At 55.6% G+C, this 56,355-nt stretch carries 60 protein-coding genes, 1 tRNA gene and 1 other annotated feature (1 of these 62 only partly in view); of the genes, 27 read left to right on the forward strand and 34 right to left on the reverse strand.

Annotated elements, in window-relative coordinates:
- The 4 genes from IM300_RS11080 to satP all read left to right on the forward strand — a co-directional run.
- A partial coding sequence (locus IM300_RS11080; protein WP_193036484.1) for a glycoside hydrolase family 73 protein occupies positions 1-637 on the forward strand: 637 nt, incomplete at its 5' end.
- Positions 612-1,256 carry a hypothetical protein gene (locus tag IM300_RS11085; RefSeq protein ID WP_193036486.1) on the forward strand — a complete coding sequence of 215 codons (645 nt, stop codon included), beginning with the start codon at positions 612-614 and terminating at the stop codon, positions 1,254-1,256. The genes IM300_RS11080 and IM300_RS11085, both read left to right, overlap by 26 nt.
- A gap of 13 nt (positions 1,257-1,269) precedes the next feature.
- Complete coding sequence (locus IM300_RS22820) at positions 1,270-1,476, forward strand: DUF4087 domain-containing protein (protein ID WP_193036488.1); 207 nt, start codon at positions 1,270-1,272, stop codon at positions 1,474-1,476.
- 521 nt (positions 1,477-1,997) lie between these two features.
- A complete protein-coding gene (satP, locus tag IM300_RS11095; protein WP_063450701.1) occupies positions 1,998-2,564 on the forward strand; it encodes an acetate uptake transporter in 567 nt (188 codons plus the stop codon).
- Here satP and IM300_RS11100 read toward each other — a convergent pair.
- From IM300_RS11100 to tal, 3 genes are all read right to left on the reverse strand, one after another.
- A complete protein-coding gene (locus tag IM300_RS11100) occupies positions 2,541-3,863 on the reverse strand; it encodes an MFS transporter (RefSeq protein ID WP_193036490.1) in 1,323 nt (440 codons plus the stop codon). The two genes, satP and IM300_RS11100, sit on opposite strands and share 24 nt — an antisense overlap.
- A gap of 122 nt (positions 3,864-3,985) precedes the next feature.
- Positions 3,986-4,573: a molybdopterin adenylyltransferase gene (gene mog, locus IM300_RS11105; RefSeq protein WP_063867421.1), complete on the reverse strand. Its 588-nt coding sequence runs from the start codon at positions 4,571-4,573 to the stop codon at positions 3,986-3,988.
- Between the two features lie 110 nt (positions 4,574-4,683).
- Positions 4,684-5,637, reverse strand: coding sequence for a transaldolase (gene tal / locus IM300_RS11110; protein WP_003856481.1), 954 nt, complete (start codon positions 5,635-5,637; stop codon positions 4,684-4,686).
- Positions 5,638-5,899: 262 nt separating this feature from the next.
- Here tal and IM300_RS11115 point away from each other — a divergent pair, with 262 nt between their 5' ends.
- Positions 5,900-7,333, forward strand: a complete 1,434-nt coding sequence (locus IM300_RS11115) for a sodium:alanine symporter family protein (protein ID WP_193036492.1) — start codon at positions 5,900-5,902, stop codon at positions 7,331-7,333.
- 66 nt (positions 7,334-7,399) lie between these two features.
- Positions 7,400-8,173, forward strand: a complete 774-nt coding sequence (yaaA, locus tag IM300_RS11120; RefSeq protein WP_193036493.1) for a peroxide stress protein YaaA — start codon at positions 7,400-7,402, stop codon at positions 8,171-8,173.
- A 31-nt stretch (positions 8,174-8,204) separates the two neighbouring features.
- Here yaaA and IM300_RS11125 read toward each other — a convergent pair whose 3' ends face one another.
- The 7 genes from IM300_RS11125 to yjjY all read right to left on the reverse strand — a co-directional run bounded on the left by IM300_RS11125 (position 8,205) and on the right by yjjY (position 15,076).
- Complete coding sequence (locus tag IM300_RS11125; RefSeq protein ID WP_107534663.1) at positions 8,205-8,492, reverse strand: DUF2502 domain-containing protein; 288 nt, start codon at positions 8,490-8,492, stop codon at positions 8,205-8,207.
- A gap of 313 nt (positions 8,493-8,805) precedes the next feature.
- Positions 8,806-10,092: a threonine synthase gene (gene thrC, locus IM300_RS11130; protein WP_193036495.1), complete on the reverse strand. Its 1,287-nt coding sequence runs from the start codon at positions 10,090-10,092 to the stop codon at positions 8,806-8,808.
- A gap of 3 nt (positions 10,093-10,095) precedes the next feature.
- On the reverse strand, positions 10,096-11,025 hold the full coding sequence (thrB, locus tag IM300_RS11135; RefSeq protein ID WP_023299286.1) for a homoserine kinase: 930 nt from the start codon (positions 11,023-11,025) through the stop codon (positions 10,096-10,098).
- Position 11,026: 1 nt separating this feature from the next.
- Positions 11,027-13,489, reverse strand: coding sequence for a bifunctional aspartate kinase/homoserine dehydrogenase I (gene thrA / locus IM300_RS11140; protein WP_193036497.1), 2,463 nt, complete (start codon positions 13,487-13,489; stop codon positions 11,027-11,029).
- 24 nt (positions 13,490-13,513) lie between these two features.
- Positions 13,514-13,631: a sequence feature (Thr leader region), on the reverse strand.
- Positions 13,570-13,638 (reverse strand): thr operon leader peptide, encoded by a 69-nt coding sequence (gene thrL / locus IM300_RS11145; RefSeq protein WP_072039575.1) that lies wholly within the window; start codon positions 13,636-13,638, stop codon positions 13,570-13,572. Its footprint overlaps the feature before it by 62 nt.
- Positions 13,639-13,849: 211 nt before the next feature.
- Positions 13,850-14,536: a tRNA/rRNA methyltransferase gene (locus IM300_RS11150; protein ID WP_193036499.1), complete on the reverse strand. Its 687-nt coding sequence runs from the start codon at positions 14,534-14,536 to the stop codon at positions 13,850-13,852.
- 399 nt (positions 14,537-14,935) lie between these two features.
- Entirely contained in the window at positions 14,936-15,076 is a 141-nt protein-coding gene (gene yjjY, locus IM300_RS11155; protein WP_001541509.1) for a protein YjjY, read from the reverse strand.
- A gap of 95 nt (positions 15,077-15,171) precedes the next feature.
- Between yjjY and arcA the strand changes: the two genes are divergently transcribed.
- Positions 15,172-15,888 (forward strand): two-component system response regulator ArcA, encoded by a 717-nt coding sequence (gene arcA / locus IM300_RS11160; protein ID WP_003856501.1) that lies wholly within the window; start codon positions 15,172-15,174, stop codon positions 15,886-15,888.
- Between the two features lie 49 nt (positions 15,889-15,937).
- Here the strand turns inward: arcA and creA are convergent, their stop codons facing one another.
- Positions 15,938-16,408, reverse strand: a complete 471-nt coding sequence (gene creA / locus IM300_RS11165) for a protein CreA (RefSeq protein ID WP_063450711.1) — start codon at positions 16,406-16,408, stop codon at positions 15,938-15,940.
- 215 nt (positions 16,409-16,623) lie between these two features.
- Between creA and robA the strand changes: the two genes are divergently transcribed.
- Positions 16,624-17,493: an MDR efflux pump AcrAB transcriptional activator RobA gene (robA, locus tag IM300_RS11170; RefSeq protein WP_063450712.1), complete on the forward strand. Its 870-nt coding sequence runs from the start codon at positions 16,624-16,626 to the stop codon at positions 17,491-17,493.
- On the opposite strand, the gene gpmB is transcribed toward robA, so the two are convergent.
- Entirely contained in the window at positions 17,490-18,137 is a 648-nt protein-coding gene (gene gpmB / locus IM300_RS11175; protein WP_063867415.1) for a 2,3-diphosphoglycerate-dependent phosphoglycerate mutase GpmB, read from the reverse strand. The genes robA and gpmB overlap by 4 nt on opposite strands.
- Before the next feature lie 47 nt (positions 18,138-18,184).
- Between gpmB and yjjX the strand changes: the two genes are divergently transcribed.
- Complete coding sequence (gene yjjX, locus IM300_RS11180; protein WP_193036501.1) at positions 18,185-18,700, forward strand: inosine/xanthosine triphosphatase; 516 nt, start codon at positions 18,185-18,187, stop codon at positions 18,698-18,700.
- A 27-nt stretch (positions 18,701-18,727) separates the two neighbouring features.
- Here yjjX and trpR read toward each other — a convergent pair whose 3' ends face one another.
- On the reverse strand, positions 18,728-19,057 hold the full coding sequence (trpR, locus tag IM300_RS11185) for a trp operon repressor (RefSeq protein ID WP_010427104.1): 330 nt from the start codon (positions 19,055-19,057) through the stop codon (positions 18,728-18,730).
- A gap of 55 nt (positions 19,058-19,112) precedes the next feature.
- The gene (sltY, locus tag IM300_RS11190) at positions 19,113-21,050 is read right to left on the reverse strand and encodes a murein transglycosylase (protein ID WP_131636656.1); all 1,938 of its coding nucleotides are present in this window, start codon (positions 21,048-21,050) and stop codon (positions 19,113-19,115) included.
- Between the two features lie 226 nt (positions 21,051-21,276).
- On the opposite strand from sltY, the gene ettA reads away from it, so the two are divergent.
- On the forward strand, positions 21,277-22,944 hold the full coding sequence (ettA, locus tag IM300_RS11195; RefSeq protein ID WP_006810191.1) for an energy-dependent translational throttle protein EttA: 1,668 nt from the start codon (positions 21,277-21,279) through the stop codon (positions 22,942-22,944).
- A gap of 94 nt (positions 22,945-23,038) precedes the next feature.
- On the opposite strand, the gene IM300_RS11200 is transcribed toward ettA, so the two are convergent.
- The 4 genes from IM300_RS11200 to serB form a co-directional block, all read right to left on the reverse strand.
- Positions 23,039-23,938 (reverse strand): LysR family transcriptional regulator, encoded by a 900-nt coding sequence (locus IM300_RS11200; RefSeq protein WP_063867412.1) that lies wholly within the window; start codon positions 23,936-23,938, stop codon positions 23,039-23,041.
- A gap of 186 nt (positions 23,939-24,124) precedes the next feature.
- On the reverse strand, positions 24,125-25,357 hold the full coding sequence (gene nadR, locus IM300_RS11205) for a multifunctional transcriptional regulator/nicotinamide-nucleotide adenylyltransferase/ribosylnicotinamide kinase NadR (RefSeq protein ID WP_063450717.1): 1,233 nt from the start codon (positions 25,355-25,357) through the stop codon (positions 24,125-24,127).
- A 35-nt stretch (positions 25,358-25,392) separates the two neighbouring features.
- The gene (radA, locus tag IM300_RS11210) at positions 25,393-26,778 is read right to left on the reverse strand and encodes a DNA repair protein RadA (protein WP_003856523.1); all 1,386 of its coding nucleotides are present in this window, start codon (positions 26,776-26,778) and stop codon (positions 25,393-25,395) included.
- Positions 26,779-26,851: 73 nt separating this feature from the next.
- A complete protein-coding gene (gene serB, locus IM300_RS11215) occupies positions 26,852-27,820 on the reverse strand; it encodes a phosphoserine phosphatase (protein ID WP_193036503.1) in 969 nt (322 codons plus the stop codon).
- A gap of 117 nt (positions 27,821-27,937) precedes the next feature.
- Here serB and IM300_RS11220 point away from each other — a divergent pair, with 117 nt between their 5' ends.
- Entirely contained in the window at positions 27,938-28,582 is a 645-nt protein-coding gene (locus IM300_RS11220) for a YtjB family periplasmic protein (protein WP_063867409.1), read from the forward strand.
- Positions 28,583-28,621: 39 nt separating this feature from the next.
- A complete protein-coding gene (gene lplA / locus IM300_RS11225; RefSeq protein WP_193036505.1) occupies positions 28,622-29,638 on the forward strand; it encodes a lipoate--protein ligase LplA in 1,017 nt (338 codons plus the stop codon).
- Between the two features lie 85 nt (positions 29,639-29,723).
- Here the strand turns inward: lplA and deoD are convergent, their stop codons facing one another.
- From deoD to deoC, 4 genes are all read right to left on the reverse strand, one after another.
- Positions 29,724-30,443, reverse strand: coding sequence for a purine-nucleoside phosphorylase (deoD, locus tag IM300_RS11230; protein ID WP_003856538.1), 720 nt, complete (start codon positions 30,441-30,443; stop codon positions 29,724-29,726).
- A 102-nt stretch (positions 30,444-30,545) separates the two neighbouring features.
- Entirely contained in the window at positions 30,546-31,769 is a 1,224-nt protein-coding gene (gene deoB, locus IM300_RS11235; protein WP_063867407.1) for a phosphopentomutase, read from the reverse strand.
- Between the two features lie 53 nt (positions 31,770-31,822).
- On the reverse strand, positions 31,823-33,145 hold the full coding sequence (gene deoA, locus IM300_RS11240; protein ID WP_112792033.1) for a thymidine phosphorylase: 1,323 nt from the start codon (positions 33,143-33,145) through the stop codon (positions 31,823-31,825).
- Between the two features lie 103 nt (positions 33,146-33,248).
- Positions 33,249-34,028 (reverse strand): deoxyribose-phosphate aldolase, encoded by a 780-nt coding sequence (deoC, locus tag IM300_RS11245; RefSeq protein ID WP_226842237.1) that lies wholly within the window; start codon positions 34,026-34,028, stop codon positions 33,249-33,251.
- Positions 34,029-34,291: 263 nt separating this feature from the next.
- Here deoC and IM300_RS11250 point away from each other — a divergent pair, with 263 nt between their 5' ends.
- On the forward strand, positions 34,292-35,827 hold the full coding sequence (locus IM300_RS11250) for a YjjI family glycine radical enzyme (RefSeq protein ID WP_193036507.1): 1,536 nt from the start codon (positions 34,292-34,294) through the stop codon (positions 35,825-35,827).
- Positions 35,802-36,662: a YjjW family glycine radical enzyme activase gene (locus IM300_RS11255; protein WP_193036509.1), complete on the forward strand. Its 861-nt coding sequence runs from the start codon at positions 35,802-35,804 to the stop codon at positions 36,660-36,662. The genes IM300_RS11250 and IM300_RS11255 overlap by 26 nt, the downstream gene beginning before the upstream one ends.
- On the opposite strand, the gene IM300_RS11260 is transcribed toward IM300_RS11255, so the two are convergent.
- From IM300_RS11260 to IM300_RS11295, 8 genes are all read right to left on the reverse strand, one after another.
- Positions 36,657-37,439 carry a TatD family hydrolase gene (locus IM300_RS11260; protein WP_193036511.1) on the reverse strand — a complete coding sequence of 261 codons (783 nt, stop codon included), beginning with the start codon at positions 37,437-37,439 and terminating at the stop codon, positions 36,657-36,659. The two genes, IM300_RS11255 and IM300_RS11260, sit on opposite strands and share 6 nt — an antisense overlap.
- Positions 37,436-38,488 carry a patatin family protein gene (locus IM300_RS11265; protein WP_193036513.1) on the reverse strand — a complete coding sequence of 351 codons (1,053 nt, stop codon included), beginning with the start codon at positions 38,486-38,488 and terminating at the stop codon, positions 37,436-37,438. The genes IM300_RS11260 and IM300_RS11265 overlap by 4 nt, the downstream gene beginning before the upstream one ends.
- 122 nt (positions 38,489-38,610) lie before the next feature.
- A complete protein-coding gene (locus tag IM300_RS11270) occupies positions 38,611-38,772 on the reverse strand; it encodes a DUF1328 domain-containing protein (RefSeq protein WP_003856556.1) in 162 nt (53 codons plus the stop codon).
- A 128-nt stretch (positions 38,773-38,900) separates the two neighbouring features.
- Positions 38,901-39,518 carry a molecular chaperone OsmY gene (gene osmY, locus IM300_RS11275; protein ID WP_063450727.1) on the reverse strand — a complete coding sequence of 206 codons (618 nt, stop codon included), beginning with the start codon at positions 39,516-39,518 and terminating at the stop codon, positions 38,901-38,903.
- Between the two features lie 304 nt (positions 39,519-39,822).
- The gene (gene prfC / locus IM300_RS11280) at positions 39,823-41,412 is read right to left on the reverse strand and encodes a peptide chain release factor 3 (protein WP_193036515.1); all 1,590 of its coding nucleotides are present in this window, start codon (positions 41,410-41,412) and stop codon (positions 39,823-39,825) included.
- A 92-nt stretch (positions 41,413-41,504) separates the two neighbouring features.
- On the reverse strand, positions 41,505-42,182 hold the full coding sequence (gene yjjG / locus IM300_RS11285) for a pyrimidine 5'-nucleotidase (RefSeq protein ID WP_112792012.1): 678 nt from the start codon (positions 42,180-42,182) through the stop codon (positions 41,505-41,507).
- 19 nt (positions 42,183-42,201) lie between these two features.
- Positions 42,202-42,645 carry a ribosomal protein S18-alanine N-acetyltransferase gene (gene rimI / locus IM300_RS11290; RefSeq protein ID WP_193036517.1) on the reverse strand — a complete coding sequence of 148 codons (444 nt, stop codon included), beginning with the start codon at positions 42,643-42,645 and terminating at the stop codon, positions 42,202-42,204.
- The gene (locus tag IM300_RS11295) at positions 42,614-43,027 is read right to left on the reverse strand and encodes a DNA polymerase III subunit psi (protein ID WP_063867399.1); all 414 of its coding nucleotides are present in this window, start codon (positions 43,025-43,027) and stop codon (positions 42,614-42,616) included. The genes rimI and IM300_RS11295 overlap by 32 nt, the downstream gene beginning before the upstream one ends.
- A gap of 102 nt (positions 43,028-43,129) precedes the next feature.
- On the opposite strand from IM300_RS11295, the gene rsmC reads away from it, so the two are divergent.
- Both rsmC and IM300_RS11305 read left to right on the forward strand, forming a co-directional pair.
- Positions 43,130-44,158: a 16S rRNA (guanine(1207)-N(2))-methyltransferase RsmC gene (rsmC, locus tag IM300_RS11300; protein WP_193036519.1), complete on the forward strand. Its 1,029-nt coding sequence runs from the start codon at positions 43,130-43,132 to the stop codon at positions 44,156-44,158.
- Between the two features lie 148 nt (positions 44,159-44,306).
- Positions 44,307-44,393, forward strand: a tRNA-Leu gene (locus IM300_RS11305).
- Between the two features lie 41 nt (positions 44,394-44,434).
- Here IM300_RS11305 and IM300_RS11310 read toward each other — a convergent pair.
- A complete protein-coding gene (locus IM300_RS11310) occupies positions 44,435-44,665 on the reverse strand; it encodes a DUF1435 domain-containing protein (RefSeq protein ID WP_063867397.1) in 231 nt (76 codons plus the stop codon).
- 255 nt (positions 44,666-44,920) lie between these two features.
- Here IM300_RS11310 and IM300_RS11315 point away from each other — a divergent pair, with 255 nt between their 5' ends.
- Complete coding sequence (locus IM300_RS11315; protein ID WP_063867396.1) at positions 44,921-45,985, forward strand: GGDEF domain-containing protein; 1,065 nt, start codon at positions 44,921-44,923, stop codon at positions 45,983-45,985.
- A 93-nt stretch (positions 45,986-46,078) separates the two neighbouring features.
- Positions 46,079-46,867, forward strand: coding sequence for a siderophore-iron reductase FhuF (gene fhuF, locus IM300_RS11320; protein ID WP_193036521.1), 789 nt, complete (start codon positions 46,079-46,081; stop codon positions 46,865-46,867).
- Positions 46,868-46,950: 83 nt separating this feature from the next.
- On the opposite strand, the gene IM300_RS11325 is transcribed toward fhuF, so the two are convergent.
- Positions 46,951-48,297: a PTS sugar transporter subunit IIC gene (locus IM300_RS11325; RefSeq protein WP_063450736.1), complete on the reverse strand. Its 1,347-nt coding sequence runs from the start codon at positions 48,295-48,297 to the stop codon at positions 46,951-46,953.
- Positions 48,298-48,625: 328 nt separating this feature from the next.
- Here IM300_RS11325 and IM300_RS11330 point away from each other — a divergent pair, with 328 nt between their 5' ends.
- On the forward strand, positions 48,626-49,084 hold the full coding sequence (locus IM300_RS11330; protein WP_003856572.1) for a YbaK/EbsC family protein: 459 nt from the start codon (positions 48,626-48,628) through the stop codon (positions 49,082-49,084).
- A 37-nt stretch (positions 49,085-49,121) separates the two neighbouring features.
- Here IM300_RS11330 and bglJ read toward each other — a convergent pair whose 3' ends face one another.
- Positions 49,122-49,757, reverse strand: coding sequence for a DNA-binding transcriptional activator BglJ (gene bglJ / locus IM300_RS11335; protein ID WP_193033838.1), 636 nt, complete (start codon positions 49,755-49,757; stop codon positions 49,122-49,124).
- The gene (locus IM300_RS11340) at positions 49,754-50,491 is read right to left on the reverse strand and encodes a LuxR C-terminal-related transcriptional regulator (protein WP_193036523.1); all 738 of its coding nucleotides are present in this window, start codon (positions 50,489-50,491) and stop codon (positions 49,754-49,756) included. Before IM300_RS11340 ends, bglJ begins: the two co-directional genes overlap by 4 nt.
- 391 nt (positions 50,492-50,882) lie before the next feature.
- Here IM300_RS11340 and IM300_RS11345 point away from each other — a divergent pair, with 391 nt between their 5' ends.
- The 8 genes from IM300_RS11345 to opgB form a co-directional block, all read left to right on the forward strand.
- Positions 50,883-51,659, forward strand: a complete 777-nt coding sequence (locus IM300_RS11345) for a threonine/serine exporter ThrE family protein (protein ID WP_193036525.1) — start codon at positions 50,883-50,885, stop codon at positions 51,657-51,659.
- Positions 51,650-52,123, forward strand: a complete 474-nt coding sequence (locus tag IM300_RS11350) for a threonine/serine exporter (RefSeq protein WP_063450740.1) — start codon at positions 51,650-51,652, stop codon at positions 52,121-52,123. Before IM300_RS11345 ends, IM300_RS11350 begins: the two co-directional genes overlap by 10 nt.
- Before the next feature lie 44 nt (positions 52,124-52,167).
- A complete protein-coding gene (locus tag IM300_RS11355; protein ID WP_063867389.1) occupies positions 52,168-52,620 on the forward strand; it encodes a MarR family winged helix-turn-helix transcriptional regulator in 453 nt (150 codons plus the stop codon).
- Between the two features lie 84 nt (positions 52,621-52,704).
- Entirely contained in the window at positions 52,705-53,133 is a 429-nt protein-coding gene (locus IM300_RS11360; RefSeq protein WP_003856578.1) for an organic hydroperoxide resistance protein, read from the forward strand.
- A gap of 123 nt (positions 53,134-53,256) precedes the next feature.
- Positions 53,257-53,802 (forward strand): primosomal protein DnaT, encoded by a 546-nt coding sequence (gene dnaT / locus IM300_RS11365; protein ID WP_064910162.1) that lies wholly within the window; start codon positions 53,257-53,259, stop codon positions 53,800-53,802.
- Positions 53,799-54,536, forward strand: coding sequence for a DNA replication protein DnaC (gene dnaC, locus IM300_RS11370; protein ID WP_063450743.1), 738 nt, complete (start codon positions 53,799-53,801; stop codon positions 54,534-54,536). Before dnaT ends, dnaC begins: the two co-directional genes overlap by 4 nt.
- Before the next feature lie 73 nt (positions 54,537-54,609).
- Positions 54,610-55,092 (forward strand): DUF2501 domain-containing protein, encoded by a 483-nt coding sequence (locus tag IM300_RS11375; protein WP_193036527.1) that lies wholly within the window; start codon positions 54,610-54,612, stop codon positions 55,090-55,092.
- Positions 55,093-55,360: 268 nt separating this feature from the next.
- Positions 55,361-56,355 carry the beginning of a phosphatidylglycerol--membrane-oligosaccharide glycerophosphotransferase gene (gene opgB, locus IM300_RS11380; RefSeq protein WP_193036529.1) on the forward strand. The gene runs 1,297 nt beyond the window's last position, so only the first 995 of its 2,292 coding nucleotides appear in the window; the start codon lies at positions 55,361-55,363; its stop codon lies off the right edge, out of view.

Below are 56,355 nucleotides of genomic sequence, written 5' to 3' on the forward strand. Positions count from 1 at the left end.
GCAGGCAGCGCTTGATGAGCAGGCAAAGAAATATCCTGATCTGGCACTATTCAACCGTGACTTCATCAATAAACTAGTGTGGATGAAGGACGTACCAGAGATCCGTAGCAGTGAGGCTCTGTGGCATATGCATCCGGTGGTATTTCTTGATGCGCTAAAAATGCAGTCTCGAAGAGGTGTAATCAGACCCCGAAATGTCCAAGACTTTTTGGACATGGCTTCGGATTCAGCAGAACAAGCCGCTGCTAAATGGGGAGTACCAGCTTCCGTGTTACTCGCACAATCAGCTTTGGAATCCGGCTGGGGGAAACATGTCAAAAATAATGCATACTTTGGCATTAAAGGCAAATCACCAACTGGAAACAGTACGTCATTTGGCACAACAGAAGTCATCGACGGCAAGGTAATTCATATTAAAGATACTTTTCGTGCATACGCAGATTACGCGGAGTCGGCTGATGACTACGGTCGTTTTTTGAACGAAAACAAACGATATAAACCCGCATTCATTCACACGACTGAGCCAAACCAATTCATCACTGAAATAGCTAAAGCTGGCTATGCAACTGATCCTGATTATGCACCAAAACTTATCCGTCTTATGGAGCGATATGATTTATATGAATTTGATAAATAAAATATTTATTATATCTTCAGTTTGTTACAGCCTCTCTGCGCTTGGCTCGGAAAACGATGAAATGGTGCTAAAGGCATATGATGCTATCCATGATAACTGCCTAACGTCAGTCAAGGGTGAGTGCCTGGAATTTGATGTTGATGATAGTAATGATGGTTATATTCTAATCCCTGTTCGCGAGAATCATTCAAAGCCACAATGCGGCGGCGATACTGGAACATCAGCAAAATTATTTGACCTACGCATCAGGAAATCTGATGGTCGAATTTACACAAACCAAGGAAGTGATCCAGATGATTTTAGAGCATTGCCTTCCCCGAATTCAAAATGCAGTGACGCTAATAAAATGGCAGTTGCAATGCAGGAAAAAACACCGTTTGATGATTTAGTCTATGTTATTAAAAATGCTGGGAGAACATATATTTACAGCGCACCAGATGAAAGCTGTAAGATTAAAGATCTCTTTTTAGTGCAAGGGGACTTGGTCAACGCTAATGCCGATTATAACGGGTTTTCCTCAATCATCTATTTCAAAAAAAATGGCGCTTCTGTGTCCGGTTGGATTCATTCTGACACCCTTACCCCCACAAAGACAGGTATTGGTACAAAAAAACAGTAACGAGGGAGCCGCAATGAGAAAATACCTACCATTGGTCTTACTGATTTTAAGCAATCATGCCTTAGCCAAGGAGTTAAGGTGTGGCTGGTTACAAAGCCCCAGTCCAGCCAATCAGTGGCTCACCGATCGAGACGGTACATGTGATATTTCTTTGCAAGGAGATAATTCTTCATCAGAAGTAGAAAATCTAAAAAATTTCTTTATGCTCAATATGTTATAATCAGTGGAAATTACGGATATTGATGCGCCTGTATCAGGGTTGATGTGAACACCAAAGCGAAAAAATCACTCAAATATACAGTTCCAAAGTACTCCTACTTGAGTGCTGTCAAATCAGATAAAAAACTCCCCTTTCCCTAAACATTTAAGCACACGCGAAGGTATTCCCTCCGCGAGTATTGATTTTGCGCTTAAAACCTCCCCTTCCAAGCATCCGTCGCTTACTAACGAAAGCCTGATGATTTTATGATTGCTAAACCTAGCTTTAACAAACATATGAACAGGTTCGTGGCCATCATGACGCCCTATCTGGTTTGGCGGCAGAGGCTTTTAAAATACAATTACAAAAACTAAGGAATAACTTGAGAAATCGTCTAACTTAGCAGGTAAAAATTTTTTATTTCACCCTATCCAGATCATAGACGCAGCATCTCGCGCCGATTATGATGCCGCGCCCTGTCAGGTAGAACTGACGCGGGTTTAACCATTTCACCATTTTAATGATGATTTTTTTGAGGACTTATGGGCAACACTAAGTTGGCTAATCCGGCTCCGCTGGGCCTGATGGGTTTTGGCATGACCACCATTCTGCTGAACCTGCACAACATCGGGATGTTCCCGATGGACGGCGTAATCCTGGCGATGGGCATTTTTTACGGCGGTATCGCACAAATCTTCGCGGGCCTGCTGGAATATAAGAAAGGCAATACCTTCGGCTTAACCGCCTTCACCTCTTACGGTTCGTTCTGGCTGACGCTGGTCGCGATTCTGCTGATGCCTAAAATGGGCCTGGCGGATGCGGCAAACGCCCACTTCCTGGGCGTGTACCTGGGACTGTGGGGCGTCTTCACCCTGTTCATGTTCTTCGGCACCCTGAAGGCGAACCGCGCACTGCAATTCGTCTTCCTGAGCCTGACCGTGCTGTTCGCCCTGCTGGCAATGGGTCACCTGGCGGATAACGAAGGCATCGTTCACGTTGCTGGCTGGGTCGGTCTGGTGTGCGGCGCAAGTGCTATCTACCTGGCAATGGGTGAAGTGCTGAACGAACAGTTCGGCCGCACCGTATTACCGATTGGTGAAAAACACTGATCCCTCTGTCGTGCCCGCATCGCGGGCACGATAACCCCCAGACTGACGAAGCCATATCCCCAATACCAGCCCCATCAGCGATAACGCCAGCACGTACCACGCTGGTGCGAGCGGCGACACGCCCATCAACACCGTAACCACTATTGGCGTTAGTCCACCGAAAATGGCATACGAAACGTTATAAGAGAACGAGATCCCGGTGAAGCGTACCTCCGGCGGAAAGGCCCGGACCATCACGTACGGTACGGCGCCAACGACCCCCACGCACAGCCCAACGATGCCGTACAGCAGGAACAGCTGTTCAGGATGGGTGCCCGCCAGATGATAAAAAGCCCAGCTCGACGCGGCCAGCAGCAGGCTGCCGACGATAAAGGTCACGCTGGCTCCAAAACGATCCGCCGCCAGCCCGGCGGCCAGACAGCCAAAGCAGAGCATAATCGTCGCGATGCTGTTCGCCTGCAACGTTACCGCAGGCGCAAAACCGTACTGCTTTTGCAGCCAGACCGGCGACATCAAAATGACCACCACGATACCCGCAGACAGCAGCCAGGTGAGCAGCATCGACACCACTACCGCTTTTTTATGCCGCACAACCACCGTTTTCACCGGCAGTTCTTGTGCCAGCGTCTTCCGCTGCTGCATTTCCAGAAATATTGGCGTCTCCTGCAACCAGCGACGCAGGTACATCGCCACCAGCCCGAACGCTCCCCCCAGCAGGAAAGGAATACGCCAGCCCCAGTCGTAAACGGCCTGCTGCGTCATGCTGGTATTGACGAGGGTTGCCACCACGGAGCCAAGCAGAATGCCAACCGTTAGCCCGGCCGTCAGCGTTCCGCACGCAATGCCGATACGGCGCGCCGGGACGTGCTCGGCGACAAACACCCACGCGCCCGGCACTTCTCCACCAATGGCCGCGCCCTGGAGCACGCGCATCAGCAGCAGCAATAACGGAGCGATAATGCCCATCGACGCATAGGTCGGCAAGAGGCCAATGGCCAGCGTCGGCACGGCCATCAGCAGGATACTGAGGGTAAACATCTTCTTGCGCCCGACCAGATCGCCAAAGTGCGCCATGACGATGCCGCCCAGCGGACGCGCCAGATACCCGGCAGCAAAAATGCCGAAGGTTTGCACCTGGCGCAGCCATTCCGGAATATCCGCCGGGAAGAACAGCGCACCCACGACGGCGGCGAAGAAGACGAAGATGATGAAGTCGTAAAACTCCAGCGCGCCGCCTAAGGCAGCGAGCGTGAGGGTTTTGTAGTCCTGTCGATTCAGAGGTCGGGCGTTATGTGACATAGCGAACCATTGTGCGTGTGTTGTGGATTTATTTTTACAGCAATCGTAAAGAAAAAATTACTATATCGTAAATCCATTTACACGCTACTGCCGCTGGCGCGAATGTCACATTTTAATCAACTTCAGGAGATTGTCTCGCGGCGTGCGCTTTTCGGACGAAATGCTGCTACCACGTTGTCGTCAGTTTCCACGTATGGCCCGTCAAGCAGCTGTATACAATACGGTACACTTGCAAAGATACCGTGGACGATGACGCTGCCATCCTCGGCCTTTAAGCCTTCCAGCGTCTCTTTGATCGACTTCGGCTGCCCCGGCAGGTTCAGGATCAGCGCCTGTTTGCGGATCACCCCGACCTGACGGGAAAGAATGGCCGTCGGAACAAAGTGTAGACTGATCTGGCGCATCTGTTCACCGAAGCCCGGCATTTCCCGATCGGCGATAGCCAGCGTCGCGTCAGGCGTCACGTCGCGGCGCGCGGGGCCGGTTCCGCCCGTCGTCAGCACCAGGTGGCAGCTCATCTCATCCACCAGCTCGCACAGGGTCTGCTCGATGATCGGCTGCTCGTCCGGGATCAGGCGAGTCTGGATCTCAAACGGGGTAGTCAGCGCGCTGCCCAGCCATTCTTCCAGAGCAGGGATGCCTTTATCCTGATAAACACCGCTGGAGGCGCGGTCAGAAATCGACACTAAGCCGATGCGTAAGGTATTCATATCCATTCCATTCAAAAAGTACTGATTAATGGGAATGATACACGCAGAGAGAAAATTCAGACAGAGGCGGGGGAAAGACGCGTGACCGGGAGCCCGGTCACGCAGAATGATTACAGCAGATCGCCGATCATTTTTTCCAGTTTTTCCTGGTCGATAGCAAACTTACGGATACCGTCCGCCAGCTTGTCTACTGCCATTGGATCCTGGTTATGCTGCCACAGGAACTCGGATTCCGTGATACGCTCCGGGCGCGCTTTCACTTCACCGGTGTAAGACAGTTTACGCTCGATAGCGCCTTCGCTTTCTGCCAGCTCTTTCAGCAGCGCAGGGGCGATGGTCAGGCGGTCACAGCCGGCCAGCTCGATAATTTCACCGACGTTACGGAAGCTTGCGCCCATCACAACGGTCTCATAGCCGTGCTGTTTGTAGTATTCGTAGATTTCCGTCACGGAAATCACGCCTGGATCTTCAGACGCCGCGTACTCTTTCTTGTCGGTGTTGGCTTTGTACCAGTCCAGAATACGGCCCACGAACGGAGAAATCAGGTATACGCCAGCTTCGGCACAGGCACGCGCCTGCGCGAAGGAGAACAGCAGAGTCAGGTTACAGTTGATCCCTTCTTTTTCCAGCTGCTCGGCGGCGCGAATGCCCTGCCAGGTAGAGGCCAGTTTGATCAGGATACGGTCGTTGCTGATGCCCGCATCGTTATACAGTTTGATCAGGCGTTTTGCTTTGGCGATAGAGGCTTCGGTGTCGTAGGACAGGCGAGCATCAACTTCAGTTGAGATACGGCCAGGAACCAGTTTCAGAATTTCCAGACCGATGTTCACCGCCAGTTTGTCGGTAGCATCCACAACCTGCTGCGCGCGGTCATTGCTCTGCGCTTTCGCCCAGGTCACCGCTTCGTCGATCAGTTTGCGATACTCAGGGATCTGCGCAGCGTTAAGGATCAGAGAAGGGTTGGTTGTAGCATCCTGCGGCTGGTACAGCTTCATTGCCGCAATATCTCCGGTGTCAGCGACGACAGTGGTGAACTGACGAAGGGAGGTCAATTTATCCGTCATGATAGTGTTTCTCTTTTAACGTTCCCTGGATAATTCACACTACCGACAGCCTGCCAGCAGCGGAAAAATGACAGGTTTACTTGTTAGGGGGATGTAACCGGTCTGCCCTGATGATAACACGAGTGAGAGGCAGCGCAACCGCAGACAGTGCGCTTAGGCAGAGTATGATAAACTCACAATATTAACAGGCTGCTAAGTAACAGCATGCACAATCAGTGGTAGCGCTTACATATTCACGTTGGCATCAACAAGAGGGACGTTAGTGCCTGATTTCTTTTTCTTTATCAACGAAGTCCTCTGGGGTTCGATCATGATTTACCTGCTTTCAGGGGCAGGTATCTGGTTTACGTGGCGCAGCGGGCTGATTCAGTTTCGCTATATCCGCAAATTTGGCAGAAGTCTGAAAAACAGCGTCACCCCGCAGCCGGGCGGCTTGACGTCGTTTCAGGCGCTCTGTACCAGCCTCGCCGCACGCATCGGCAGCGGTAACCTGGCCGGTGTTGCGCTGGCGATCGGCGCGGGCGGTCCGGGCGCCGTGTTCTGGATGTGGGTGACGGCGATTATCGGCATGGCCACCGCCTTTGCCGAGTGCTCGCTGGCCCAGCTCTACAAAGAAAAAGACAGCAAAGGCCAGTTTCGCGGCGGACCTGCCTGGTATATGGCTCGCGGGCTGGGAATGCGCTGGATGGGCGTTCTGTTCTCGATCTTTTTGCTGGTGGCGTATGGCCTGATTTTCAACACCGTTCAGGCAAATTCCGTCGCCCACGCGCTGCGCTTTGCCTTCAATTGTCCGGAGTGGCTGACGGGCGGCGCGCTTGCCCTTCTCACCCTGCTGACCATTGTGACCGGTCTTAAAGGGGTAGCCCGCCTGATGCAGTGGCTGGTTCCCCTGATGGCGCTGCTGTGGGTGTCCACCAGCCTGTTGGTATGCGCGATACATATCGACGAGGTGCCGAACGTCATCGCCACCATCTTCAAAAGCGCGTTTGGCTGGCGCGAAGCGGCGTCCGGCGCGCTGGGTTACACCGTTAGCCAGGCCCTCACTGCCGGGTTCCAGCGGGGGATGTTCTCCAACGAAGCGGGAATGGGCTCCACGCCAAATGCCGCCGCCGCGGCCGCATCCTGGCCCCCGCATCCCGCCGCGCAGGGCATTGTGCAGATGATTGGCGTCTTCACGGACACCATTGTTATCTGCTCCGCCAGTGCGATGATAATGCTGCTGGCCGGCGCCGTTGAACATCCATCCGGCAGTACGGCAGGCATTCATTGGGTACAACAGGCGCTGGTCTCACTCGTTGGCGGCTGGGGCGCCGGTCTTGTCGCCCTTGTCGTGGGGCTTTTTGCCTTCAGCTCCATTGCGGTGAACTATATCTATGCCGAAAACAACCTTGTCTTCCTGAACGTCGATTCGCGTCTGGCCCGCAACATCCTTCGCGCGGCTGTGCTGGGGATGGTGTTCGTCGGCTCCCTGCTCAGCATGCCGATGGTCTGGCAAATAGCGGACGTCATTATGGCGCTGATGGCCATCACTAACCTGACGGCCATTTTGCTGCTTTCACCGGTTGTGGCGCTGATCGCGCGGGATTATCTGCGTCAGCGCAAGCTTGGCGTGCCGCCCGTCTTTGACGCCACACGCTATCCCGAAATCGAGTCACAAATTGCCCCTGGCACCTGGGATGATTTGCCGCGGCAATAACAGCTATCGATCAAATCAGGGCGATTTTTTGTTAAAGTCGCTCTAAATTTCCTGCAAGGACTGGATATGCTGATTCTGATTTCACCTGCAAAAACGCTCGACTACCAGAGCCCGCTCGCCACTGAGCGTTATACCCAGCCGGAACTGCTGGACTACTCGCAACAGCTAATCCACGAGGCGCGTAAACTGTCGGCTCCGCAGATCGCCTCGCTGATGAGCATCAGCGATAAACTCGCCGACCTGAACGCCATCCGTTTTCACGAGTGGCAGCCTGACTTCACGCCCGACAACGCGCGCCAGGCGCTGCTGGCCTTTAAAGGTGACGTCTACACTGGCCTGCAAGCAGAAACGTTTAGCGAAGCCGATTTCGATTTTGCCCAGCAGCATCTGCGCATGCTGTCCGGCCTGTATGGCGTACTGCGCCCGCTGGATCTGATGCAGCCGTATCGTCTGGAGATGGGTATTCGCCTGGAAAACGCCAAAGGCAAAGATCTGTACCACTTCTGGGGCGATGTGATCACCGACAAGCTTAACGCGACGCTGCAAGCCCAGGGAGATAACGTGGTGATCAACCTGGCCTCCGATGAGTACTTCAAATCGGTGAAGCCGAAAAAGCTGAATGCGGACATTATCAAGCCGGTGTTCCTCGACGAGAAGAACGGCAAATTTAAAGTGATCAGCTTCTACGCCAAAAAAGCGCGCGGTCTGATGAGCCGCTTCATCATTCAAAACCGCCTGACAAAGCCGGAGCAGCTCACCGCTTTTAACAGCGAAGGGTATTTCTTCGACGAGGCATCGTCAGGCAAAAACGAGCTGGTGTTTAAGCGTCACGAGCAATAAAAGACAACCCCGCCAGCTGGCGGGGTTTGTGTTAATGGTGTTTCCTGTCCGGGCCCGGACGATGATCGTCATGACGGTGGCGATCGTGACGATCGCGATGTTCATCGTGCGGACGCCAGTGGTTGTCGCGCCAGTCATAGTGCGCTTTCCACCAGTCATGGTCGCGCCAGCGGCCGCCATCCCAGTAGTGTCCGTTATTATCCCGATCGCCAATTTGCAGCTTTACCGCAGGCACGAGGGTGATCTCAGCGGCCTGCACCGCCATGGGAGCGACCAGCATCAGTGAGAGCGCGATGAGTGCAGGTTTCAGTGTAGACATAGGTGACTCCTTATTCTTCTTGCCCAGCGTGGGCCGATGTAAGGAGAGTACGTGATGGGAACGGCGGATGTTAGTCTCTGCAATCCTAAACGCTAAGTGGCCGCATTTATTGGGAATTTCTGCTTTTTTCCTGCTGTTTTTCTCCTTAATTTCTCCATAAAAAAGCCGGGTGGCGGCTGCGCCTTACCCGGCCTACGGACCGGAGCTCTCGTTGCCGGGTGGCGCTGCGCTTACCCGGCCTACGATTGGGTTCGTTGGGGTCGTTGTGGATCTTGTAGGCCCGGTAAGGCGTAGCCGCCACCGGGCAAGAGAATCACGCTCGGGTCATCATCAGCTTACGCAGTGCCGCAAAATCTGCCGGCAGCTTATGGGACAGCAGCGGCAGATCGGCGCGCTCGGCCAGCTCTTTTGGCAGCGGCAGCGTTTCACCCAGGATCGCTTCCACGCTCTCCTTAAACTTCGCCGGATGAGCGGTTCCGAGGAACAGGCCATACTCGCCCGGCTGAAGCGCGTCGCGCAGCGCACGGTAAGCAATCGCCGCGTGCGGCTCAGAGGTATAGCCCACGGCTTTCAGCTCACGCATGGTCGCTTTGGTGGTTTCATCCGTAACCGCAGCGTAGCCGAGGTCGCCCAGACGCCAGACCTTACGGCGGAACAGCTCTTCTACACGCGGCCAGTTGTTAGGCTGTGACACATCCATCGCATTGGAGAGCGTGGCCTGCGTCGCGTTCGGCGCCCATTTCCCGTCTTTCAGGTAGCGCGGCACGGTGTCGTTGGCGTTAGTGGCGGCAATAAAGCGCTTCACCGGCAGACCGAGTGATTTCGCCAGCAGGCCCGCCGTCAGGTCGCCGAAGTTGCCGCTTGGCACGGAAACCACCAGCTGATTGCGCGCGTCCTGCGGCAGCTGCGCCACCGCTTCGAAGTAGTAGCAGATCTGCGCCAGCAGACGGCTGATGTTGATCGAGTTGGCGGAGTTCAGACCCAGCGCCACCTTCAGCTCTTCGTCGTCGAAGGCCTGCTTCACCAGCGCTTGACAGGCATCGAAATCGCCGTCGATCGCCACGGTTTCAATGTTGCCCCCAAGGGTGCAGAACAGTTTTTCCTGAAGCGGACTGATTTTGCCCTTCGGATAGAGGATCACCACGCGGACGTTTTTCAGGCCGTAGAACGCATGGGCCACCGCCGCACCGGTATCGCCGGAGGTCGCGGTCAGAATCGTCACCGGTTTGTCGCCGCTGATGTGGGTAAGCATCTGCGCCATAAAGCGGCCGCCGAAGTCTTTAAACGCCAGCGTCGGGCCGTGGAACAGCTCCAGACAGCCGACGTCCGGCTCAACCTGCTGAACCGGAGCCGGGAAAGCAAACGCCGCACGTACGCGCTCTTCCAGCAGCTCCTGCGGGATTTCATCGCCGATAAACGCAGACAGAATTTTGGTGCTGCGGGTGACAAAGTCCTGCTTCAGCAGCTCATCGATTTCGGTCAGCTGGAATTCCGGCAGGTCGTGCGGGAAGAACAGCCCCTGATTTTTGCCCAGCCCCTGCGTGACCGCCTGCGCGAAGCTGACCTGCTCGTTATGATCTTTAAGGTTGTAGAGTTTCATTCGTTATCCCAGTACTCGTGCGCCAGCCGTGTCCAGACGGCAAATATGAACAAAGCCTTCCTGATTTTGCAGGTAGTGTTTAGAGAGCCAGTCCGCCACGCGCTGCGCGGTGTCTGGTTTGTCGCACAGGGCGAACAGCGTCGGGCCGGAGCCGGAGATGCCGCATGCCTGCGCGCCGATATCCATTGAAGCCTGTCGCGCCTCGTTAAAGCCAGGAAGCAGCTTCGTGCGGTACGGCTCGGCAATCACGTCTTTCATGAGTTTCGCCGCCAGCTGCGGCTGGCGGGTGTAGCAGGCGTGAATAAAGCCCGCCAGGTGACGCCCGTGAGCGATACAGTCCTGACGACGATACTGCGCCGGCAGGATCGCGCGCGCTTCCGCGGTCGAGACCTTAATGCCCGGATAGGCCAGCACCCACAGCCACTCGTCAAACCCTGGCACCTGCTGGCTGATGATGCCATTTTCTTCAATCATCAGCTGCATGCCGCCGAGGAAGCACGGTGCGACGTTATCATAGTGAATACTGCCGGAGATGCGCCCTTCCAGCTCGCCCATCAGCGCCAGCAGACGGCTGTTGTTCAGCGGCTTGCCGCAGTGCTCGTTCATCGCCACCAGCGCGGCGACTACCGAACACGCGCTGGAGCCCAGTCCCGAGCCAATCGGCATGCTTTTTTCCAGCGTCATAGCGACCGGCACGTTTTTGCCGATCTCCTGACAGAAGCGTTCCCAGCACTGATAAACAATATTCTCGCGTGGTTCAGGCGGCAGCTTGCTGGCGAAACGGCCAACGTTATTCAGGCTGAAGCGCTCTGCCGCCTCAACCGTTACCGTATCGCCCAGCAGCGAACCGTCCACCGGCGTCACCGCCGCACCCAGCACGTCAAATCCGACGCTCATATTGGCGCTGGAAGCCGGGGCATATACTTTAACCATCTTAAACTCCTAACTTCCATGACAGGGTACGCAGCAGATCGGCAAACACGCCCGCCGCCGTCACATCATTCCCTGCGCCATAGCCGCGAAGCACCAGCGGCAGTGGCTGATAATAGTGGCTGTAGAACGCCAGGGCATTCTCGCCGTTTTTCACCTTGTACAGCGGATCGTTGCCATCCACTTCGGTAATCTTCACCCGGCAGACGCCATCCTCTTCAATGTTGCCAACATAGCGCAATACCTTTCCTTCATCACGGGCTTTCGCCACGCGAGCGGCAAAGGCATCGTCAAGCTGAGGTAAATTCGCCATAAAGGCGCTGACGTCGCCGCTGTCATCAAATTCTGCTGGCAGCACCGGTTCAATCACAATATCCGAAAGCTCCAGCTCGCGGCCCGTTTCGCGCACCAGGATCAGCAGCTTGCGCGCCACGTCCATCCCGGAGAGATCATCGCGCGGATCCGGTTCGGTGTAGCCCAGCTCGCGCGCGGCACGGGTGGCTTCCGACAGGCTCATGCCTTCATCCAGCTTGCCGAAGATAAACGACAGGGAGCCGGAGAGGATGCCGGAGAAGCGCTGCAATTCGTCGCCCGCGTTCAGCAGGTTTTGCAGGTTCTCGATGACCGGCAGGCCCGCGCCCACGTTAGTGTCGTACAGGAACTTGCGGCGCGACTTGCTCGCCGCCAGACGCAGCTGGTGATAGTAATCCATCGACGAGGTGTTGGCCTTTTTGTTCGGCGTCACCACGTGGAAACCTTCGCGCAGGAAGTCGGCGTACTGGTCGGCCACGGCCTGGTTCGAGGTACAGTCGACGATCACCGGGTTGAGCAGATGATACTCTTTCACCAGGCGGATCAGGCGGCCCAGGTTGAACGGCTCTTTCGCCTCTTCCAGCTCCGCCTGCCAGTTTTCCAGGTTCAGACCGTGGACGTTAGTGAGCAGCGCTTTCGAATTCGCAATTCCGCAGACGCGCAGATCGATGTGCTTTTTCTTAAGCCACTCCTGCTGGCGCTTCACCTGCTCCAGCAGCGCACCGCCGACGCCGCCGACGCCAATCAGGAACAGCTCGATGACCTGATCGGTGTTGAACAGCATCTGGTGAACCACGCGCACGCCGGTGGTCGCATCGTCGTTATCGACTACAACTGAAATTGAACGCTCGGACGAGCCCTGCGCAATCGCCACGATGTTGATATTGGCACGCGCCAGCGCGGCAAAGAATTTAGCAGAGATACCGCGCAGGGTGCGCATGCCGTCGCCAACGACGGAGATCACCGCCAGACGCTCCTGAATAGAGAGCGGCTCCAGCAGCTCCTCTTTAAGCTCCAGATAGAACTCTTCTTCCAGCGCGCGACGGGCGCGCAGGCAATCGCCCTGCGGTACGCAGAAGCTGATGCTGTATTCGGAAGAGGACTGGGTGATCAGCACCACCGAGATACCGTTGCGGGACATGGCGGCAAACACGCGTGCAGCCATGCCGACCATCCCCTTCATACCCGGGCCGGAGACGCTGAACATCGCCATGTTATTCAGGTTTGAAATGCCTTTCACCGGCAGGTCATCTTCATTCGCGCTGGCGCCAATCAGCGTGCCCGGCGCTTGCGGGTTACCGGTGTTTTTAATCAGGCATGGGATCTGGAACTGGGCAATCGGGGAGATGGTACGCGGGTGAAGTACTTTGGCGCCGAAGTAGGAAAGCTCCATCGCTTCCTGATACGACATGGACTTCAGCAGCCTGGCGTCCGGCACCTGGCGCGGATCGCAGGTATAAACGCCGTCGACGTCAGTCCAGATCTCACAGCAGTCTGCACGTAAACAGGCCGCCAGCACGGCAGCGGAGTAGTCAGAGCCGTTACGGCCCAGCACGACTAATTCGCCCTTCTCGTTCCCGGCGGTAAAGCCCGCCATCAGGATCATATGGTCAGAAGGGATTTTGCTCGCAGCGATACGGCGGGTTGATTCGGCAATATCAACGGTGGATTCGAGGTAGTGGCCCACCGCCAGCAGTTTTTCAACCGGGTCGATGACCGTCACGCGGTGACCGCGCGCTTCCAGCACGCCCGCCATGATGGCGATGGAGAGTTTTTCACCCCGGCAAATCAGCGCCGCGTTGATGCTGTCCGGGCACTGACCCAGCAGGCTGATACCGTGAAGGACATGTTTAATCTGGGCAAATTCGAGTTCAACGGTGGTTTTCAGCTGCGCCAGCGGGAAGCCCGGCTGGGCATCTGCCAGCCCCTGAAGCAGCTCGGTGAAGATACGCTCAGCGTCGCTGATGTTCGGAAGTGCATCCTGACCACCAATGGTTTTTTCAATCATCGCCACCAGGTGGTTCGTGATTTTGGCAGGGGCAGAGAGCACGGTGGCAACCTGCCCCTGCCTGGCGTTGCTTTCCAGGATATCGGCAACGCGCAGAAAACGCTCCGCATTTGCCACTGACGTACCGCCGAACTTCAACACTCGCATGGTTCTACCTCATTTCCTTTAGCCGAAAAAAAAGCCCGCACTGTTCAGGTGCGGGCTTTTTTCTGTTTTTCCTGTACGCGTCAGCCCGCATCGTTACCTGTGGTAATGATGGTGGTTGTAGTAATGGTGGTGATGCTGATGCGTTTCATGGATGTTGTGTACTCTGTCATTATTATCTGTCTGTGCTCTATTCTTTTAGGGTTAAAGGATCGGGCACCTTAAGTCAATGAATTTTTACTTTGATCACAATTCGGGACATTCTCACGTCCCGCTGCGAGCAGATTTATTTTCATCCGAATACCCCATATGCAACCCCAGTTATCAGCGAGATCGGCCATATTGAAAACTTATGACAGCATTTTACTCCGCTAATTTTTTTTCAATATCATGGAGCAATCGGTGCAGCATTGCCGTGTCTCGCTGTTCCAGACGTCCCAGGCGCTGCTGCAACCAGTCCACCATTTTCCGATCGTCAGCCACGCCCAGCTGCATAAGCAGTTTGTCAGCGCGAACGCGCAGGGCCGCCAGCTGGTTTTCATCCGTTGCTGTCACCGGTGGCTGAGAAATTTGTATTAAGGATGCTAATTGATAGCAGTAAACCATCACCGCCTGGCCCAGATTAAGTGACGGATAATCCGCCACCATCGGCGCGCCCGTCAGTACGTCAGCCAGCTCCAGCTCTTCATTCGTCAGCCCCGAATCTTCGCGCCCAAACACCAGCGCGGCTTTCTCCAGCCACTGGCTTTTTTCTTCCAGCATGGGCACCAGTTCAGCAGGCGTGGCGTAATAGTGAAACTTCGCCCGGCTGCGCGCGGTGGTCGCGACGGTAAACGAAATATCGTGCAGGGCGTCAGCGAGCGTCGCGTAAGTGTTTATATTATCGAGAATATCACCCGAACCGTGCGCCACCCACCGTGCGGCAGGCTCCAGATGCGCCGTACTGTCCACGATACGCAAATCGGTAAAACCCATGGTCTTCATGGCACGCGCCGCAGCGCCAATATTTTCAGCTCTTGCTGGTGCCACCAGCACAATCGACAGATGCATTTATGCTCTCTTTTTAATCAGTTAGCAGGTAAAAATGTGATTCACTTCAACATATTACGCAGCACGAATTTACAATTTTGCAACACAAATCACCGAAATAGCGTTTCATAACAATTAAAAAAAGCTAAACTATTTTGTGACTGAACAATCAGTTAGAATGTTAACAGAAGTCTATTATCCTTATGTTTTGTAATGATAATGACTATATGAATACTCTTTTCTGATTGGATTCGTATCGTTTATCAATCAATGTCCGCAACTAGTTGGTTTATTGAAAAATTGTGACAAAGGCTAGCATTCAGCTACGATGATTTCATCAAACTGTTAACGTGCTACAATTGAACTTGATATATGTCAACGAAGCGTAGTTTTATTGGGTGTCCGGTGTCACTTAGCCTGTTATGTTGCTGTTAAAATGGTTAGGATGACAGCCGTTTTTGACACTGTCGGGTCCAGAGGGAAAGTACCCACGACCAAGCTAATGATGTTGTTGACGTTGATGGAAAGTGCATCAAGAACGCAATTACGTACTTTAGTCACGTTAGGCCGATCATGTTAATTTGCGACATGCATCAGGCAGGTCAGGGACTTTTGTACTTCCTGTTTCGATTTAGTTGGCAATTTAGGTAGCAAACATGCAGACCCCGCACATTCTTATCGTTGAAGACGAGTTGGTAACACGCAACACGTTAAAGAGCATTTTCGAAGCAGAAGGCTACGATGTCTTTGAAGCGACCGATGGCGCAGAGATGCATCAGATCCTTTCTGAAAATGATATCAACCTGGTGATTATGGATATCAACCTGCCGGGCAAAAACGGCCTTCTTCTGGCGCGCGAGTTGCGTGAACAGGCGAACGTCGCGTTGATGTTCCTGACAGGCCGTGACAACGAGGTTGATAAAATTCTTGGTCTGGAAATCGGCGCGGACGACTACATCACCAAGCCGTTTAACCCACGCGAGTTAACCATTCGTGCACGCAACCTGCTGTCCCGCACCATGAATCTGGGTACGGTCAGTGAAGAGCGTCGTAGCGTCGACAGCTACAAATTCAACGGCTGGGAACTTGATATCAATAGCCGTTCGCTGATTAGCCCGAACGGTGAGCAGTATAAACTGCCGCGCAGTGAATTCCGCGCGATGCTGCACTTCTGCGAAAACCCGGGCAAGATCCAGTCCCGTGCAGAACTGCTGAAGAAAATGACCGGTCGTGAGTTGAAGCCACACGATCGTACCGTTGACGTTACCATCCGTCGTATTCGTAAACATTTCGAATCTACGCCTGATACGCCGGAAATCATCGCCACCATCCATGGTGAAGGCTATCGTTTCTGCGGTGACCTACAGGAATAATCCGTCACGTCACGCAGTAAAAAACGGCGCATTTGCGCCGTTTTTTTTATCAATGCCACGGCATAATGGGCACCGCGCTGATCGCGTTTTTCGGTGAGCCTTCCACGACTTTGTCGGAATAAGCCAGATAAGCTAACGTGTTGCGTTTCGCATCGTAGAAACGCACCACCTGTAGCTTTTTGAACACCAGCGAGGTCCGTTTCTGGAATACGACGTCGCCCTGCGCTTTGCCGTTTTTAATTTTGTCGCTCAATTCAACCGGGCCAACCTGCTGGCAGGAAATGGCCGCGTCAGACGTATCCTCAGCCAGCCCCAGCCCGCCTTTAATCCCGCCCGTCTTTGCCCGGCTGACATAGCAGGTGACGTTTTTAACATCCGGATCGTCAAAGGCCTCCACCACAATTTTGTGGTCCGGCCCAAACATTTTGAACACGGTATCCACAGAGCCCACCTGTTCAGCCTGCGCTGCGCTTCCCGCCATGAGTACCAACGCCGTAAAGAGTAAAGCCTTGTATTTCATATTGTTACCATTCATAAAAAATTACGCTGAGCGATTATTCAACACGTTAGCTAAAAATGTAGCAAGATCACAGGATTAGAATATATCCGCACATAAACCCCTACAAAAAGCATTTATGCGCAAAAAAAACACTGAATGCTAAAACGTCAAAAAATGCTATTATCCGCTAACCTGTAAACAGGCACCTGCGGCAGTTTTAAGGATGAGGATAGTATATGGATCAGGCTGGAATTATTCGCGACCTGCTCACCTGGCTGGAAGGTCATCTCGACCAGCCATTGTCACTGGATAATGTGGCGGCAAAAGCAGGCTATTCCAAGTGGCATCTGCAAAGGATGTTCAAGGATGTCACCGGTCATGCTATCGGTGCCTATATTCGTGCACGTCGGTTATCAAAGTCTGCTGTTGCGTTGCGCCTGACCGCGCGACCCATCCTCGATATTGCCCTGCAATATCGCTTCGATTCACAGCAAACCTTTACCCGCGCCTTTAAGAAACAGTTCTCGTTAACGCCTGCGCTTTATCGCCGCTCGCCTGACTGGAGCTCCTTTGGTATGCGTCCGCCGCTGCGTCTGGGCGAATTTGCGATGCCAAAATATGAAATCATCACCCTGCCGGAAACGCACCTGGTCGGCACCACCCAGAGCTACTCCTGCTCCCTGGAGCAGATCTCCGAGTTCCGCCATCAGATGCGCGTTCAGTTCTGGCGCGAATTTTTAAGCCACGCGCCGGCGATCCCGCCGATTCTGTATGGCCTGAACGAAACGCATCCAAGCCAGGAAAAAGACGACGAGCAGGAGGTGTTTTATACCACGGCGCTCACGCCTGACATGGCGAACGGGTACATTCATGGCTCGCAGCCTGTCGTGCTGGAAGGCGGCGAATATGTAATGTTCTCATACGAAGGGTTAGGAACGGGCGTTCAGGAATTCATCCTGACCGTTTACGGAACCTGCATGCCGATGCTGAATCTGAATCGCCGTAAAGGTCAGGACATTGAGCGCTACTATCCGGCACAGGATGCTAAACCGGAAGAAGGCCCTATCAATCTGCGTATGGAATTCCTGATTCCGGTACGTCGTTAACGCTGTAATTCGTCCAGTGCAGGGGCATCAAGATGCGAAATGTCCCCTGCCGTTTCAACCACCCACCCCGATGCCAGCCAGGCGCTTTCCTGATAGTCGATACGGGAAATGGAACAGTTGCGCAGACGCAAACGGCGCTCGGCGTAAGCCGGCAGACCGAGAATGGTGCTCACCAGGCAACCCAGCGCGATACCGTGGCTCACCAGCAGCGGACGGCTACCTGCCGGAAGCTTCAGGCACTCGGCCAGCGCGGCATGCATACGCACGCTCAGCTCCTGCATGGATTCCCCCTCTGGGATGCGACCATCTTCGGTACCGTTCACCAGCATGCGACGCCAGCCTTCTTCGGTTTCCGTCAGCGTATCGATAGGACGTTTTTCCAGCACGCCCATATCCAGCTCGCGCAGGCGCGGTTCGAGGGTGACGTCACAGCCACAGGCATCGGCGATGATGCGTGCCGTCTGCTGCGTGCGGCCTAAATCACTGGAGATAACGTGAGTGATGCCCAGCGTTCTGGCGCGCTCCGCCACCTGCCACGCTTGTTGCACACCCTTGTCGGTGAGAGGACTGTCTGACTGCCCTTGAATACGTCGCTCGGCGTTCCACTGCGTTTCACCGTGGCGAACAAGGTATACCTGTAACATGCTTTTTTTCCGTTATACTGCGATGAATTTTTTAATCGAGCTTAATTATGCACCATGTTGTCTCTGCTACCACCAATCCTGCCAAAATTCAGGCAATTCTAAGGGCATTTGACGAGATCTTCGGCGAAGGATCCTGCCATATTGACGCCGTCGGCGTCGAGAGTGGCGTGCCGGAACAGCCGTTTGGCAGCGAGGAAACGCGCGCTGGCGCACGAAATCGCGTGGCGAATGCAAAAGCCGCCGCACCCGACGCTGACTTCTGGGTCGCGATTGAAGCGGGCATCGACGAAGGGGCAACCTTTAGCTGGGTTGTCATCGAAAGCCGCGAGCAGCGCGGCGAAGCGCGTTCAGCCACCCTGCCGCTGCCGGAGGTCATTCTGGAAAAAGTCCGCGCAGGTGAAGCGCTCGGGCCGGTGATGTCACAGTACACCGGTATTGATGAGATTGGACGTAAAGAAGGGGCGATTGGCGTCTTTACCGCCGGCAAGCTCACCCGTTCGAGCGTTTATCACCAGGCGGTGATCCTGGCGCTGAGCCCGTTTCATAACGCGATTTATCGTTAAGTTTGTAGGCCGGATAAGGTGAAGCCGTCATCCGGCGTTTTTCAGCAATACCGCTTCCAGCCACTGGCGCAGCTCAACCGGCGCAGACTTCAGGCTGTTCGATCCACGGGTGATCGTCGCGATGCCCGCGCCCAGTTCGTTTTTCAGCTCGCGCTGGCTCATCTCACCGCGTAATAGCTCTTCAATAATCCGCACGCGCGTGCCCAGCGCCTCACGCTCGTCCGGCGTAAGCATCAGCTGCATGAGGGGTAGGTGCAAATCCTGCTCGTAAGACTGTCGAAGCAGCTCCACAAAACGAAGCCACTCCTGATGACGCTGTTCGGCCATGGCCGAGGAATACGGGGAATGCTGGGTCATGTTATGCTGCCTCTTGTACTCATTAACGAGTACAGCATAACACAACCCACGCCGATCAGTAACGTCTCTGCCACTCGGCATCGCTCATCAGGGCATCTTTCTCCCCCATGAAGTGCCGATAGTAGGCGTCATACGCCAGCACGTTCTTCACGTATCCGCGCGTTTCCGAGAACGGAATGCTTTCAACGAACGCCACGGCGTCGAGTCGCCCTGCGCTGTTGCCGAGCCACGTCCGCACGCGCCCAGGCCCTGCGTTGTACGCCGCTGACGCGAAGATGCGGTTATTACCGAACTGCTGATAGACATACTGCAAGTAGCTGGTACCGATGTTGATGTTGGTATCCGGATCCAGCAGCTGGGACGGGCTGCTGTATCCCGGGATATTAAACATCTTCACCGTGTGCGTCGCGGTGCCCGGCATAATCTGCATCAGGCCGCTGGCCCCCACCGGAGAACGCACTTTCGGGTTCCAGGCGCTCTCCTGGCGTGCGATCGCCATCGCGTAGCTCTGCGGGATATCTTTGTCGCGGGTGTAGCGCTCAAAGAGATCGTTGTACGCCAGCGGGAAACGCTCCTCGAGATGATCCCACAGCTTGCCGGCGATCGTCGCCTGTACGCTCAGATCCCACCAGCGATTATCAAACGCGTAGCGGGCAAGCTGCGCCTTCTCATCGACGGTACGGCTGGTCACCAGATTGGCCCACTCGCTGCGCGCGGTATTATCCAGATTCCAGTACATCAGCTCGCGCACGCGGGCCATTTCTGGCCCCTGGGTCAGCGCCGGGTTCGCGTTGGCGGGCGCTTTGTCGATTTTAAGCGTGTACTCCTCACCCAGACGCTGTGCCGCCGCCATCGGGTAGAAGCCGCGCTGCTGCATCAGGGAGTGGAGGATCGCTTTGGCTTCGTCTTCACGGCCACGCTCCAGCAGCAGGTCCGCCTGCCAGTAACGCCACTCATCTTTCTCTTTGGCATCCATCGGCAGACGCGCCAGCCAGGTATTGAGGCCGCGGCGGTCGCCCGTGCCCAGCGCCATGCGCACGCGGCGCTCCACCAGCGAAACGGAGTTTGAACGCATCACCGCATCGTCACGCCAGCGCGCCTGTTCGTCGGTGACATCCGTGCCCATCAGTCGCCACGCCACAATGTCGCGCAGCTCCTGGGTTTGATCGTCATTAAGCTGCTGGGCCTGCACCAGCTGCGGGATCATCAGCCGCGCGTTTTCCACATCGTCACGCGCCACGCTGGCAAAGGCCACCGCCGCCATTTGACGGGTAAAATCGGTCGCGCCGGTGGTACGCGCAAACGTCAGCACGGTGTTGGGATCGTTTGCCAGACCGATAACGGCAGACGCAATGGTCTGATAATCCGCTGGCATCTGGCCCGCCAGCACGTTGACCAGCCGGGTGTTTCCGGCCTTCATTGCCAGGCGAATACGTTCCAGGTAAGCGAGCGGATCCTGCTTGCCCGAGGCGCGCCAGGCGCTGAAAAGCGGGTCACAGGCGTTTGGCTGGCTTTTGCCCGTCAACCACAGATCTTTCGCCCCGGCCCAGGCTTCCTCCTGCTGGCCGGTCGCCCATTTCGCATAATAGTAATTACACTGCGCTTCCGTAGCACCTGGTTTATCCGGGCTGAAGGCCAGCAGGCCGCGCCAGTCTTCACGACGGGCCAGCTCGTTCACGAACCGGGACTTTAAGGTGCGCGCAGGCGGCAGGGTCGGGTTCGCCTGAATGAAGTTATTCACGGTGACGGTCGGTTGATTCATAAGATCGTCCGTGATCTGGCGATACTCAAGGTACGGATACAGCGGATAATCCTTCAGCGTCGGCATCAGCGCCTGCACGGTATCCATCTGCTTGTTGTCCCATGCCTGTTTAATCTGGGCATAGCGGTTACGTTGTTCATCCAGTGAATCGGCATGCACCGCCTGGCTTACCGCCATTACGCATACGCTGGCAGCCAGCAGACGCCAGACCACCCGTTTGGCTTTTTCCACAAGCTCTTCCTCATTGTTTTTCGTTAGTTGCAGCGTCTTGCCACGTCAAAGTTACCTCAACTTATGCTAACCAGGCATCCCACAACGCGCCACGTCGTGGACACTTTTTTACCTTTCTTGCGCGTTTTAACACTCCCGACGTTCCTGGCTGGGATTAGGGCGTGAAAAAGGCTACACTTCGAGGCTGAAATTCATTCTCATCACGATAAAAGAGGCGAAGTCCAACGTGGCTCAATTCGTTTATACCATGCATCGTGTCGGCAAAGTTGTCCCGCCGAAACGTCATATTCTTAAAAATATCTCGCTGAGCTTCTTCCCGGGCGCAAAAATTGGTGTTCTGGGTCTCAACGGTGCCGGTAAGTCCACCCTGCTGCGCATCATGGCCGGCATCGATACAGACATCGAAGGTGAAGCCCGTCCGCAGCCTGGCATCAAGATCGGCTACCTGCCGCAGGAACCTCAGCTGAACCCGGAGCACACCGTACGTGAATCCGTTGAAGAAGCGGTGTCCGAGGTGGTTAACGCGCTGAAAGGTCTGGATGAAGTGTATGCCAAATACGCCGAGCCGGATGCGGACTTCGACAAACTGGCCGCTCAGCAGGGCAAATATGAAGAGATCATCCAGGCACACGACGGTCACAACCTGAACGTGCAGCTGGAGCGCGCGGCCGATGCCCTTCGTCTGCCGGACTGGGATGCAAAAATCGCGAATCTCTCCGGTGGTGAGCGCCGCCGCGTGGCGCTGTGCCGCCTGCTGCTGGAAAAACCAGACATGCTGCTGCTCGACGAACCAACCAACCACCTGGATGCGGAATCCGTGGCCTGGCTGGAGCGCTTCCTGCACGACTTCGAAGGTACCGTAGTGGCCATTACCCACGACCGTTACTTCCTCGACAACGTGGCAGGCTGGATCCTGGAGCTGGACCGCGGTGAAGGGATTCCGTGGGAAGGCAACTACTCCTCCTGGCTGGAGCAGAAAGATCAGCGTCTGGCGCAGGAAGCTTCTCAGGAAGCGGCGCGCCGTAAGTCTATTGAGAAAGAGCTGGAGTGGGTTCGTCAGGGCGCGAAAGGCCGTCAGTCCAAGGGCAAAGCCCGTCTGGCGCGCTTCGAAGAGCTGAACAACACCGAATACCAGAAGCGTAACGAAACCAACGAACTGTTTATCCCGCCTGGAGCACGTCTGGGGGATAAAGTGGTTGAAGTGACCAACCTGCGTAAGTCATACGGCGACCGCCTGCTGATCGACGATCTGACCTTCTCCGTACCGAAAGGTGCGATCGTGGGCATTATCGGTCCGAACGGCGCGGGTAAATCGACCCTGTTCCGTATGATGTCCGGTCAGGAGCAGCCTGACAGCGGCTCTATCACCCTGGGTGAGACCGTGAAGCTGGCATCCGTTGACCAGTTCCGCGACGCGATGGACAACAGCAAAACCGTGTGGGAAGAAGTGTCCGGCGGGCTGGATATCATGCGTATCGGCAATACCGAGATGCCAAGCCGCGCCTATGTTGGCCGCTTTAACTTCAAGGGCACCGACCAGGGCAAACGCGTGGGCGAGCTGTCCGGCGGTGAGCGTGGTCGTCTGCACCTGGCGAAACTGCTTCAGGTTGGCGGCAACGTTCTGCTGCTCGATGAACCGACCAACGACCTGGACATCGAAACCCTGCGCGCGCTGGAAAACGCCCTGCTGGAGTTCCCGGGCTGCGCTATGGTTATCTCGCACGACCGCTGGTTCCTTGACCGTATCGCGACCCACATCCTGGACTACCAGGACGAAGGTAAAGTGGAGTTCTTCGAAGGTAACTTCACCGAATACGAAGAGTACAAGAAACGCACGCTGGGCGCTGACGCGCTGGAGCCGAAGCGTATTAAGTACAAGCGTATTGCTAAGTAAGTGCCCAAAAAAGCCGGGTGGCGCTCACGCTTACCCGGCCTACGGTTCTGCTCTGTTTGTAGGCCGGGTAAGGCGAAGCCGCCACCCGGCTTTTTTATTTGCCCACGTAATACCGCTTCACCTCGTCAAACTGCATCGCAAACTCGATATAGCTCATCAGCGCGGGCGAATTGAGCTTACGGCTCGGATAGGCCAGCCACAGATCGTTTCCCTCAACGCTCCACTCCGGCAGCACTTTCACCAGCGCGCCCCTTTCGATTTTGTCTTCCAGCAGGAATGCGGGTAACAGCGTGATCCCCGCCCCGGCAATCGCGCACTCGCGGGCGTACACCAGGTTATCCGTCAGATGGGCGTTATCCGGCAGAAAGCGATAATCCTCGCTCTCGCTCTGCAACAACCACTCAGCCCAGGATTTATGGGTAATACAACGGTGATCCACCAGCTGTCGGGGATGGGTTAACGGCTCCCGGCGCGCCAGATAGTCGGGCGATGCCAGCATGTAGCGTGGACAATGCCCTATCATGCGGCCGATAAGGGAAGAGTCCTGAGGTTTCCCGGTTCGCAGGGCAACGTCGAAACCCGACTCCACAAGATCGAGGACATCATCTGAAATTGAGACATCGAGCGAAACGTCAGGATAGCGAAGCTGGAACTCGGCATTCATATGCGCCAGCAGGGTCGCGCCAATCCCCGCCGGACACGTAATACGCAGCCGTCCGCTGGGGTTTTCGCGCAGGCGCTGAATGGCATACTCCGCCCGCTCGCTGGCCGCCAGCATCTCGCGACAGTGCACCAGATAGTGCTCGCCCGCGAACGTCAGGCTGATCCTGCGCGTGGTGCGATTCAGCAGACGGATCCCCACCTGCTGTTCAAGCTGGCTGATGCGCTGGCTGACGCTGGATTTCGGCAGCTCAGCTTTCAGCGCCGCCGCGGTAAAGCTGCCCATTTCTGCCACAAGCGCAAACAGCGCCATATCCTGAAGCTGTTTAAACATGATTGTTCATCCCGTGCGAACGGTGAGCTCTGGATTGTCCATCTTATCACGCAGCTGACCCCTTACCAGACTAGCCTCAACAAGACGCATTTCATCGAGGAGCACAGGTCAGTGAAATGATTGCGCCGCAGGGGTATATGCGTGGGGAAGTAGTGGTTGAGTTCTGAGTGGATAATTCCCCTCACCCTAACCCTGCTCCCCCATCATCTCTTTCACCAGCTCGACGCAGCGCAGGAAACGGGTGTCGTAGTCCGACTCTTCAACATGCACAAAATCAACGTTGTTCTCGTTAAGCATCTCAACCAGCATGGTCTGGAACTCGCGCCTGTCTACCGAGCTGCCCAGGCTGCGCATGCCGTCGGCCACCCACGGCGTGTTGTTTTCCAGCAGGATCACCAGGTCAAAGCGATATTCGTCAATCAGCGCCTGCACAAACGGGTGCTCGCGTCCTTCGTACTTTTTACAGAACGCCTGCGTGGTGACGAAATCAGTATCAATAAACGCGACTTTGTTGGCATATTTCACCGCAAAATCAATGTACTGGGCGTGTCCCAGCGCAATTTTATCGTAGTCGGAATACTGCAATGCCATCTCGTCACCGCCGAGGTGTGAGAAGACATAATCGCGGCCATACTCCCACGCGCTGGTGGTGTTGAAGATATTCGCCAGCTTATTGACCAGCGTCGATTTGCCGCTCGACTCGCCGCCAAGGATCGCCACCGTACGCACGAAGAACGGCTTCACCTCGGTCGGGATGTAGTCCCAGTAACGGAACGGGTTCTCGCGGATCTGCGCCCCGCTGATGTTCATAAAGGTGCGTTTAGGATCGATCAGCACCGTCTCGATGCCCAGATGCTCGCGGAACTGCGGCGCGTCGGACTCTTCAGAGGTGTAGATCCAGTTAGGCGTAATGCCCTTCTCTTCCATAAACGCTTTGACGCCGTTGCTCCACACGTCCCAACCGTGCGGATACGGCTCCATGCCCTCTTCATTAAAGGCATGAATGCGAATATTTTTCTGATACTTAAACGTCTGAAGCAGCCAGCGCAGGCGGTCCGGCACCGTGGGCTGCTGCGACATGGCGCTGTCTTCAAACAGCTGGCGATCGCGGGTTTCGTCGTAACCCATGATGATATGCAGCTCGTCGACCTGGCTACAGGCGCGCTGGATCAGATAGATGTGCCCGGTATGCAGCGGGTAGAACTTGCCGAACACCACGCCTATATTCTTTTGCATCCGCGGAAATTCAAGCCCCAGAAAACGGTGCAGCGCTTCAAGCTTCTGCGCGCTGGGGCTTTTGATTTTGGCGTTCAGCAGTTGGCTCAGGTAGCCCTTGGTCATGCCGCTGGCGTCCGCCACCTGCTGCAACGTGCAGCCCTTCTGGCGGATCGCGGTCTTGATGTAGTCAAATGATGACATAAATTACGGTGCCTCCTGCAAAATCGAATACGTAATTATAAGTCGTCAAAGACATTTAACGCATCTGCGAGTTTTTTAACGCCAAAAACCTGCATCCCTTCCGGGATTTTTTTCGGCACGTTGGCGGCCGGAACAATCGCGCGGCGGAAGCCATGTTTTGCCGCTTCGGAGATACGCTCCTGTCCGCTCGGCACCGGGCGGATTTCGCCCGCCAGCCCCACTTCGCCAAACACCACCAGATCCTGCGGCAGCGGCCTGTCGCGCAGGCTGGAGACCATCGCCAGCAGCAGCGCCAGGTCCGCGCTGGTTTCGGTCACCTTCACGCCACCCACCACGTTGACGAACACATCCTGATCCGCCATTTGCAGACCGCCGTGACGGTGCAGCACCGCCAGCAGGATCGCCAGGCGGTTCTGTTCCAGACCGACCGCCACGCGCCGTGGGTTGCCCATCATCGAGTGATCCACCAGCGCCTGAATTTCGACGAGCAGCGGACGCGTCCCCTCCCACAGCACCATCACCGAACTCCCGGACGTAATCTCGTCGCCACGGCTCAGGAAGATGGCCGACGGGTTGCTGACTTCGCGAAGCCCCTGCTCGGTCATGGCAAAAACGCCCAGCTCATTCACCGCGCCGAAGCGGTTTTTGTGGCTGCGCAGGGTACGGAAGCGGGAGTCCGCATCGCCGTCGAGCATCACCGAGCAGTCGATACAGTGCTCCAGCACCTTCGGCCCCGCCAGCGAGCCGTCTTTGGTGACGTGGCCGACCATCACAATCGCCACGCCGCGCGTTTTGGCAAAGCGCGTTAAATACGCAGCCGTTTCACGCACCTGCGCCACGCTGCCCGGCGAGGACTGAATGTCCGCCATGTGCATCACCTGGATGGAGTCGATCACCATCAGCTTCGGCTGCTCTTCTTCGGCGATCATGCAGATTTGCTCGATGCTGGTTTCCGACAGCATATTCAGGTTACCGGTCGGCAGGCCGAGACGGTGAGCGCGCATCGCCACCTGCTGGAGGGATTCTTCACCCGTCACGTACAGGGTTTTCATCTGTTCGGCGAGCTTGCAGAGCGTTTGCAGCAGCAGGGTCGATTTGCCCGCGCCCGGGTTACCGCCGATCAGAATCGCGCTGCCCGGCACCACGCCGCCGCCGAGCACGCGGTCAAATTCTTTGAATCCGGTTGAGAAGCGCGGCAGCGCCTCAAGGCTGATATCCGAAAGTTTTTGTACCTTCGACACGCCTGCATTGCCCGCATAGCCGCTCAGCCGTTCATTGCGGGCCACGCTCGGCGAAGCCGCCACACCACGCACTTCGGTGATGGTGTTCCAGGCATGACAGGCGCTGCATTGCCCCTGCCAGCGCGGATAATCCGCACCACATTCATTACAGACAAATGCGCGTTTTGGAGCTTTCGCCACGGTTTACCTCGTTATTTCTGTGCGGCCTGCGTGCCGGGTGGCGCTTACGCTTACCGGCCTACAGCGCAGACCGTTATTTCTGGTTGATGCTGCCGGAGAGAATGCAGAACACCCCCATCAGGTCAGCGTGACGGATAGTGACTTCCGTCTTTTCATTCACTTTTGGCTTGGCGTGGTAGGCAATACCCAGACCGGCAGCTTTGATCATCGGCAGATCGTTCGCGCCATCGCCGATGGCGACGGTCTGCTCGACCGGAACGTCATATTTTTCCGCCAGACGCGTCAGCGTACTGGCTTTGTACTGCGCATCCACGATGTCGCCGATGACCTGTCCGGTCAGCTTGCCGTCCATGATCTCCAGCTCGTTTGCCACCACGGTGGTCAGACGCAGCTTGTCACGCAGGTAATCGGCAAAGAAGGTGAACCCGCCGGAGGCAATCGCCACTTTCCAGCCGAGCGTCTCCAGCTTGAGCACCAGCTGCGTCAGCCCCGGCATCAGGGGCAGTTCATCGCGCACCTGACGCAAAATGTTCGCATCGGCTCCCTTCAGGGTCGCCACGCGTTGTCTCAGGCTGGCGGTGAAATCCAGCTCGCCGCGCATCGCGCGCTCGGTGACGTTCGCCACCAGCTCGCCGCTGCCCGCCAGTTTAGCGATCTCGTCGATACATTCGATCTGAATGGCGGTAGAGTCCATGTCCATCACCAGCAGGCCCGGCGTTTTCAGGTGCGGGATCTTGCCGAGCGGGGCAACATCCAGCCCGGCATCGTGCGCCAGGCGCGTGGCGCGCTGCGTCAGGGAACCCGCGAGGCGAATGACCTGATAATCTTCCACGCACCAGGCCGCAACAATGACCATCGCTGCGCCCAGTTTGGTTTGATACTGGGTCAGGCGTTGCTTATCCAGGCCGCGTCCGTACAGCAGCCAGCCGCTACGGCCAGCGTGGTAATCGAGAGGCATCACCTCATCGCCACTTAACGAGAGCGGCAATCCTGGCCATAAAGAGACATCCGTTGGCAGGTCGCACCAGGTAATGTTCGGCATTGAAGCTCCTGTAATTTCGTTCGCGCCGGAAGGTTCCCGAGGGAAAATAACGCATGAGGCTACCCTGTAACCATCACTTCTGGCAACATTAAGCCGTAAATTTTCAGCAGGTGGAATATGGCTCGCGCAAAACTGAAATTCCGGCTTCATCGCGCCGTGATTGTCCTGATCTGTCTCGCCCTGTTAGTGGCGCTGATGCAGGGGGCATCCTGGTTTAGCCAGAATCACCAACGGCAACGTAACCCGCAGTTTGAAGAGCTGGCCCGCACGCTGGCGCGCCAGGTGACGCTTAACGTCGCGCCGTCTATGCGCACCGAAACGCCGGACGACAAGCGGATAGCCCAGGTATTGCGCCAGCTCACGGAAAACAGCCGCATTCTGGATGCGGGCGTGTACGATGAACAGGGCGACCTGATTGCCCGCGCGGGTGAGCATGTCGACGTGCGCGACAGGCTGGCGCTGGACGGCAAAAAAGCCGGCGGTTATTTCAGTCAGCAAATCGTCGAACCTATTGAGGGCAAAAATGGTCCACTCGGCTATTTACGCCTGACGCTCGATACCCACACCCTGCCAACCGAAGCCAAACAGGTGGATAACACCACCAATATTTTGCGCCTGATGCTGCTCCTCTCGCTGGCGATTGGCGTGGTACTGGCGCGTACGCTGCTGCAAGGCAAACGAACCCGCTGGCAGCAGTCGCCGTTCCTGCTAACCGCCAGCAAGCCGGTTCCCGAAGAGGAAGAGAGCGAGAAGAAAGAATAGTGATAAAGTAGGCAGATGATTCGGAAAAGGAACTCTGCCATGACGACGTTACGCCTGCTTATCTCTGACTCTTACGATCCCTGGTTTAATCTCGCGGTGGAAGAGTGCATCTTCCGCCAGATGCCCGCCACTCAGCGCGTGCTGTTTCTCTGGCGCAACGCCGATACGGTCGTCATTGGCCGCGCGCAAAACCCGTGGAAAGAGTGTAACACCCGCCGTATGGAAGAGGACAACGTCCGCCTTGCGCGCCGCAGCAGCGGCGGCGGCGCGGTGTTTCACGATCTGGGCAATACCTGCTTTACCTTTATGGCGGGCAAGCCTGAATACGATAAAACCATCTCGACCACCATTGTCCTCAACGCGCTCAATGCGCTCGGCGTGAAGGCCGAAGCCTCCGGACGTAACGATCTGGTCGTGAAAACGCCCGAGGGCGACCGGAAAGTGTCAGGCTCCGCCTACCGCGAGACCCTGGATCGCGGATTCCACCACGGTACCCTCCTGCTGAACGCCGACCTGAGCCGTCTGGCGAACTACCTCAACCCGGACAAGAAAAAGCTCCAGGCGAAAGGGATCACCTCCGTACGCGGTCGCGTGACGAATCTGGTGGAACTGCTGCCGGGCATTACTCACGAGCAAATTTGCGATGCGATCCGTGAAGCCTTCTTTGAGCATTACGGCGAGCGCGTGGAGGCGGAAGTGATCTCCCCCGATAAGACCCCCGACCTGCCCAACTTCGCTGAAACCTTTGCCCGCCAGAGCAGCTGGGAGTGGAACTTCGGCCAGGCACCGGCGTTTTCACACCTGCTGGACGAGCGCTTCACCTGGGGCGGCGTCGAGCTGCACTTTGACGTGGAAAAAGGCCATATCACCCGTACGCAGGTGTTTACCGATAGCCTGAACCCGGCTCCGCTGGAGGCGCTGGCGGCACGGTTGCAGGGCTGTTTGTATCGGGCGGATATGCTGCAACAGGAGTGTGACGCGTTACTTGTTGATTTTCCGGAACAGGAACAAGAGTTGCGGGACTTATCGGCGTGGATTGCGCAGGCAGTACGCTAGTAAAAAAGCCCGCTGGCGCTGCGCTTAGCGGGCCTGGAAAACCGTAGGCCGGGTCAGGCGAAGCCGCCACCCGGCACAACAGCTCTTACTCTTTATCGCCCAGCAGAACGGATTCCAGCGCGATTTTGATCATGTCGTTGAAGGTGGTCTGACGCTCGGCAGCGGTGGTCTGCTCGTGGGTACGGATGTGGTCAGACACGGTGCAGATGGTCAGCGCTTTCGCACCAAACTCAGCCGCCACGCCGTAGATACCGGCCGCTTCCATTTCTACGCCCAGGATGCCGTATTTTTCCATCACGTCGAACATGTCGCCTTCTGGCGAGTAGAACAGATCGGCAGAGAACAGGTTGCCCACGCGCGCGTCAACGCCCAGTGCTTTTGCCGCGTCAACCGCGTTACGCACCATGTCGAAGTCGGCGATTGCCGCAAAATCGTGATCCTTAAAGCGGATGCGGTTAACTTTAGAGTCGGTACACGCGCCCATGCCGATCACCACGTCACGCAGCTTAACGTCCATACGCACCGCACCGCAGGAGCCAACGCGGATGATTTTCTTCACGCCGAAATCGGTGATCAGCTCTTTGGTGTAGATGGAGCAGGACGGGATACCCATACCGTGGCCCATAACGGAGATCTTGCGGCCTTTATAGGTACCGGTGAAGCCCAGCATGCCGCGCACGTTGTTCACTTCACGCACGTCTTCGAGGAAAGTTTCTGCAATGTGCTTCGCGCGCAGCGGGTCGCCAGGCATCAATACGACGTCAGCGAAATCACCCATTTCTGCATTAATGTGAGGAGTTGCCATCTTCAGTTCCTTTTCATTTGTTTTTTTGCCCGGTGGCGCTTCGCTTACCGGGCCTACGGTTTTGTAGGCCGGGTAAGGCGCAGCCGCCACCCGGCAATGACATCAGAACATAGCCTTGCCATATTCCATGTCAGACGTACCAAAGTATTTCGCAATCGTCTGGCCGATGTCCGCGAAGGTTTCACGGTGCCCCAGCGAACCCGGTTTTACTTTCGGGCCGTACACCAGCACCGGAATGTGCTCGCGGGTGTGGTCGGTACCGGTCCAGGTTGGGTCACAGCCGTGGTCGGCGGTCAGGATCAGAATATCATCTTCCCCCACCAGCTCCATCAGCTCTGGCAGACGGCGGTCAAACAGCTCCAGCCCTGCCGCGTAACCTGCTACATCGCGACGGTGGCCCCAGGAGGAGTCGAAGTCCACGAAGTTGGTGAAGACAATGGTCTTATCGCCCGCTTCTTTCATCTCTTTGATGGTGGCGTCGAACAGCGCATCCAGACCGGTCGCTTTGACCTTTTTGGTAATGCCGCAGTTGGCGTAAATGTCCGCGATTTTACCCACGGAAACAACCTGACCGCCTTTCTCGTCAACGAGCTTTTGCAGCACGGTAGGTGCCGGTGGCTCAACGGCCAGGTCGTGACGGTTACCGGTACGCTGGAAGTTACCCGCTTTGTCGCCGATAAACGGACGTGCGATCACGCGGCCAATGTTGTAGCCGCCTTCGGTCAGCTCTTCACGGGCGATTTCGCACAGTTCATAGAGTTTATCCAGGCCAAACGTCTCTTCGTGGCAGGCAATCTGGAACACGGAGTCAGCAGAGGTGTAGAAAATCGGCTTGCCGGTTTTCATGTGCTCTTCGCCGAGCTGATCCAGAATCACGGTGCCGGAAGAGTGGCAGTTACCGAGGTAGCCCGGCAGGTTGGCGCGCTTCACCAGCTTATCGAGCAGCTCCTGCGGGAAGCTGTTCTCGTGATCGGAGAAGTAGCCCCAGTCGAACAGCACCGGCACACCGGCGATTTCCCAGTGGCCGGACGGGGTATCTTTCCCGGAAGAGAGCTCGTGCGCCCAGGCGTAGGCGCCCACGACTTCCGCGTTACCGTCCATACCGGCTGCGATTTTACCGGTAGAGCCTTCATGCGCTTTTACCAGCCCGAGGCGGGTCAGATTTGGCAGGTTCAGAGGGCCTTTACGACCGTTATCCGCTTCGCCTTTTGCACAGGCTTCCGCGATGTGACCCAGGGTATCGGAACCCACGTCACCAAAACGTTCTGCATCTTCGGTTGCGCCGATGCCGAATGAGTCCAGCACCATAATAAATGCACGTTTCATAATTGTTCTCCGTACTTAGTGCTTCATAAAAATGCGATCAGATCAGTATACCGCTATTCAGTGATACGACGATAGACTGTCGGTGTGGTTTCCGGTGCTTTATCGTCAAGAGATATTGCCGCTTTCACCGCTTTCGCCGCGTCCTGCCAGCTAGCTTCGTCCTTCGCGTGGATCACCGCCAGCGGACGTTGACCATCAACGCTGTCGCCCAGACGGGCCATATCGGTAAAGCCGACGCTGTAATCAATGGTGTCCGATGCCTGACGACGACCGCCGCCCATAGACACGACAGCCATGCCGAGCGCGCGGGTGTCCATGGCGGAGACAAAACCTTCGCTGTCCGCGTAGACCGCCTTGCTGAGCATCGCGGTTGGCAGGTATTTCGCATAGTTTTCCACGAAGTCGGTCGGGCCTTTCTGCGCCGCCACCATACGGCCAAAGATCTCCGCCGCTTTGCCGTTGTCCAGCACCGCCTGAAGCTTCGCGCGGGCTTCCGTGTCGTCTTTGGCCAGCTTGCCGGAAATCAGCATCTCCACGCACAGCGCCATGGTGACGTCGAACAGGCGCGGGTTGCGGTATTCACCCGTCAGGAACTGCACGGCCTCGCGCACTTCAACCGCGTTACCGGCGCTGGAGGCCAGCACCTGGTTCATGTCCGTCAGCAGCGCGGTGGTGCGCACGCCTGCGCCGTTGGAGACGCCAACGATCGCTTCGGCAAGCTGAGCAGAGAGTTCATAGGTCGGCATAAACGCGCCGCTGCCCACCTTCACGTCCATCACCAGCGCGTCCAGCCCTTCCGCCAGTTTTTTGGCAAGGATAGAGGCGGTGATCAGCGGGATGGAGTCTACGGTGGCGGTAATATCGCGCGTCGCGTAAAAACGCTTGTCTGCCGGCGCAAGAGAGCTGGTCTGGCCGATAATCGCCACGCCAACGTCTTTAATAATCTCGCGGAAGCGATTGTCATCCGGGAAGATATCGAAGCCCGGAATGGCTTCCAGTTTGTCGAGCGTACCGCCGGTGTGGCCCAGGCCGCGCCCGGAGATCATGGGAACGTAACCGCCGCAGGCTGCCACCATAGGGCCGAGCATCAGCGAAGTCACATCACCCACGCCGCCGGTGGAGTGTTTGTCCACAATCGGGCCGTTAAGGTTAAGGCTTTTCCAGTCCAGAACGGTTCCTGAATCTCGCATCGCCATGGTCAGCGACACGCGCTCAGGCATCGACATATCGTGGAAGAAAATGGTCATCGCCAGGGCAGCAATCTGCCCTTCTGAGACGGTGTTGTCACGAATGCCGTTGATGAAGAAGCGGATCTCTTCGTCGCTTAAAGCAAGACCATCACGTTTTTTACGAATAATTTCTTGTGCGAGAAACACGGTAACCTCCATGCGGAATCGGGGGAGTTGTGGCGGGTACACTTACCCGCCCTGCGATCCTGTAGGCCGGATAAGCGAAGCGTCATCCGGCATTGTCTGGCAATCAGTAGCTGCTTGCGCTCTTACCGTCGCCGTGACCCAGCGCTTTCAGCAGGCTGGCCAGCAGGCTGGACGCGCCGAAACGGTAGTGACGGGAATCCGCCCAGTCGGCACCAAACAGCTCGTCGGCAATTGCCAGGAACTGCTGCGCGTCTTCGGCGGTACGTACGCCGCCCGCAGGTTTGAAGCCAACGGTTTTGGATACGCCCATATCGCGAATGACTTCCATCATGATGCGCGCGCTTTCCGGCGTGGCGTTGACGGGCACTTTACCGGTAGAGGTTTTAATGAAATCTGCGCCAGCGTTGATGGAGATTTCAGACGCCTTACGAATCAGCGCTTCTTCTTTCAGCTCGCCGGTTTCGATGATCACTTTCAGCAGCACGTTTGCCGCCGCACAGGCGTCTTTACAGGCTTTCACCAGGTCAAAGCCAACCAGCTCATTGCCGGCAATCAGCGCGCGGTACGGGAAGACCACGTCAACTTCGTCTGCGCCGTATGCAATCGCCGCGCGGGTTTCCGCCAGCGCAATCTCAATGTCGTCATTGCCGTGCGGGAAGTTAGTCACGGTTGCAATGCGCACGTCCGGCGTGCCCTGCTCTTTCAGCGTTTTGCGGGCAATCGGGATAAAGCGCGGGTAGATACAAACGGCGGCGGTGTTACCCACTGGCGTTTTCGCCTGATGGCACAGGGCGATGACTTTTTCATTGGTGTCGTCATCGTTCAGGGTGGTCAGGTCCATCAGCTTCAACGCGCGCAGGCTGCTTGCAGTTAAATCGGTCATAACATTCTCCAACGGCAGTGCCGTATCAATTTTACCTTGCGGGTCTGTGAGTATTCTAACATTCACCCGCCTCTACACTTCGACATTCATCACAGTTAATGAAAACTGTGTGCAAATTTGCATTACTGTAATGAGATCTTCTTCAAACTTTCATGCACCAACCGCCGACTAAAGCAGCGATACCCCCTGTCGGATCAAAAGCGCCAACGGGCTGGCTTTCTACAATTCGTTCACCATCCGCAGAACCCTCAAGGAAGTTGAACATGCCCGACGCCCTGCAACAACGATGCCAGCACATTGTGACAAGCCCGGTGTTAACCCCGGAACAAAAACGTCATTTTCTGGCGCTGGAAGCGGAAAACAATCTGCCCTATCCCGCTCTGCCAGAGGCGGCACGCGCCGCGCTGGATGAGGGATTTATCTGCGACATGTTCGAAGGCCATGCGCCTTACAAACCGCGCTACGTGCTGCCGGACTACGCTAAATTCCTGGCTAACGGTTCAGAATGGCTGGAGCTGGAAGGGGCGAACGATCTGGATGATGCCCTCTCGCTGCTCACTATCCTTTACCACCACGTTCCGTCCGTCACGTCCATGCCGGTCTATCTGGGCCAGCTTGATGAAATCCTCAGTCCTTATGTTAAAATTCTAACACAGGATGAAATCGTTAGCCGAATAAAACGTTTCTGGCGCTATCTGGACCGCACCCTGCCAGACGCCTTTATGCATGCTAATATCGGCCCGGCGGATACGCCCGTCACCCGCGCCATTCTGCGCGCAGATGCTGAACTGAAGCAGGTTGCGCCGAATCTGACCTTTATCTACGACCCGGACGTTACCCCCGACGATTTGCTGCTGAGCGTGGCGAAAAACATTTGTGAGTGCAGCAAGCCGCATATTTCCAACGGTCCGGTGAATGATAAAATTTTCACAAAAGGTCGCTATGGCGTGGTGAGCTGTTACAACTCCCTGCCGCTCGCAGGCGGCGGCAGCACGCTGGTGCGCCTTAACCTGAAAGCGATTGCGGAGCACAGCCACTCCCCGGAAGACTTTTTCACCCGTACCCTGCCCCACTACTGTCAGCAGCAAATCGCAATAATCGACGCGCGCTGCGATTTTTTATATGAGCAGTCCGGCTTCTTTGAGAATAGCTTCCTGGTAAAAGAGGGGCTGATTGATGCCGATCGTTTTGTGCCGATGTTTGGTATGTACGGCCTGGCCGAAGCGGTGAACGTACTGTGCGAGAAAGCAGGCATAGCGGGACGGTACGGTAAAAGCGAACAGGCCAATGCGCTGGGCTACCGCATCAGTGAACAGCTTGCGGCGTTTGTTGAAAACACGCCGGTGAAACACGGCTGGCAGCATCGCGCAATGCTGCATGCGCAGTCAGGGATCAGTTCTGATTCGGGCACCACGCCGGGGGCGCGTCTGCCGTACGGTGACGAGCCGGATCCCATCAGCCACCTGCTCGCCGTAGCGCCACACCATAAACACTATCACTCAGGGATCAGCGATATTCTTACCCTGGATGAGACGGTCAAACGCAATCCTCAGGCGGTGGTGCAGCTGTGCCTGGGGGCGTTCAATGCCGGTATGCGTGAATTCACCGCGAATGTGGCGGGAAACGACCTGGTGCGCGTGACCGGCTATATGGTTCGCTTGTCGGATCTGGAGAAATACCGGGAAGCGGGTTCGAGAACGAACACCACGTGGCTGGGTGAAGAGGCCGCGCGCAATACCCGTATTCTGGAACGTCAGCCGCGCGTGATTAGTCATGAACAACAGATGCGCTTTAGTTAGTCAGGTCATCCCCTTCTCCTGCGTGGACGGGCCGGGCAGTCGCCTGGCGCTGTTCCTCCAGGGCTGTAACCTGCGCTGCAAAACCTGCCACAATCCGTGGACAATAGGGCGCTGCAACGACTGCGGCGAGTGCGTTCCTCACTGCCCTCATGACGCGCTGACTCTTCAGGCCGGGCGCGTCTGGTGGCAGGAAAGTCACTGTCAGCAGTGCGACACCTGTCTGCACCTGTGTCCGCAGCAGGCGACGCCGATGGCGCAGCGCTACAGCGTCGAGGAGATCCTCGCCCGGGTCCGCACGTCCGCGCCTTTTATCGAGGGCGTGACCGTCAGCGGGGGTGAAGCCACCACACAGCTGCCGTTTGTGGCGGCGCTGTTCACCGCGATCAAAGCCGATCCGTCCCTGCGCCATCTGACGTGCCTGGTAGACAGCAACGGCCTGTTAAGTGAAACCGGCTGGCAAAAGCTGTTACCGGTGTTTGACGGCGCGATGGTGGATCTGAAAGCCTGGGGCAATGAGCATCACCGTTTTCTGACCGGGCGCGAAAATTCGCTGATCAAGCAGAGCATACGCTGGCTGGCCGAGCGTCATCGCCTGACGGAGCTGCGCCTGCTGGCGATCCCCGATCGGTGTGATTATCTGCAACATCTGCCATCGCTGACCGCTTTTATCCACGCGTTAGGGAACGTTCCGGTGCGGATCAACGCGTTTCATGCCCATGGGGTTTACGGGGAGGCGGCACAATGGCGGAGCGCCACGCCGGAGGACGTCGAGCCGCTGGCGCGGGCGCTGGAACAGCAGCACATTACGGTGATCCGCCCGGCCCTTTATCTATAGCGTGATGCCAAAGACCGCGCGGGTATTTTCCAGCAGCGCGCCGGCAATCACCTCTTCAGGTTCCTGACGCAGTTCACACAGCACGTCAAAAACGCGCGCCGCCTGCTCCGGGCGGTTGGGCTGGCCCTGAAAACCATTCAGCGGCATGTCAGGCGCATCCGTTTCCAGCAGGAGCGAAGACAGGGGGAGTTGCGCCATCACGTCGCGGGTTTTGCTGGCTCGCGGATAGGTGATGGTGCCGCCGACGCCAATCTTATAGCCCAGCCCGATAAAACGCTGCGCCTGCTGAAGGCTGCCGGCGAAACCGTGGACCACGCCCGTGCGCGGCAAATCGATGCGCTTCAGGTGCATCGCCAGTTTGTCATGGGTACGTCTGGAGTGGAGGATCACCGGCAGATCGTGGCGCTTTGCCAGCCGGAGCTGCGCATCCAGGATCGTCTGCTGGCGTTCAAACTGCGGATCTTCACGATAGAGATCGAGGCCGATCTCCCCGATGGCAACCAGCTTCTTATCCGCGTTTTGCAGCGTGGCATCCAGCCTGTCGATATGTTCATCAAGATGGTGCTCAATCACGATCGGATGCAGACCCAGCGCGGCGTACAGCGCATCGTGAACGCGGGCAAGTTCCAGGACTTTCTCAAACCTCGCCGCCTCAATAGCCGGGACAATAATGGCCCTCACGCCGGCCTGAGCCGCGCGCGCGATACTTGCGGCTTCCTCACCGCTAAACGGGGGGAAATCAAAGTGGCAATGGGTATCGATAAAGCAGTGCGTCACGCCAGATCCTCATTATCGAGTAGGCTATCGTTGGCCTGTGGCGCGTCCACCAGCGGCATCGCCACCGCGTCATTGGCCACTACGGCGGGCGGCAATATGATGCTTTTATGCCGATGAAGCGGCGGTTGCTCGGCCAGCATTTTCCCGACGGTCGCCAGGAAGTAACGTCCGCACAGCCGCCCCGTTTTGTAGTCCATACGCAACGCAGGCAGTCGGCTGCCCAGCGCCATGCTCAGCAGCGGCTTAGGCGGATAAATTTCAAAGATGCGCAGCTTGCCCGGGGGTTTTTCAATAAAGCGCTGCATCGCGCCGTAGGTCGTTTCATGCTGCTTTGCGATATTTACCAGCGGTTGCAGGCTGCTGTCGCCCAGCCAGCGTTCCATACGCTTAAACCACTGTGGGGTGTAATACATCTGCGAAGGCACCGTGCGGATCACCACAATGGTGTTCGCCCCGCGCCGCGCCGCCTCCTGTACCGGTACCGCGTCGCTGATACCGCCATCAAGATAGCTGATCCCCTCCAGCAGCGCGCCGGTGCGGTAGAAACCGGGGATCGCGCTGGAGGCACGGATGATATCCAGCCAGTTCTCTTTCTGCGGCGAAAAGTAACCCGGCGAATAGTCATCGCCGCGGCTGGCGCACATCCAGAGCTCTTTTCCGGTATCGAACAGTCGTGACGCGGTATCCATGGCCAGCGGCATCTGGCTGGAGGTGGCATCCAGCAGCCAGTCGAGATCGATCAGGTTCCCGCCGCGCACGAAGCGTACCGGGTTGAAGAACGCTTTGGAGGTGGTGTAGCGCATAATCACTTTGCGCGCATAGCCGGGCTGGTTACAGACGTAGGCAGAGAGATTCTGCGCCCCGGCAGAAGTGCCGAAATAGAGATCGAACGGGTTAAACTCAGCGCGCATAAATTCGTCCAGCACGCCTGCTGTGAAAATACCGCGCTGTCCGCCCCCTTCACAGACCAGCGCAAGCTGGCCTGCATGGAATGGTTTTAACGTCAGCGGCGCAATATTGCCGATCGTCACGGGAATTCGCTGCCCCACCTCTGCCTTCCTGTTTTCATTATTATGTTCAGACACAGTAACGCAGATCCCTGCCGGTTCTCAAACGAGAAAAAGCCAGTCACGAGGACTGGCTTGAGTTTGTTTAATGAATATTGCGTTTGCTACGGGCGACGTCGACCCGTAAACAGGCTCACCAGGAACAGAATAATACCGACGACGAAGACAATTTTCGCTGCCCATGCCGCGGTACCCGCCAGTCCACCAAAGCCCAATGCGGCGGCAATTAACGCGATAACCAGAAATATAATGCCCCAACGAAACATAAGCCTCTCCTTTACCATAGTTAATGTCGGCCGCTAAACGTGAGCACTCAGGCCACTCACCGGCGTTTTTTCCAGAGTCGTTTTTATTTCGCCCGCAGCTTTAAGCCAGACGGGCGAGTGGTGCTGCTTTACTTCGTTTTCAGATCGTTTTTAACGCTTTTCACACCATCAATCGCTTTCGCAATTGATTCAGCACGATCGCTTTGTGCCTGGTTCTCAACCGTACCGGACAGCTGGACCACACCATCGGTGGTTTCAACTTTCACCATACGGGATGGCACGATGTCGTCAGCTAACAGTTTAGCTTTGATTTCGCTGGTAGTTGCTGCATCTCCGGCATAACCCTTCACCGAAGACTCTTTGCTGTCACGTACGTGCAGTTTGTCGCTGACGGAGCTTACGCCCTCAACGCCTTTGGCCACTTTAACGGCCTCTTCGGCCTGGGTCTGGCTTTCAACGAAACCGCTCAGGGTGACAACCTTGTTGTCGGTTTTAACAGAAATATCGGTGCTCTTAATGGATTCATGATCCACCAGTGCGGCTTTCACTTTTGCTGTGATAGAGCTGTCATCCATGAAATTACCGACTTTATTCATAGAGCTATCGATTTTTTCCCCTGCGGTATTGGCGGTATTTTGCGCTTTATCCATGGTGCTGGTTTCTGCCAGAGCAGAACCGCTTACCAGGACACTACCCAACGTTACAGCCAGCAGAGTTTTAGAAATCTTCAGTCTTGTCATATTCATCGATTTATTCCTGTGTTTTGCCCGTTATTTGGGCGACATACTTCCCTAAATCTTGGTTTTATATATTGCGAATTAACACACGGGCGAAATGGAGAACCAGTGGACATGCATTGAACAGTTAATTCATCCATGCCCGGTGCTAAACACTGAGTTAAATATAGATCACAATTACGGGGGTGCATTCAGAATTGGGGAAAAAACGAACGAATAGCGAAAAATTGCGTTGAATTAAGAACATTCCGCAAGGGTTTAATAACACAGGAATTAAAGAAGAGCACGGCGGCTGCCGTGCTCTGAGAGGGAATTAATGCTCGCGCGTTTTGCGGAACTGAACGTTAGGATAACGTTCCTGCGTCAGGTTCAGGTTCACCATGGTTGGGGCGATATAGGTCAGATTATCGCCGCCATCCAGCGCCAGCTGAACTTCGTTCTTACGCTTAAATTCTTCGAATTTCTTCACGTCTGAACACTCAACCCAGCGCGCGGTCGCCACGTTCACCGATTCGTAAATCGCTTCCACGTTGTACTCGCTCTTAAGACGGGCAACCACCACGTCAAACTGAAGCACACCCACCGCGCCCACGATCAGATCGTTGTTGGCGATTGGGCGGAACACCTGTACAGCCCCCTCTTCGGAAAGCTGAACCAGGCCTTTCAGCAGCTGCTTCTGCTTCAGCGGATCGCGCAGGCGAATGCGGCGGAACAGTTCCGGCGCGAAGTTCGGGATACCGGTGAACTTCATCATCTCGCCCTGCGTGAAGGTATCGCCAATCTGAATGGTCCCGTGGTTGTGCAGACCAATGATATCGCCCGGATAGGCTTCTTCCACGTGCGAACGGTCGCCCGCCATGAAGGTCAGCGCGTCGGAGATCACCACGTCTTTGCCGATACGCACCTGACGCAGCTTCATGCCCTTCTCGTATTTACCGGACACTACGCGCATAAAGGCGACGCGGTCGCGGTGTTTCGGGTCCATGTTGGCCTGAATTTTAAAGACGAAGCCGGAGAACTTCTCTTCCTTCGCTTCGACTTCACGGGTATCGGTTTTACGCGGCATCGGCTGCGGGGCCCACTCAACCAGACCGTCGAGCATATGGTCAACGCCGAAGTTGCCGAGGGCGGTACCGAAGAAGACCGGGGTAATTTCGCCGCTCAGGAACAGCTCTCTGTCGAACTCGTGAGAGGCGCCTTGCACCAGCTCCAGCTCATCGCGCAGCTGGGCGGCCAGCTCTTCACCGACGGCGGCGTCCAGCTCCGGGTTGTCCAGACCTTTTACAATGCGGACTTCCTGAATGGTGTGGCCCTTACCGGTCTGGTACAGGTAGGTTTCGTCTTTATAGAGGTGATAAACCCCTTTGAACAGCTTGCCGCAGCCAATCGGCCAGGTGATGGGCGCGCAGGCGATCTTCAGCTCGTTTTCCACTTCATCCATCAGCTCCATCGGGTCACGGATGTCACGGTCGAGTTTGTTCATAAAGGTGAGGATCGGCGTATCGCGCAGACGGGTCACTTCCATCAGCTTGCGGGTACGATCTTCAACACCTTTCGCGGCGTCGATCACCATCAGGCAGCAGTCCACCGCCGTCAGGGTACGATAGGTATCTTCGGAGAAGTCTTCGTGCCCCGGGGTGTCCAGCAGGTTCACCAGGCAATCATGATACGGGAACTGCATCACGGAGGTGGTAATCGAAATACCACGCTGCTTTTCCATCTCCATCCAGTCAGATTTTGCATGCTGGCTGGAGCCACGGCCTTTAACGGTACCCGCGGTCTGGATCGCCTGTCCGAACAGCAACACCTTCTCGGTGATGGTCGTTTTACCGGCATCCGGGTGCGAGATAATGGCAAAAGTGCGGCGTTTGGCCACCTCTTGCAGATAAGGAGACAACGTCATAATCAATTCTTCTTAGGTAGGCGCGGCAGCAGGCCGCGCATCATGGAATACGAAAAATGCGGCTATTTTACCCATCAACAGGGGGCAGGCAATCATTGTTTACACAGGAGCTGCTCCAGTTCGTTCAATGACGTGACGGTCCAGGTCGGCTTGATGCCTTCCGGCAGCTCGCGACCATGCGCGTTCAGCCAGACGGTCGACAGACCCGATCTCATACCCCCCAGAATATCAGATTCTGCGGTATCGCCCACCATTAGCACGCGATCGCGGTCAGGATTGCCAGCCTGCGCCAGCGCATAATCGAAAATACGCGGATCCGGCTTCGGTACGCCCACCTGCTCGGAGATCACCAGCGCGTCGAAATGATCGCGCAGGCCGGTACGCTCAAGGCGGATCTGCTGAAGCGCGGTAAAACCGTTGGTGATGATCCCAAGCTTCACCTTTCCTTTCAGCGAATCCAAAAGGGAAACGGCGCCGGGCAGCGGCGCGCAGATATCCGCCATCGCATTCAGGAACGCCTCGTTCAGCGCCCCTGGACTGACTTTTAACCGCTCCGCCCACGCGTCAAAACGCTGATGCTGAAGCTGTAACGCGGTGATGGCTCCGTTCTGGTAGTCCACCCACAGCGGTTTATTCACCGCCTGATAGTCCTGAAAATCTTCAGCGGTGAAGGTCACGCTATAATCGAGAAACATCCGCTGTAGGCCGCCGAACGAGTCAAACGTAAACAGCGTTTCGTCGGCATCAAAGAAAATCCAGTCCCATTTCATCGTTACAACCTTATTTTCGTTATCCAATCGGCAGAGCCATGATAATGGCGTCTTCACGTCCCTTTGCGGTGGGGTAGTAGTTACGGCGGATGGTCGCCTCGTTAAAGCCTAAGCTTTCATAAAGTGCGATGGCGGCGACATTAGACGCGCGCACCTCCAGCCACAGAGTGAAAACGTCACGGGTTTCCAGCTCATGAATGAGGTGCTCAAGCAGTTCTCTGCCCAGCCCGCGGCGCTGGAAAGCGGGATCGACCGCGATATTAAACAGCGTCGCTTCGTCCAGAACAACCTGCGTAATGGCAAACGCGGCCAGGGTGCCGTTCACGTCCAGGCGCAGATTTAAATAGCGTTCGCCCTGATTGCTGGCAAACGTCTTTTCGCTCCACGGAAAGGCATGGGCGCGGGTTTCAATCGCGAACGCGGTGGTCAGGTCAGCCGTCGTGAGGGAAGAAATCGTGTTCATATTCGCAAATTTGTTGCCATAGCGCGCTACGCGCCTTTGGGTTGGCTTTCAGTTCGTCCAGCGCTGGCGAGCTGATCTGGCTGCCTTCAAGGGGTAGCTCATCCACCGCCCCGATTCGCCAGCTGTTACAGCGGCTGTCAGGAGGAAGCATCGCGACGCTTTCGGGCGCCAGCTGTAATACCTGATCGTTTGTCACCTTCAGGCTGCGAAGGACATCTTCAATCAGGGGTTCATTCAGGGCAGGCGGCGCGTCTGCCACCATCACCAGGCGGACATGCGCAGGGATGGAGATGGCTATTTCGCCCCGCAACGCCGTCGGGCGACGCAAAGCCCACTGGGTGATGCCCAGCTGCTGCAACTGCCAGTCTCGTCGGGATGTCATAGCGAAAACTCCTGTCTCTCAGGCGCGCAAATATAGCAAATGTGTCGAAACTGCGCCATCTACCTACTATAATCCCCGCCTGAGTTTATTGAGGAACAATTCATGTCTGCATTTACCCCGGCAAGTGAAGTCTTGCTGCGTCACAGTGATGATTTCGAAGAAAGCCGTATTCTGTTTGCCGGAGATATGCAGGATGACCTGCCCGCGCGTTTCGACTGTGCTGAAAGCCGTGCCCACACCCAGTACTATCACCACTGGCAGGTACTGAGCCGCCAGATGGGCGAGCGCGCGCGCTTTAGCCTGGTGGCGGAGCAGAGCGATATTGCTGACTGCGATACGTTCATTTACTACTGGCCGAAGAACAAACCGGAAGCCCAGTTCCAGCTGATGAACCTGCTTTCTCTGCTGCCGGTCGGCTGCGATATTTTCGTCGTCGGTGAGAACCGCAGCGGAGTGCGTAGCGCAGAGCAGATGCTCGAAGCCTACGCGCCGCTGACGAAAATCGACAGCGCCCGTCGCTGCGGCCTGTATCATGGCCGTCTGGAAAAACAGACAACCTTTGATGCCAACACCTTCTGGGACGAGTATCAGCTCGACGGCCTCACCATCAAAACGCTGCCGGGTGTATTCAGCCGTGACGCGCTTGATACGGGCAGCAAGCTGCTGCTGTCCACCCTGACGCCGCACACCAAAGGCAAGGTGCTGGACGTTGGCTGTGGCGCGGGCGTGCTGTCAACGGTTCTCGCCAGCCACTCGCCGAAGGTGCGTTTAACCCTGTGTGACGTGAGCGCTCCGGCGGTGGAAGCCAGCCGCGCCACGCTTGCGGCGAACGGTATCGAAGGCGACGTTATTGCCAGCAACGTCTTCTCCGACGTAACCGGTCGCTTTGATATGATCATCTCTAACCCGCCGTTCCACGACGGGATGGAGACCAGCCTTGAAGCGGCGCAAACGCTGATCCGTGGCGCAACCCGTCACCTTAACAGCGGCGGCGAGCTGCGTATCGTAGCGAACGCCTTCCTGGCCTATCCGAAAGTGCTGGATGAAACCTTTGGCTTCCACGAGGTGATCGCCCAGACGGGCCGCTTTAAGGTGTATCGCACCGTAATGACGCGCCAGGCGAAAAAGTAATCCCCGCCTTTGTCCGGCGATGGCTGACGCTGCCATCGCCCATTTTTGCAGCAATCAAAACAACGTGCGCAATTTTCTGTTGACGTAAAGCTGAAAACATCTAGAATGCGCCTCCGTGGTTACGATACTTTTACAGTGTCGATGGTATGCGAAGGTGGCGGAATTGGTAGACGCGCTAGCTTCAGGTGTTAGTGTCCTTACGGACGTGGGGGTTCAAGTCCCCCCCCTCGCACCAATTATCTTACATCCTCCCGGCAGTACCTCTCGTTTTCCCGGCTATTTCAGACTCATCAAAATCACCAGTATTCCACTGACCAGCGCAACGCAAGACGGCAGCAGCACGTAATGCCGAAGCTGTTTATGCCAGATCATCGCCGACGTCACCAGCAGCCCTGAAACAATGATCGCCTTCCAGACGTCAATGGAGAGATCGGCAAACGTCAGGCCGCCAAGGATGACACCAGGCAGTAAAATCCCCCACCCACTTCCCAGCGCTTTGCTCAACATGGTTTATCCTCTCACACTGATAATGATAACCAATATCATATGATAATAATTATCACCTGTCAGCATGCGCGGGCACAAATTGCTTCTACATTCGCTTTCCCATAATGACAGAGAATGTGTAAGGTGATAAATTGCACACCTGTTAACTTTCTATAAAGTTTTTCTGATAATAAGAATTCAATTTCCTTGCATCCATAACGAATAAATAACGCCTGGCGCATTGTTTTAATTGAGTTTTAATAAAAACGCACGCATATGACATCACAATCCTGGCTGTCTTTGGTCAACAAGAAATATCAGTTATCTTTACGTTTATTTTTATTTCTGAATGCCGCCTCAGCGCTGTTCTCGATAACAAACCCGCTCTATTCCGTGCGCGTGTTATCGGTGCCCCTGGTTGCCGTATTGACTATCAGCACCGGCTTACTCATCTGGCACTGGAAAAACAGCGCGCGGAAAATAAATATTCCTGCGGTTTCCGCGATTTTCGGCTTTTTATGGGCCTGGCAGATCGTCTCTAAATTTTTAGTTATCACGCACGATCGCGCGCCGTTTTTAATGATGGCGCTTTTAACGGTGCTTTTTATAGGGGCTCTGGCGTTTGCCAGTAATATCAAAGCATTTACGCTACATTCATTACCCGCGTTTATTATCTGCCTGTGGTTAAGCCCCGCCGAAAACTGGCTGAGAATGACCTATTTCTTCGCGCTGCCTATGGTCGCCATTGGCATTCATCACGTGATCCAGCGGCGCAACGACCGTTTCGCTCAGGAGCTGCTCTCCGAGCTGCTGGAGGAGCGCGAAACCTTGACCGATCTCAGCATGATGGATCCGCTGACCGGCTTGTATAACCGGCGCGGGCTGCAAAGCCGGCTGGAGAATCTCCCCACGCCCGACGGCGGCGAGCACTTCGTGCTGCTAATGGATATCGACCATTTCAAAGCCTATAACGACCATTACGGCCATATGATGGGCGATCAGGCGTTGATCCGCGTCTCGGCAGCGATCCGCGATGCCGTGCGTTCACGCGACGTGGTCGCCCGGTTTGGCGGGGAAGAATTTATGGTTCTGTTGAGTAACATTCCGCTGGAGCAAGCACGCCAGACGGCAGAACGCATACGCCAGAAAGTTTACGATCTTAAAATCCCCCATATGTTCAACGAAAGCGTCGCCACTAACGTGACCATCAGCATTGGCATTGCCATGTACGAAGGTGAAGACGTTGAGGGTGCGCTGGCGAAAGCCGATAAAGCCCTCTATGAAGCCAAGCACATGGGACGCAACAGCATTCTGATGAGCGAAGAGCTGCATACCGCCTGACCCCCCTCACAGAGCCAGGATAAATCTCTTGCGCTCGGTTTTATCTATAGTTAGGATTGGCAATCATTATCATTTAGATTTGTAATCCACACTATGGCGACTCGTACTGCACACATCGTAGAGCCCCTGCTCTGGCGCGCTCCACTCTCCGCCGGGGAGACGACGCTTGCGGACGCCATTCGGGAAAAAATCGCCGTTACGCGCGCCCATCTGCTGGATTTTATCAAGCTGGATGAAGCGCCCCCGCATCATGCTCTGACGCTGTCCCAGTGGCAACGTCCTGCCGAGCTGCGCTCTCTGCTGGCGACCTATTCCGATCATATCTACCGTAATCAGCCTACGCTTGCGCGGGAAAACAAACCGCTGCTTTCTCTCTGGGCTCAGTGGTACATCGGGCTGATGGTGCCGCCGATCATGCTGGCGTTGTTGACCCAGGAAACCATGCTCGATCTCTCTTCGGAGCATTTCCACGTCGAATTTCATGAGACCGGGCGCGCCGCCTGTTTCTGGATTGACGTGCATGAGGATCGCAGCGCAATGCACCTGTCTGCGCAGGCGCGTATGGAATCGCTGATTACGCGCGCGCTGGTTCCGGTGGTGGATGCCCTGGAAGCGACGGGAGAGATTAACGGCAAACTGATCTGGAGTAATACCGGATATCTTATCCACTGGTATTTGACGGAGATGAAGCCGCTGCTCGGCGACGAAAAAGTGGATGCGCTGCGTCAGAGCTGTTTCTTTGCCAAACAGCTTTCAGATGGACGGGATAACCCTCTTTACCGCACCGTCGTACCGCGTGAGGGACTTCTGGTGCGTCGTACCTGCTGTCAGCGCTACCGTCTGCCGGACGTGCAGCAGTGCGGCGATTGCACGCTTAAGTAGTTTGGCCCGGCCTGATGCCCTCACCCACGGGGAGAGGCAACAAACACTAAAAACGGCAACCTGCGTTGCCGTTTTGCTTTTACCTACGCTATCTGCTGATTTTCCTCTTCCCCGTTACGCTGTGCTTCTTCCGCTTCCTGCTGAAGCAGCTGCTTCTCGTACACCTTGAAGAACGGGAAATAGATAATGGCGGAAACGCAGGCCAGGACAAGCACCAGAATGGCGGCACGGAAATCCCAACCCAGCGCCCAGGCCGCACCAACCGGCGCCGGCGCCGTCCACGGCACCACGGAAATCACGCGGCCAATCAGATCAAACTTCATCGCTGCCCATGCCAGCACGGCATTGACCATCGGCGCCAGCAGGAAAGGAATAAAGAACACCGGGTTCATCACAATCGGCGTGCCAAAAATCACCGGTTCATTAATGTTGAATATGCTCGGCACCACGCTGAGGCGGCCAATCGAACGCAGGTGCGCGGAGCGGCTGCGCAGGTAGCAGAACACCAGCCCCATCGTCGCGCCTGACCCACCGATAACGATAAAGAACGTCCAGAAGGCCTCCATAAAGATGTGTGGCAAAGGCAGGCTCGCCGCCAGCGCGGTCTGGTTCGCCCCCAGGTTGGTCAGCCAGAACATTTGCAGCATCCCGGAGACAATCGCTGCGCCGTGGATCCCGGCAAACCACAGCAGGTGGCCAATCAGCACCGCCAGCAGGATGGCAGGCAGCGAGTCAGCCGCAGAGACCAGCGGCTTAAAGATCGACATAATGGCCTGCGGGATCAACATGCCGAACTGCGACTGGATCAGCAGGCTCAGCGGATAAAGCGTCAACACCACCACCAGTACCGGGATCAGCAGGTCAAACGAGTTTTTGATCATCGGCGGAACCTGGTCCGGCAGACGGATCCCAATGTTGTGTGCCTTCAGAAAACGCATCATCTCAACGCAATAAATCGCCACCAGAATCGCGGTGAAAATCCCGGTCCCTCCCAGGCTATCGACTGGCAAAGCGCCTTTGGTTTTAGGGGCCGCCACCAGCAGAAACGCCATTAGCGACAGCATGGCGCACATGAACGGATCCAGCTGATGGGTTTTAACGTAATGTTTGCCCAGGTTGTAGGCGATAGCCGCACAGATATAAAGGGACATCACGCCCATCGTCATATCAAACGGCGTCAGAATTTGTCCTTCAAACTGCTTCGCCATATCCAGCCAGGCGCGGGCAAAACCCCAGGTAGTATCAGGCGAAAAAGGTGGATAAGCGAACACTAACAAAAACGAACCCACGATCATAAACGGCATCGCCGAGATGAACCCGTCGCGAATCGCCATCACATGACGCTGAGAAGAGATCCGCCCGGCAACGGGGCTGACGTAATTCTCAACGAAGCGGAAAATCAGATTAAATGCAGCATGGTTGGCAGACATAGCAGATCTCCTGTCATACGTTCGTTTCGGACGTTCTCACGTCACACGTTGTTCCATAATTCAGCGTCACAACCTTGCCGGATCGTGTACCCGCGGTACTGCTCAAACGGAATGGTTTCATAATTAGCTCTTATTATTAGATACAGGGGAAGTTACACCCTCAGTATTAATCTCTGCATCACGCTCTGCAACCGGTTACTGTAACCGGTTTCTGTGAATGTGAAGGCGATCCAGAAATCGACCCTGACGAATATTTGTTACTTAAGGGATATTTACAGCGACTAAATTCTTATGACAGATTACGCAGGATATTTGTCAGGAGGAATCAATGAGTTTGCAGTCTGTACAGCAGTTTTTCGCCGAACACGCTCCGGATATAGAGATCATTGAGCTTAATCAAAGCACAGCGACTGTTGCACTTGCTGCTGCCGCGCACAACGTTGAACCCGGCCAGATTGCCAAAACGCTATCACTGAAAATTAAAAATGACGTGATTCTGGTGGTCGCAAAAGGCGATGCGCGTCTTGATAACAAAAAGCTCAAAGAGACATTCGGTGCAAAAGCCCGCATGCTCAGCAGCGATGAGGTCGTCACCCTGACGGGTCATCCTGTGGGCGGCGTCTGCCCTTTCGGGCTGGAAAACCCTCTCTCTGTTTACTGTGACATCACATTAAAACAGTACGCGGAAGTATTACCCGCAGCGGGTGCCATCCACAGCGCGGTGCGTATCTCGCCCGACAGAATGGCGGAACTGACCGCAGCAAAATGGGTTGATGTCTGTATTTGAACGTTGCGCCAGAAGCACTCTGGCGCACCTCTTAACGCTAAGAGAAGGAAGGAACGGTGAGAGCGGAGCGATGCACTTCCCTGGCGGGGAGATGCGCCAGGATATCCGCCGCATCCAGTAACCCCACGTCAGAATTGACGCCCAGCTTTACCATTGCGTTAAACTTATGCGCCCGAATGGTTTTAATATTGCGTTCAAGCTGTGCCGCAATTTCAGGGATCGAAAAACCCGAGGACATATAGCGCAGTATGGCCCTTTCGGTTGGGCTTAACATGCGATTCTGGCTCATATCCCCTTGATTGTACACGTTATCATTCACCTGATGTGTTTCGCTGAGCAGTGTCTCCAGCCCTTCCAATAATTGCTTTAGCGGAACCGATTTACTGATGATCCCATGTAAGCGAGAAGGCGAAAGCTGGCTGACCAGCCTCGCCTCCATTTCATCAGAAGCCAGTACGATACGTTGGACGTCGCTGTGGGTGAAGGTGAGATCCCGCAAACAGGCCAGACAGTTTCGTCGCTCCTCACGCTCATCAGACAATGAATAGATTACCGAAAAGAATGAGATTTCCGAGAGCGCCGCTCTGAAGCTGTCGAATCTGCTAAACAGATGCACCTGGTAAGGGCTCAGGACGGGCATCGCAAAGAGATGCTTCAGCCCCACAGCGCTCATTGAGCAGCTTTCGATGACGGCGATATGTCTTGTTGCAGTGGTCTTTTCCATTCCTCAAACTCTCCATAAGCCGACATTAAACTGAGTTCTCGCATTCCCTGAGTACTGCTTATCCACGCGTACATATCGGCATTGCTGCGCAGTGATAAGCGGCGCATTGCACTGTTTTTCTGTGCACTGATCGTTTTATTACTTTTATTCAGCAGCGTGGCTATTTGGTTGATTCCCCAACCCTTACCCAATAAACGCAACACCTTACGTTCAGAGTGTGTGAGCGCAATCGCTTGCTCACTCTCCCCTTCAATATCAGGATTTTCTGGTATTAATAACGTCTGGCTTATTCGCTCGGCACGTTCACTGCCCGCGCGAATAGCGTTAATAACGCCTTCAATCGGTTCCATATCTGAAAGCAGAGTGCTTTCCGGGCGCATAAGCAGCTCTACCGCAAGCGGATAAAGGGGACGCGAGACGAGGAAAATCCAGTGAATATCCCGGTACTGATTCATTAATCCATAATACTGCTCAAGCGTGCCACGCGGATTACGATATTCACCCGAAATATCGGCAATAACGACCCCAGCGCGACGCAGCTGGAGTAGCGTCAACTCCTGCATCGAACGGCAGTACGTTATCTCAAAATCGGGAAAATGGCGCGTCATGACGCCCCCTAACCCATTTTGCATTACGGGTACTCTACTGATCACAACTCCGTGTTTACCATTCAATGGCAACATAGACCCTCCATGTCTTTAATACATTTATTTAATGACGAGCAAACCTACGAGGTTAAACACGCTTGCATCCCTAAGTACAAAACGGCTTAATACTCGCACTTTCTAAAATATGTCACATGGGTTATGAAACGCCCAATACTGGCTTAATATCGCACAAAGACCATAAATATTTAATTAAAACCACCTGAAAATATCGACAATATGAAATTAGAAATACTTAATGTATTATTTATATATATTCTTCGTTTATATTCATTAAATAAATAAAATACGTTTTCTCTTCCAAACTTCAGACGCGCAGCCAATTGCACAAATCTTGATCTGGCCCAGCACAACGGCCACCGCACTTTGTGTTAAAAGTAAGCAATCTCTCTTCTTTTCAGGGCGTTTCATGCAGGCAGATCGGTCTACGCAGCGTGCCGCAACGCGGCTATGTATTCAGTGCGGGCTTTTCCTCTTACAGCACGGGGCCGAAAGCGCCCTCGTCGAAGAACTTTCCACGCGCCTCGGGCTGGCGCTGGGGATGGACAGCGTGGAGAGTTCCATCTCGTCAAATGCCATTGTGCTGACCACCATTAAGGACGGACAGTGCCTGACCTCCACGCGTAAAAATCACGATCGCGGCATTAACATGCACGTGGTCACGGAAGTTCAGCACATCGTGATCCTCGCCGAACACAAGCTGCTCGATCTCCGGGAGATAGAAAAACGTTTCAACCAAATCAAACCCCTGCGCTATCCGCGCTGGCTGGTTGTTTTGATGGTGGGGCTGTCCTGCGCCTGCTTCTGTAAGCTCAACAACGGCGGGTGGGACGGCGCGGTGGTGACCTTTTTTGCCAGCAGCATCGCGATGTACGTCCGCCAGCTTCTGACCCACAGGCAGCTGCATCCGCAGATTAATTTCTGCATTACGGCCTTTGTGGCGACAACCGTCTCCGGCCTGCTGCTGCGCCAGCCCGCCTTCGCCAGCACGCCTACGGTTGCGATGGCCGCCAGCGTATTGCTGCTGGTGCCGGGTTTTCCCTTAATCAACGCCGTCGCCGATATGTTTAAAGGCCATATCAATACCGGTCTGGCGCGCTGGGCGATAGCCAGCCTGCTGACGCTGGCAACCTGTATCGGGGTAGTAATGGCAATGACGATGTGGGGGTTACGCGGATGGGCGTGATAGATTTTCTGCTCGCACTGGCGCAGGACATGCTCCTGGCAGCCCTTCCCGCCGTTGGATTTGCGATGGTGTTTAACGTCCCACAGCGTGCGTTACCCTGGTGCGCGCTGCTCGGCGCCATTGGCCACGGCTCGCGTATGGTGATGATGACCGCGGGCTTTAATATCGAATGGTCGACGTTTATTGCCGCCATGCTGGTCGGCAGCATCGGTATCCAGTGGTCACGCTGGTATCTGGCACACCCGAAGGTGTTCACCGTGGCGGCAGTCATTCCTATGTTCCCGGGCATTTCGGCCTATACGGCCATGATTTCCGCCGTAAAAATCAGCCACTTTGGCTACAGCGAACCCCAAATGATCCTGCTCCTGAGCAACTTCCTCAAGGCCTCGTCGATTGTGGGCGCGCTCTCAATCGGTCTGTCGATACCCGGATTATGGCTTTACCGTAAACGTCCGCGCGTATAATAAAATCGCTTGCAATTGTATCGCGCGCTATCTATATTCATTTCATGGACGCAAAAACGAACGACACCACCAATGCGCTTCTGCTGGATAACCAGCTCTGTTTTGCCCTCTATTCGGCAAACCTGGCGCTTAACAAGCTGTACCGGCAACTGCTGGCACCGCTTAACCTGACCTACCCGCAATACCTGGTGATGCTGGTGCTGTGGGAGCAGGATGATATTACGGTGTCGGACATTGGCGAGCGGCTGTTTCTGGATTCCGCCACGCTGACGCCCCTGCTGAAACGCCTGGAAAGCGCAGGACTGATCTCCCGCCAGCGCTCCCGTCAGGACGAACGTCAGGTTGCCGTCACCCTGAGCGACGCAGGGCGGGATCTGCAACAGCAGGCCGTGACTATCCCGCATGCCGTGGGCTGCGCCGCGCAGTGTGATACCGACACCATGCTGGCACTTAAACAACAGCTCGAACTGCTGCGCCAACAGCTGCATCGCGCGTAAGGCTATACTTTACGCGTCTAATTTTAACCATATACATCGCGCGCTATTTAATAGCGCACTTAAACACAAGATGAGGAACCTGCCATGTCTTTAGAAAAAGTTGTCTACACTGCCAAAGCCAAAGCAACCGGAGGCCGTGACGGTCGCGCAACCTCTTCCGATGGCGTCCTGGACGTCAAGCTGGGCGTGCCAAAAGAGATGGGCGGCATGGGGGGTGAAGTCACTAACCCTGAGCAGCTGTTCGCGGCGGGCTACTCTGCCTGCTTCCTGGGCGCGATGAAGTTCGTTGCAGCCCGCGACAAATTCGCCCTGCCAAAAGACGCTTTTATTGAAGGCGAAGTGGGGATCGGGCCGCTGCCAACCGGTTTCGGTATCGAAGCGAAGCTGAACATCCACGTTGAAGGGATGGACGCTGCGGAAGCCAAAAAGCTGGTGGATGCCGCCCACATCGTATGCCCGTACTCTAACGCAACGCGCGGCAATATCGACGTGACGCTCAACATCATCGCGTAAACAGCGCCTCTGATTGTTGCCCCGGTAGCGCTGCGCTACCGGGGAAATCCTCTCCTTTCCTCCCCTCTCTCTGTGCTACCATAACCCTCAATCACGCCCGTAGTAATCAGTTGAGAAAGTGTTATGTCCTCCAGAATCCTGACCACCAGCATTGCTGGCATTGATGCCTTTATGCGCGACCCTCGCGGTGTGTTGACGCGCGCCGAAGGCGGCACGCTCGCGGTATTTGCCGACAACGCCCCGGCGTTTTATGCGGTCACGCCGGAACGTCTGGCGCAGCTTCTGGACATTGAAGCGAGGCTCTCGCGCCCGGCGAGTGACGTTATGCTGGATAATCAGTTTTTTGACGAACCCACCAGCGCCCCGGTGACCGTGCCGATGGGGAAATTTCCCATGTACGCTGGCTGGCAGCCGGATGCCGATTTTCAGCGCCAGGCGGCCTTATGGGGAATAGCCCTCTCGCAGCCCGCGACGCCGGAAGAGCTGGCGGCCTTTACCGCTTACTGGCAGGCTGAGGGAAAAGTATTCCACCATGTTCAGTGGCAGCAAAAGCTTGCGCGCAGCCTGCAAATCAACCGCGCCAGCACCAACGGCCAGCCAAAACGTGATATCAATGCCTTTTCAGAACCGGACAAAAAAATTCCTGATGGATTCCGAGGTGCGAAATGAAAAACGTCGGCGACCTGATGAAACGTTTGCAGAAGATGATGCCAGCTAACGTGAAGCCCGCCTTCACCACCGGTGAAGAGCTGCTGGCGTGGCAAAAAGAGCAGGGTGAAATCCGTGCGGCTGCCCTCGCCCGCGAAAACCGCGCGATGAAAATGCAGCGCACCTTTAACCGCTCGGGCATTCGCCCCCTGCACCAGAACTGCTCCTTCGACAATTATAAGGTCGAATCGCAGGGGCAGATGAACGCCCTTAACCAGGCGCGCCAGTACGTGGATGAATTTGACGGCAACATCGCCAGCTTCATCTTTAGCGGTAAGCCCGGCACCGGGAAAAATCACCTGGCGGCCGCTATCTGCAACGAGCTGCTGCTGCGCGGGAAATCAGTGTTGATTATCACCGTGGCCGACATCATGTCCGCCATGAAGGACACCTTCAGCAACCGCGAAACCAGCGAAGAGCAGCTGCTGAATGATTTAAGTAACGTGGATCTGCTGGTGATCGACGAGATCGGCGTCCAGACCGAATCCCGCTACGAAAAAGTGATCATCAACCAGATTGTGGATCGCCGTTCGTCGTCAAAACGCCCCACCGGTATGCTGACGAACCACAATATCGACGAGATGACCCGCCTGCTGGGCGAGCGGGTGATGGACCGCATGAAGCTGGGCAACAGCCTGTACGTCATCTTCGACTGGGACAGCTACCGCAGCCGCGTCACCGGCAAAGAGTATTAAGACATTTCCAGGGAGCGCCGGAGGAGCAGAAGTATATACTGGAGCCCCTTCCGGCCCTATTGAGTAAGTCATTATGAAAAAACAGTTTCTTATCAGCATTCTTTCTGGCGCCCTGCTGGTGGCTGGCGCAGCGCAGGCCGCTTCATGGCAGGAGTCGCTTTCCAGCGCGGCGAATGAGTTAACCAAAGAGAGCGGCACGTCTCAGGGCGGGCTGTCCGCCTCATCCCTCACCGGCCTGCTGGGCAACAGTTCCCAGAGCCTGAGCGCCGGCACGATGAACAACGCGGCGGGCATCCTGGAATACTGTGCGAAGCAGAAGCTGGCGTCCGTGACCGATACCGAAAACATTAAGAATCAGGTGCTGGCCAAGCTGGGCCTGGACACCCAGGAGCAGAAAGCGGATACCAACTATATGGACGGTATTCAGGGCCTGCTGAACGCGCAAAATGGTCAGCAGCTGAACCTGAGCACCCTTGGAAACTCCTCTCTGGCAAAACAGGTGAAAACAAAAGCCTGCGATCTGGTGCTGAAACAGGGCGTTAATTACCTCTCCTGACCCCCGTTTTCTGCCACAACACGCCGCGTTTATGACGTTACTCCTTCAGCGCGGCGTGAAGCGTGCATTTTTCTCTTTCTCTACCGCCTCAGCGTCCGTCTGTCAGGATGCGACCGTCCTCAAAAAACCGGTTTTATAAACCAAATCCTAACCACAGCACACTTTCGTGACACTAAAATTGCAGCTAAGCGACATCGCAATTACAGTGTATTACCCAAAAAAATAAGCTATTAGCCGGCTAAGCGTCCGGCATGATGAGGATCTGCTGTTGTCAGAGTTACTATCCCTTGTCCTTTTTCTGGCATCCATCGGCGTTTATGCCTGGAAAGCCGGTCGTCACACCTGGTGGTTTGTTGCCACCCTGGTCGTGCTCGGCATTTTTATTGTTTTAAACATTACCTTATATGCCAGCGACTACTTTACCGGCGACGGTATTAACGACGCGGTGCTCTACACCCTGACGAACAGCCTCACCGGCGCAGGCGTGGGCAAATACATTCTCCCCGGCCTGGGGCTGGTGGTCGCACTGGTGGGCATCTTCGCTGCGCTGGCCTGGGTGCTGCGCCGTCGCCGTCACCGCCCGCATCACCATGGCTACAGCCTGCTGGCGCTGTGCCTGGCGCTGGCCTCCGTGGATGCCAGCCCGGCCTTCCATCAGATTACCGAGCTGGTAAAATCCCAGTCGCGCGATGGCGATCCGGACTTCGTGGCCTATTACAAAGAGCCGGCGAAAAAAATCGACAACCCCAAACTCAACCTGGTCTACATCTACGGGGAGAGTCTGGAGCGCACCTGGTTTGACAACGAGGCATTTCCGAACCTGACGCCGGAGCTTGGCGCGCTGAAAAATCAGGGCCTCGACTTCAGCCACACCGCGCAGCTGCCCGGCACGGATTACACCATTGCCGGGATGGTGGCCTCCCAGTGCGGCATCCCCCTGTTCGCCCCGTTTGAGGGTAACGCCTCCGCCTCAATGTCGAGCTTCTTCCCGCAGAACGTATGCCTCGGCGATATCCTGAAAAACTCGGGCTATGAAAACTACTTTATGCAGGGCGCTAACCTGCGCTTCGCCGGGAAAGACGTGTTCCTGAAATCCCACGGTTTCGATCACCTGTACGGTTCTGAAGAGCTGAAAACTACCGTGGCCGATCCGGCTTACCGTAACGACTGGGGCTTTTACGACGATACCGTTCTGGATGAAACCTGGAAGAAATTTGAGGAGCTTTCTCGCGCCGGTAAACGCTTCTCGCTGTTTGCGCTGAC

Origin of the sequence: Enterobacter cloacae complex sp. I2 (assembly GCF_014896205.1) — a bacterium.
GTDB lineage: Bacteria > Pseudomonadota > Gammaproteobacteria > Enterobacterales > Enterobacteriaceae > Enterobacter > Enterobacter quasihormaechei.

Excerpts from the sequence above, each read along its gene's own strand:
- IM300_RS11085 (WP_193036486.1), top strand. The coding sequence starts at position 612 with ATGATTTATATGAATTTGATAAATAAAATATTTATTATATCTTCAGTT.
- IM300_RS22820 (WP_193036488.1), top strand. The coding sequence starts at position 1,270 with ATGAGAAAATACCTACCATTGGTCTTACTGATTTTAAGCAATCATGCC.
- satP (WP_063450701.1), top strand. The coding sequence starts at position 1,998 with ATGGGCAACACTAAGTTGGCTAATCCGGCTCCGCTGGGCCTGATGGGT.
- IM300_RS11100 (WP_193036490.1), bottom strand. The coding sequence starts at position 3,863 with ATGTCACATAACGCCCGACCTCTGAATCGACAGGACTACAAAACCCTC.
- mog (WP_063867421.1), bottom strand. The coding sequence starts at position 4,573 with ATGAATACCTTACGCATCGGCTTAGTGTCGATTTCTGACCGCGCCTCC.
- tal (WP_003856481.1), bottom strand. The coding sequence starts at position 5,637 with ATGACGGATAAATTGACCTCCCTTCGTCAGTTCACCACTGTCGTCGCT.
- yaaA (WP_193036493.1), top strand. The coding sequence starts at position 7,400 with ATGCTGATTCTGATTTCACCTGCAAAAACGCTCGACTACCAGAGCCCG.
- IM300_RS11125 (WP_107534663.1), bottom strand. The coding sequence starts at position 8,492 with ATGTCTACACTGAAACCTGCACTCATCGCGCTCTCACTGATGCTGGTC.
- thrC (WP_193036495.1), bottom strand. The coding sequence starts at position 10,092 with ATGAAACTCTACAACCTTAAAGATCATAACGAGCAGGTCAGCTTCGCG.
- thrB (WP_023299286.1), bottom strand. The coding sequence starts at position 11,025 with ATGGTTAAAGTATATGCCCCGGCTTCCAGCGCCAATATGAGCGTCGGA.
- thrA (WP_193036497.1), bottom strand. The coding sequence starts at position 13,489 with ATGCGAGTGTTGAAGTTCGGCGGTACGTCAGTGGCAAATGCGGAGCGT.
- IM300_RS11150 (WP_193036499.1), bottom strand. The coding sequence starts at position 14,536 with ATGCATCTGTCGATTGTGCTGGTGGCACCAGCAAGAGCTGAAAATATT.
- arcA (WP_003856501.1), top strand. The coding sequence starts at position 15,172 with ATGCAGACCCCGCACATTCTTATCGTTGAAGACGAGTTGGTAACACGC.
- creA (WP_063450711.1), bottom strand. The coding sequence starts at position 16,408 with ATGAAATACAAGGCTTTACTCTTTACGGCGTTGGTACTCATGGCGGGA.
- robA (WP_063450712.1), top strand. The coding sequence starts at position 16,624 with ATGGATCAGGCTGGAATTATTCGCGACCTGCTCACCTGGCTGGAAGGT.
- gpmB (WP_063867415.1), bottom strand. The coding sequence starts at position 18,137 with ATGTTACAGGTATACCTTGTTCGCCACGGTGAAACGCAGTGGAACGCC.
- yjjX (WP_193036501.1), top strand. The coding sequence starts at position 18,185 with ATGCACCATGTTGTCTCTGCTACCACCAATCCTGCCAAAATTCAGGCA.
- trpR (WP_010427104.1), bottom strand. The coding sequence starts at position 19,057 with ATGACCCAGCATTCCCCGTATTCCTCGGCCATGGCCGAACAGCGTCAT.
- IM300_RS11200 (WP_063867412.1), bottom strand. The coding sequence starts at position 23,938 with ATGTTTAAACAGCTTCAGGATATGGCGCTGTTTGCGCTTGTGGCAGAA.
- nadR (WP_063450717.1), bottom strand. The coding sequence starts at position 25,357 with ATGTCATCATTTGACTACATCAAGACCGCGATCCGCCAGAAGGGCTGC.
- serB (WP_193036503.1), bottom strand. The coding sequence starts at position 27,820 with ATGCCGAACATTACCTGGTGCGACCTGCCAACGGATGTCTCTTTATGG.
- IM300_RS11220 (WP_063867409.1), top strand. The coding sequence starts at position 27,938 with ATGGCTCGCGCAAAACTGAAATTCCGGCTTCATCGCGCCGTGATTGTC.
- lplA (WP_193036505.1), top strand. The coding sequence starts at position 28,622 with ATGACGACGTTACGCCTGCTTATCTCTGACTCTTACGATCCCTGGTTT.
- deoD (WP_003856538.1), bottom strand. The coding sequence starts at position 30,443 with ATGGCAACTCCTCACATTAATGCAGAAATGGGTGATTTCGCTGACGTC.
- deoB (WP_063867407.1), bottom strand. The coding sequence starts at position 31,769 with ATGAAACGTGCATTTATTATGGTGCTGGACTCATTCGGCATCGGCGCA.
- deoC (WP_226842237.1), bottom strand. The coding sequence starts at position 34,028 with ATGACCGATTTAACTGCAAGCAGCCTGCGCGCGTTGAAGCTGATGGAC.
- IM300_RS11250 (WP_193036507.1), top strand. The coding sequence starts at position 34,292 with ATGCCCGACGCCCTGCAACAACGATGCCAGCACATTGTGACAAGCCCG.
- IM300_RS11255 (WP_193036509.1), top strand. The coding sequence starts at position 35,802 with ATGAACAACAGATGCGCTTTAGTTAGTCAGGTCATCCCCTTCTCCTGC.
- IM300_RS11270 (WP_003856556.1), bottom strand. The coding sequence starts at position 38,772 with ATGTTTCGTTGGGGCATTATATTTCTGGTTATCGCGTTAATTGCCGCC.
- osmY (WP_063450727.1), bottom strand. The coding sequence starts at position 39,518 with ATGAATATGACAAGACTGAAGATTTCTAAAACTCTGCTGGCTGTAACG.
- prfC (WP_193036515.1), bottom strand. The coding sequence starts at position 41,412 with ATGACGTTGTCTCCTTATCTGCAAGAGGTGGCCAAACGCCGCACTTTT.
- yjjG (WP_112792012.1), bottom strand. The coding sequence starts at position 42,182 with ATGAAATGGGACTGGATTTTCTTTGATGCCGACGAAACGCTGTTTACG.
- rimI (WP_193036517.1), bottom strand. The coding sequence starts at position 42,645 with ATGAACACGATTTCTTCCCTCACGACGGCTGACCTGACCACCGCGTTC.
- IM300_RS11295 (WP_063867399.1), bottom strand. The coding sequence starts at position 43,027 with ATGACATCCCGACGAGACTGGCAGTTGCAGCAGCTGGGCATCACCCAG.
- rsmC (WP_193036519.1), top strand. The coding sequence starts at position 43,130 with ATGTCTGCATTTACCCCGGCAAGTGAAGTCTTGCTGCGTCACAGTGAT.
- IM300_RS11310 (WP_063867397.1), bottom strand. The coding sequence starts at position 44,665 with ATGTTGAGCAAAGCGCTGGGAAGTGGGTGGGGGATTTTACTGCCTGGT.
- IM300_RS11315 (WP_063867396.1), top strand. The coding sequence starts at position 44,921 with ATGACATCACAATCCTGGCTGTCTTTGGTCAACAAGAAATATCAGTTA.
- fhuF (WP_193036521.1), top strand. The coding sequence starts at position 46,079 with ATGGCGACTCGTACTGCACACATCGTAGAGCCCCTGCTCTGGCGCGCT.
- IM300_RS11325 (WP_063450736.1), bottom strand. The coding sequence starts at position 48,297 with ATGTCTGCCAACCATGCTGCATTTAATCTGATTTTCCGCTTCGTTGAG.
- IM300_RS11330 (WP_003856572.1), top strand. The coding sequence starts at position 48,626 with ATGAGTTTGCAGTCTGTACAGCAGTTTTTCGCCGAACACGCTCCGGAT.
- bglJ (WP_193033838.1), bottom strand. The coding sequence starts at position 49,757 with ATGAGCGCTGTGGGGCTGAAGCATCTCTTTGCGATGCCCGTCCTGAGC.
- IM300_RS11340 (WP_193036523.1), bottom strand. The coding sequence starts at position 50,491 with ATGTTGCCATTGAATGGTAAACACGGAGTTGTGATCAGTAGAGTACCC.
- IM300_RS11345 (WP_193036525.1), top strand. The coding sequence starts at position 50,883 with ATGCAGGCAGATCGGTCTACGCAGCGTGCCGCAACGCGGCTATGTATT.
- IM300_RS11350 (WP_063450740.1), top strand. The coding sequence starts at position 51,650 with ATGGGCGTGATAGATTTTCTGCTCGCACTGGCGCAGGACATGCTCCTG.
- IM300_RS11355 (WP_063867389.1), top strand. The coding sequence starts at position 52,168 with ATGGACGCAAAAACGAACGACACCACCAATGCGCTTCTGCTGGATAAC.
- IM300_RS11360 (WP_003856578.1), top strand. The coding sequence starts at position 52,705 with ATGTCTTTAGAAAAAGTTGTCTACACTGCCAAAGCCAAAGCAACCGGA.
- dnaT (WP_064910162.1), top strand. The coding sequence starts at position 53,257 with ATGTCCTCCAGAATCCTGACCACCAGCATTGCTGGCATTGATGCCTTT.
- dnaC (WP_063450743.1), top strand. The coding sequence starts at position 53,799 with ATGAAAAACGTCGGCGACCTGATGAAACGTTTGCAGAAGATGATGCCA.
- IM300_RS11375 (WP_193036527.1), top strand. The coding sequence starts at position 54,610 with ATGAAAAAACAGTTTCTTATCAGCATTCTTTCTGGCGCCCTGCTGGTG.